Raw genomic sequence first — 51,309 nt, 5'->3', positions numbered from 1 at the left:
CGCCCGCCTTCCGATGGAAGGCGGGCGGCTGCGTTATGCGCTATTCCGCAGCGGCGGGGGGGAGGGGGATCTCGGGCATCAGTTCCGCCGAGACGATGGTGAGCATCTCCTCCAGCTTGGCGGCTTCCTCGGGAGAAAAACGCTCCTGGATCCGGCCCATCACCGTGTTCAGATATCGGTAACTGATGTTGTAGTAGTCGATATACTTTTGGGTGACTTCCAGATGGTACTCGCGCTTGTCGTCGGGGGACTGGACCTTGCGGACATACCCCTTCTGGATCAGACTGTTGACCTTATAGGCGGCGTTTGGGGGCGAGATCGCCACAAAGCGGGAGAATTCGTTGATGGTGGGCTTGCCCAGGGCCATGATGATCTCCATGCAGAAGGTCTCCACCGTGGTGAGGCTGGCCTCCCGCTTCTGAAAGCGGGCGAAGACCGCCCGGTAAAAATGCAGCTTGAACTTGGTGTATACCTGGTTGAAGGCTGCCTCCAGCATATGCCACACTCCTCTGATCTGCTTCGTTCCAGCACAGTATAGCAGATTGCGGCCCATCCGGCAAGTCAGCCGACGGCAAAGGTCAGCTCCGCCTGACAGGCAAGCTTGCCCGCCACCCTGGCCTCCGCCTTGCCGAAGCCCACGCCGCCCCGCTGCTCCACCAGCGTGCAGGAGAGCTCCAGCACGTCGCCGGGGACCACCTGCCGCCGGAAGCGGCAGCGCTTTACTCCGCCGAAGAACGCCAGCTTTCCCCGGTTTTCCGGCAGAGACAGGGCGGCCACCGCGCCGGTCTGGGCCAGAGACTCCAGAATGAGCACCCCCGGCAGGATCGGGCGGCCGGGGAAGTGCCCGGCAAAAAAGGGCTCGTCCAGGGCGACGCATTTGTACCCCCTTGCCCACACGCCGGGTTCGTAATCGGTGATGCGGTCCACCAGCAGAAAGGGCGGCCGGTGGGGCAGGATGTCCATGATCTGGACCGTGTTCAGTTCCATGCGCATCCCTCCCAGCGCCGCAGCAGCAGGCTGACGTTGTGGCCGCCGAACCCCAGCGAGTTGGACATGGCGTATTCCACCCCGGCCGCCCGTCCGGCGTTTGGCACTACGTCCAGATCGCAGGCCGGGTCGGGCTTCTGATAGTGGATGGTGGGGGGGAGGAAGCCGTCCCGCAGGGCCAGGGCGGTAAAGAGCGCCTCCACGGCGCCGGAGGCCCCCAGCAGATGGCCGGTCATGGATTTGGTGGAGCTGATGGCCAGGCGCCGGGCGTGAGGGCCGAAGGCGGCTTTGATAGCGGCGGTCTCGCAGGCGTCGTTGAGCGGGGTGGAGGTGCCGTGTGCGTTGAGATAGCCCACCTGCTCCGGAGCGATCCCGGCATCCGCCAGGGCGGCGCGCATGCAGGCGGCGGCTCCCGCTCCGCCCGGGGCGGGGGCTGTGATGTGGTGTGCGTCACAGGTGGCGCCGTATCCGACCACCTCGGCCAGGATATCGGCCCCGCGCCGCTGTGCATGGGAGAGCTCCTCCAACAGCAGGATGCCCGCCCCCTCTCCCATCACGAAGCCGGAGCGCTCCGCGTCGAAGGGGATCGAGGCCCGCTCCGGGTCGGGGCAGAGGGTCAGCGCATGCATGGAGGTGAAGCCGCCGATGCCGGAGGGAGTGATAGCCGCCTCCGCTCCGCCGCAGAGCATCACCTCGGCATAGCCGTCCCGAATGTGGCGGAAGGCGTCGCCCACGGCGTTGGAGCCGCCCGCGCAGGCGGCCGCCGGACAGGCGCACATGCCCTGAAAGCCGTACCGGATGGCGATGTGCCCCGCCGCCAGATTGGTGATGGTCATGGGGATGTAGAAGGGGGAAATGCGCTCGAAGCCCTTTTCCACGCCCTTTTGGATTTCCCGCTCCAGGGTGGACAGACCGCCGATGCCGCTGGAGACCAGCACACCGCAGCGGGCCGGGTCCTCCCGCTCCGCGTTCAGGCCGCTGGCGGTCATGGCCTCGGCGGCGGCGGCCAGGGCAAACTGGGCAAAGCGGTCCAGCTTGCGGACGTCCCGTTTGTCGATGCAGTCTTCGGGGACAAAATGCTTGACCTCGGCGGCCAGGCGGACCTTCTGTCTGCCGGCGTCATACAGGGTGATGGGGGCCACGCCGCATACACCGGCGCGGGCGGCGGCCCAGCTCTCCGGGGCATTGCGGCCGATGGGGGTCAGCGCCCCCGCGCCGGTGATCACGACCCGTCGTTTTTCCATAGTCAATCTCCTTTTCAGACGGCTCCCCGGCGGCCTGCCGAAGAGCCTGTCGGCTGCGCGCCCAAGGCGCGCGGCGTGTGCCTTAAACGGCCATGCCTCCGTCCACGCAGAGGACCTGCCCAGTGATGTAGGCCGCCTCGTCGCTGGCCAGAAAGGCCACGGCCCTGGCTACGTCCTCTGCCGCGCCCATACGGCCCATGGGAATGGAGGCGAGCAGGGCGGCCCGGGCCGCTTCGGGCAGCGCGGCGGTCATATCTGTGTCGATCAGGCCGGGGGCCACCAGATTGACCGTGACGTCCCGGCTGGCCAGCTCCTTTGCAAGCGATTTGCCCAGGCCGATGAGGCCCGCCTTGCTGGCGGCGTAGTTGGTCTGGCCGGGGTTGCCCCGCAGCCCCACCACGCTGCTGACCGCCACGATGCGGCCGCAGCGCTGCTTTACCATGGGGCGGCAGGCGGCCTTCATGCAGAGGAAGGTGCCCTTCAGGTTGGTGTTTATCACCGTGTCGAAGTCCTCCTCCCGCAGGCGCAGCATCAGCTCGTCCCGGGCCACTCCGGCGTTGCAGACCAGAATGTCCAACCGGCCGAAGCGCTCCAGCACCGCCTGCAGCATAGCCTGACAGGCGGCGGAGCTGGCCACGTCGGCCTGAAGGGCGAAGGCCTGCGCGCCCACGGCGCGGCATGCCTGGACCGTTTGTTCGGCGGCGCCGGCGCTGCCGGAATAGTTGACGGCCACGCTGGCCCCCTGCCGGGCCAGCTCCAGACAGATGGCCCGCCCGATGCCGCGGCTGCCGCCGGTGACCAGCGCGGTTTTCCCGGTTAAACGCATGTGGATGCTCCTTTCAGGGCGGCCACCGCCGCCTCCAGTTCGTCCGCCGTCTCCACCGCCAGCGTGCGGATGGAGGGGGCGGCCTTTTTCACAAAGCCGGAGAGGACCCGGCCGGGGCCGATCTCCAGGACGGTGTCCACCCCCAGCGCCTCCAGACGGCGGATGGTGTCCTCCAGGTAGACGCTGCTCTGCACCTGCCGCTCCAGCAGGTCGGGAATGCTTTGGCCGGGGCGGAGACAGTCGCCGGTACAATTGAAGAGCACCGGAAACGCCATGGGGCCGAAGCGGAGGGAGCGAAACCGTTCCCGCAGCGCGTCCCCCGCGGGGGCCATCAGGGAGGTGTGAAATGCGCCCGAGACCCGCAGCGGCTGGCAGCGCCTGGCTCCGGCCTGCAGGGCCAGCACGCAGGCCCGTTCCACCGCCGCCGCGTCCCCGCCGATGACCAACTGGCCGGGACAGTTGTAGTTGGCGATGGATACCGTGCCGCAGGCCTGGGCCGCCGCGCAGACCTGCTGCAGAGCGGAACGGTCCAGCTTGAGCACGGCCGCCATGGTCCCCGGGCGGCCCCGGGCCGCCTGCTCCATGGCCCGGCCCCGGAAGCGGACCAGACCGATGGCGGTCTGGGCGTCAAACACCCCGGCGGCGTGGAGGGCGGAATATTCGCCCAGACTCAGGCCCGCGGCGTAATCCGGACGGATGCCCCTCTCCCGGAGCAGAGCGGTCATCCCCGCGGCAAAGGCCACCATGCAGGGCTGGGTGTGCTGGGTCTGCCCCAGCCGTTCCTCCGGCCCGAAAAAGCACAGCTCCTTTAACGCAAGGTCTGCCGGAGCGGCGTCGAATACCGCCCGGAACGCGGGGTAGGCCGCATACAGGTCGGCCCCCATGCCCGCGTGCTGGCTGCCCTGGCCGGCGTAGAGAAAAGCCAGCTTCATCTCAGCGCACCTCCTGCTCCAGCGCGGACAGCCGCTCCCGGCAGCCGTGCCACAGGTCTTCGAAAATGGCGCGCAGGGGGCGGATCTCCCGGAGCATGCCCGCCACCTGCCCCGCCATGAGGCTGCCGGTGCGGGTGTCCCCGTCGAAGACCGCCCGGCGCAGGCTGCCCAGCGTGAACCGCTCCAGCTCTTCCGTGCCGGCGCCGGCCTTTTCCCGGGCCAGATAGTCCCGTGCCATCTGGTTTTTCAAAAGACGCACGGGCGTGCCCCCAATGCGCCCGGTCACGGTGGTGGAGCTGTCCCGGGCCTTGAGCAGGGCCTGCTTGTAGTTGGCGTGGATAGGGCACTCCGCGCTGACCAGCAGGCAGGTGCCCAGCTGAGCGCCGCAGGCGCCCAGGGCGAAGGCGGCCAGCAGCTGGCGGGCGTCCGCAATGCCGCCGGCGGCCACCACGGGGATGGACACCGCGTCGCACACCTGGGGCACCAGGGCCATGGTGGCGGCCTCGCCTACGTGGCCGCCGGACTCGGTGCCCTCGGCAATGACGCCGTCCGCCCCGGCCCGCTCCACCAGCTTGGCCAGCGCCACCGCCGCCACCACGGGGAAGACCTTGGCCCCGGCCTGCTTCCACAGGGGAAGGTAGGGGGCGGGGTTGCCCGCCCCGGTGGTGATGAAGCCTACGTGCTCCTCCGCGGCGATCTGGGCCATGGCCCCGGCCTGGGGGTGCATGAGCATGATGTTCACGCCGAAGGGCTGGTCGGTCAGGCGGCGGCAGAGGCGGATCTGCGCCCGAAAGGCGTCGGCGTCCATGCCGCCCCCGCCGATCAGGCCCATACCGCCGGCGTTGGAGACGGCGGCGGCGAAGGGGGCGGTGGCGATGTTGGCCATGCCGCCCTGGATCAGGGGAAATTCCGTCCCCAAAAGTTCGTTTAAGTTCATTGTCAGCCTCACAAGAATACGCGCGCAGACACGCGCGGAATAGCGCCGGGGCGGCCCGCGGCATAAGACGAACGGCCCCCGAAAAGCCGCCGCTTTAGAGCGTCAGCAGGACCCCGCCCCAGGTGAGCCCCGCGCCGAAGCCCGCGCAGATCACCTTCTGCCCGGTGCGCAGCAGGCCCGTCCGGTCCATCTCGTCCAGGGCGATGGGGATGCTGGCCGCGGAGGTGTTGCCGTAGCGGTCCATGTTCTGATAAAACCGCTCCAGCGGAAGGCCCAGCCGCCGGGCGGCGGCGGAGACGATGCGGGCGTTGGCCTGGTGGGGCACAAACCAGTCAATCTCCTCCCCACGCAGGGCGGACTGCTCCAGCAGGGTGCGCACGCAGCGGGGCAGGGCCTCCACGGCGAAGCGGAACACAGCCTGGCCGTCCATGTGGATGACGGGGTGCGCCGGTCCGGGGCCTTCGATCCACAGCGGGGCCGCGTCGCCCCGGCTGCCCAGGGTGCAGGCGTAGGGGACCTGATCCAGGGTGACCACCGCCGCCCCGGCTCCGTCGCCGAAAAGGACGCAGGTGTTCCGGTCGGTGAAGTCCGTAATGCGGCTGAGCTGCTCGGCCCCGATGACCAGCGCGTAGGGGCGCGCGTCCTGCAGCAGCAGCCCCCGGGCCGCCTGCAGCGCGTAAATAAAGCCGGTGCAGCCCGCGCTCAGGTCAAAGCAGGCCAGTTCCTCCGGCAGGCCCAGCCGCTGCTGGACCAGGCAGGAGACCGAGGGGGAGGCGTAGTCGGGCGTGACGGTGGCGGTGATACAGGCGCACAGCTGTCCGGGGTCCGCTCCGGCCCGCTCCAGCGCCAGCCGGGCAGCGTCCGCGGCCAGGGAGGCCGCCGTCTCCTCCCCGCAGCAGAAGCGCCGCTCCCGGATGCCGGTGCGGGAGGCGATCCAGGCGTCGCTGGTATCCACCCGGCGGGAGAGCGCGTCATTGGTGACGATCTGCCGGGGCAGCGCCCGGCCGGTCGCGCAGATGCGAAGGCCCTTCATGATCCGATCCTCCGGAATGTTTCATAGCGCCGGGCGGCGAAATGCCCTTCCCGCTCCACCTGACGCAGGTGCCGGGAGAGGGCGCGGTCCACCGTGGCAAACGCGGCGGCCGGGTCCAGATGGGCGCCCCCCTCGGGTTCGGGGAGGATCTCGTGGATCACGCCCAGCGACAAAAGGTCGGCAGCCGTGAGCTTCATTACCTCGGCGGCCTCTCCGCTGCGCCCGGCGTCCTTCCACAGGATGGAGGCAAAGCCCTCCGGCGAGAGGACGGAGTAGACCGCGTTTTCCAGCATCAGTACCCGGTTGGCCACGGCGAGGGCCAGCGCGCCGCCGCTGCCCCCCTCCCCGGTAATGACGCAGAGGACCGGCACCTCCAGCGTGGAGAGCAGGGACAGGCAGGAGGCGATGGCCTCCCCCTGGCCCCGGGCCTCGGCCTCCAGGCCGGGGTAAGCTCCGGGAGTATCCACAAAGGTGATGACCGGCCGTCCGAATTTTTCCGCCTGGCGGAAGAGCCGCTGGGCCTTCCGGTAGCCCTCCGGGCCGGGCATGCCGAAGTTGCATTTCAGGTTTTCGCTCAGGTCGCGGCCCTTGCGGTGGCCCACTACCGTGACGGGACGGCCGTGGTACAGGGCCACGCCGCCCAAAATGCTGGCGTCCTCCCGGCACTGCCGGTCGCCCCGGCATTCAAAAAAGTCGGTGAACAGCGCGGCGATGTAGTCCGCCGTGCCGGGCCGCCCCGCATGGCGGGCCAGCGCGACCCGCTGCGCGGGCGTTTTATCCGCCATGGGCGCGCGCCTCCTTTCCATGCAGGCGCAGCAGCCGGGCAAGGGCCGCCCGCAGCTGGGCGCGGGGGACGATCTGGTCCAAAAAGCCGTGCTCCTGCAGGTATTCCGAGCGCTGGAAGCCCTCGGGCAGGGTCTGACCGATGGTCTGCTGGATTACCCGGGGACCGGCAAAACCGATCAGCGCCCCCGGCTCGGCCAGGGTGTAGTCCCCCAGGGAGGCAAAGGAGGCGGTCACGCCGCCGGTGGTGGGGTGGGTGAGGATGGAAATGTACAGCCCGCCCGCCTGAGAAAACCGGGCCAGGGCCGCGGAGGTCTTGGCCATCTGCATCAGGGACACGATGCCCTCCTGCATCCGGGCCCCGCCGCTGGCGGAGCAGATGATGAGGGGGCGGCGGGTGCGCCCGGCGTACTCGACGGCGCGGGTAAGCTTTTCCCCCACCGCCGCGCCCATGCTGCCCATCAGAAACTGACTGTCCAGCACGGCGGCCACCACGCTGCGGCCGTCGATCATTCCGCGGGCGGTGACCAGCGCCTCCGCAAGGCCGGTGGAGCGGCGGGCGGCGCGGAGCTTCTCCTCATAACCGGGAAAGTCCAGAGGATTGGCGGCGGTCAGCTTTTCGTCCAGCTCCCGGAAGCTGTGGGAATCCAGCAGCAGGCTCAAACGCAGATAGGCGCCGATGGGGTGGTGGTACCCGCAGGCGGGGCAGACGTACAGCGAGCGGACCAGCGCGCTCTTGGGCGTGACCCCGCCGCAGGCGGGACATTTGCCGAACACCGCCTTGGAGGGCTTGCGGCGGGGCACGTCCCGCTCCCTGCCCTCCCGCCGCTGCTTGAGCTGGATCAGACGGGCGCGGCGCTGGCTGAAATTGGGTTGTTCCATGGGTTACCTCCAAACGGACTGCAAAACAGCGGCAGTTCAACGGTGCCGCCTGGGCGGGGCTTATCCGCACGCCCAGGCCAGCAGTTCGTCCATGTGCTGTTCCAGAAAGCCGGTATCGTAAGTTCCCTTCACAAACTCCGGGTGGTAGAGGATCAGGTGGGCCAGGTCGGCAGTGGTGGGGTAGCCCTCAATGATCAGCTCCTCCAGCGCCCGGCGCATCCGGCGGATGCACTCCAGCCGGGTGGGGGCGTGGACGATGAGCTTGGCCGCCAGGGAGTCGTAATAGGGGGGCAGGTCATAGCCGGGGAAGAGGGCGGTGTCCACCCGCACGCCGGGACCGCCGGGCAGGTGGAGGAACGCGGTGCGCCCCGGCGCGGGCGCAAAGTTCCGGCGGGGGTCCTCGGCGTTGATGCGGCACTCCATGGCGTGGCCGGAGGGCCTGAGCTGCTCCTGGGTCACGCTCAGCGGCAGCCCCGCGGCGATGCGCAGCTGCTCCCGCACCAGGTCCACGCCCGTGACGGCCTCGGTCACCGGGTGCTCCACCTGGATGCGGGTATTCATCTCGATAAAATAAAAATGACCCGTCCGGTCCAGGACGAACTCCACCGTCCCGGCGCTGCGGTAGCCGGCGGCCTGGGCGGCGGCCACGGCGGCCGCGCCCATGCTTCCGCGCAGGGCCTCGTCCAGCGCACGGGAGGGGGACTCCTCGATGAGTTTTTGATTTTTTCGCTGGATGGAACAGTCCCGCTCCCCCAGATGCACCACATTTCCGTGGGCGTCGGCCAGGATCTGGAACTCGATGTGCCGGGGCGCCTGGATCAGCTTTTCCACATACAGCGCGCCGTCGCCGAAGCAGGCCTCGGCCTCGCCCCGGGCGGCGGCAAAGAGCGCGTCCATCTGCTCCGGGGAATCCACCCGCCGCATCCCGCGGCCGCCCCCTCCGGCAGAGGCCTTTACCAGCACGGGATAACCCACTGCGGCGGCGGCCGCGGCGGCCTGCGCGGCGTCGGCCACCGGCCCGTCCGAACCGGGGACGACCGGCACGCCGCTCTGCCGCATCAGCGTCCGCGCGGCGGCCTTGCTGCCCATCTGACGGATCACATCCCCGGGCGGGCCGATAAAGCACAGGTCGCACTTGGCGCAGAGGTCGGCAAACTCCGGGTTCTCCGACAGAAAGCCGTAGCCCGGGTGGACCGCGTCGCAGCCGGTCTCCAGGGCTGCGGTGAGGAGGGCGGACAGGTTCAGGTAGCTCTCCGCAGCGCGGGGCGGGCCCACGCACACCGACTGAGTGGCCAGCTGTACGTGCAGCGCCCCGGCGTCGGCGGTGGAATGGACGGCCACCGTCTCGATGTCCAGCTCCCGGCAGGCCCGGATGATCCGCACCGCGATTTCGCCCCGGTTGGCGATGAGTACCCGCCGGAACATCTCAAAGCTCCCGGACGCGGAACAGGGGGGCGCCGAACTCCGCCAGCTCCCCGTCCTTCCGCAGGACTTCCTCAATGACGCAATCGAAGGGCGCGGGCACCTGGCTCATCATCTTCATGGCCTCCAGCACGCATACGGTCCCGCCCTTGCGCACGGAGGCGCCCACCGGGGCGAAGGGAGCCTCCCCCGGCGCCGGGGCGGCATAAAAGGTGCCCACCAGCGGGGCGGTGATCAGGCAGCCGGGGAGCTCCGGCGCCGGAGCGGGCGCATGAAGCTGGGCCTGCAGCGGAGCAGAGGACGCGGGCGCGGCGGAAGCGGGGCCTGCGCCGGCGCTCTTTTCCAGCTTGACGCGCCCTCCTTCCAGCGCTACCTCCAGCCCGGTCAGGGGGGAGGCGTCAAAACGCTCCATCAGGGTGAACACTTGCTGCATGTCCATGGCTTACTCCTGGTGGGCCTCCAGATAACGGACGATATCGCCCACGGTCTTCACATTTTTCAGCTCCTCGTCGGGGATGGACACGCCCAGGGCCTCCTCGATGGCCATGTTCAGCTCCACGGCGTCCAGGGAGTCCGCCTCCAGGTCTTCCGCCAGGTCCGCCTCGGGGGTGACGGCCTCCAGATCGCAGCTCAGCGTCTCCGCGATGATATTACGTATCTGCTCAAACATAGGGAAAAGCTCCTTTCTTGTTTTGAAAACCAGTTCTAGAAATATAAATTATTTTAATTAAAATTATTTAACTAAAATAATTTAAGCGATATTGTAGCAGGTTTCCGGGAAATGTCAAGTAAAATTTTGGCGCGAAAAAACGCGGCCATGCAATCTGCATGGCCGCGTAAGCGTGCCTCCAAGGGGAAAAAGCCGCATTGGGGCGCCCGCTGCGGGGCGTTCCCGTGGGGAAACGATGGATCGGGCGGGACCGTCTGGTCACAGCAGTTCAAACGACAGCAGCTCCTGGGTACACTCGCGCTCCGGGTCGTCCAGGCCGCGTCCGTCTACCATCAATTCCCCCCGCTGATTGTCATAGGGGTCCTGCCGCCAGCCGGGCATGGGCGGGGTGAGGGGGGCGTAAAACTCGCTGTTGGCCACCATCCGCCAGGGGTCCAGATTGCCGAAATAGTGCCGGCGGCGCTGCACCTGGCCCTGACGGCGGGCGGAGGAGCCGTAGGAGCAGTCGGCCCACAGCCAGCCGTGGGGGGCGATATAGAACATGGCCCAGTCGTGGGGGCCGACGGAGTCGGGGCGGACCGCAAGGCCGCTCTGCCACCGGGCGGGGATGCCCACGATGCGGCACAGGGTGATGAACAGCAGAGCGAACACGCCGCAGTCCCCCCGCAGTTCCCGGGCGCAGGTGTCGGCGATGTCGTCCAGCTGCAGGTAGGCGGGCTGATAGCGGTAGTCGACATAGCCCGTTACATAGTCGTAGAGGGACCTGGCCTTTTCAACAGGAGAGGACAGGCCGTCCGTCAGGCGCTCGGCCAGCGCGCGCAGGTAGGGGGTAAAGACCACATGGGGCCACTGCTCCTCCAGGTCGAAGGAAGGCTGGACCCGGCTGGGACGGATGGTCAGGGGGTCGATGTAAACCGCCCGGTGGAGATACCGGTAGGTGACCGTAAAGGCGTCCCGTCCGCGGCTCTTCCACCAGATCGTACGCTGCGGCGCGTCCTCCGGGGCGCACACCCCGCCGGGCGTGGCGTCCAGGATCTGGATCTCGCTCTGCTGGGGACAGGCGGCGGGAATGGGCAGCCACGCCTGGACCTCCCGTCCCGCCGGGTCGGTCCGGGCACGGATACCGGCGCGCAGCGTGATGCGCGCGGTAAGGGCGCCCGCATCGCGCAGCCGCTCCAGCGTCAGCTCCCGCTCCGCCTGGTCCGTGTGCTCCTGGTGCAGGCCGGGGGCCTGGGCGGGGTAGAGGCGCAAAGACTCCAAAAACCGCTCGTGATAGTGGGGAACGGAGCCGATCATACGCCAGTCAATGCGCCCGGCATCCACCAACCCGTCAAATTGTTCCTCGGAGCAGCCGGGCCATTCGGCACGGATCATGGTCAGGGCCTGGGCACGGTCGTAGGGGTAGTCGCGGGGCAGACGTTCCAACCGCAGCCGTTCTACCATCAGGCGCTCCGCCAGCTCGGGCTGCCCGGCGGCGGACAGACGCAGGTCGATCAGACGTTTGGCCCCCTCCAGGTCACCCATGGCCTTCCGGCGGGCAATATCGGGGGGCAGGGCATCGGTCAGATGAACAAAGGCCTCGTTTTTCATCATGGGGCAGACCTCCCTTCCTTAGCCCTAGCATAGCACAAACGGGAGAATCTGCCAAGAGAAACCGCGGAAAAAGGGGAGGAAACGGTCGGAGGCTTATGGGGCCTCTTGCTCCGAAGAAGGTCCGCGGGGAGGAACGGCAGGAGCGGGAACAGGGCAGGGCGCAGCCGGTCCGGCGCGCCCCCCCTCAGCCGTAAAGCGCAGGCCATAGCCGGTCGGCGTCAGTACAGCAGCACGCTCTTTTTCAAAAAGGAAGAACAGAGGGCATTCCTGGAGAGATGCCAGGACGGGCGGGCCATGGCTCTGACGGCTACCGCTCTGTCCCGCCGAATTCAGGATAGAGCCGCGGCAGTAAATAGGCCAGGGTAGCCATCTCATGGGCACAATGATTGGCAAGGCCGTACGCACGTTCTTCTGAAATACGCTCCCCTGCTTTTAGGAGAACGACAGGTTTACCGTTGAGAAAATGGAGCCCCACCCAAAAGCGGGAGCGGTACTCAATTCCCTCCGGCGTCTTCCGGACATAATGCATAACGACAACAGGAAGCGGCCGGTCAGCGGGGGAACCGTCGGCCGGTTTGATCAGGCCGTTGGAGCCTCGGATAAGAACGATGTCGTCTTGCTGTGCCACGCGCCGGAGATCAAACCCAAAGAGCGCCGGATTCATCCGCCCCACAAAATAGAAATCCTCCAGACCCATGCCTACATTTTCCTGGGCCCAGGAAGGGCCCACACGGATGTGGCTTCCGGGGCACCAAAGCTTATAGCGCAGATCTTCCTGCTCGTGCCAAGGCCCCCACCAGTTATTTGCCTGAGGGGTCACGCCGGGCATTTTGGTCAGTGCTGCGGCATACCCCACCCCGTTGGGCAGTACGCAGTAACCGCTCTCGCGGGGCAGGTAACCCGGCTCCAAAAGTGCGTCCACCTGGTCGGGCAGCAAGGCGTCGGCGGGATCCATCGGCGCACCCCAGACGATCTGGGCCATGGTTTCCGGTGCGGGAGACTTGGCCCCTTCATAGTAGTATTTGGAATACGGCTTGCGTGTCTCGGCGTCGCTCAAGGGGGGAAGCTGAAGGGGGGGCGGCAGAACGAACATAATAACACATCCTTTTTCAGTCCGTATGGATAGGGCCGGGCGGCAGCCGTTCCGGCCGCCGCCCGGCCCTTATAAGCGCGAGCTAGGACATTAGACTGGGCAGAAGCAGAGAAAGCTGGGGGATATACATGACCAAAACCGTGGCCGCAAAGGTAGCGATGACATAGGGCCAGACACCCTTCATCAATGTGATCAGCGGTACTTCCTTTACTCTGGCCCCGATGACGAACAGACAGATGCCGACGGGCGGAGTAATGGAGCCCAGCGCCACGCACATGGTAGACAGAATGCCGAACCAGACCAGGTCGAACCCGAGCGCGGAGACCGCAGGCGCAAACAGTGGAATGGTAAGCATCATGATGACAGGGGTGTCGATAAAGCAGCCCAGGACCAGATAGATGATTACGATGACCCATATGATGGCCATGGGGGGGAGCGCCAGGCCGGTGACCCAGGAGGAGAGCATGGCGGGGAGCTTGGACAGCCCCATGAAAGCATTAAACAGCTGAATGCCGATAAACATGAAGAACAGGCCGGAGGCCTGTACGGCGCTCTCCTTTAACGTCTGCAGGATCTTTTTTCCTCCGGCGCGGTGCTTGCAGATCACGATAATAAGGCAGACGATAACACTGATGCCGGCCGCCTCATTCACCGTGGTAATGCCGCCCCAGATGCACACCATGATAAAGACGACCAAAAGAAGGATCGGCCAAGCGGCTTTTAAGGAACGAAGCTTTTCCGGCAGAGTCGTCTTCTCTGCGCGCGGGGCCCAAGCGGGTCTGAGTTTGACTAAAACGGCCGTGGTGATACACAGCAGGAGGGTCAAAAGGATTCCAGGCAGCCATCCGGCCATAAAGAGCTTGCCAACGGAGGTCTGGGCCAGGATGCCGTAAATGATGATCGGCGTACTGGGCGGAATCAGAATCGCGAGAGGGCCGGCGGCGGCAATGGAACACAGACCCAGCTTGGGCTCATAGCCATACCGCTTCATTTCAGGCCATGCGACTTGACTCATGACCATTGCCGTCGCTTGCCCGGAACCACAGATAGCTCCAAAAATCGCACTGGCCACAGTGCTTGTGATGGCCAAGCCGCCGGGCAGGCGCCCAAACCACTTGCGGGCAGCACCGTATGCGTCCGTAGTCAGTGCTCCCATTACCGCAAAATCACCCATCAGCATAAACATGGGCAAGACTGCGAGGGAGTAAGACATGGCGGTTGTAACCGGAATCGTCTGCAGATAAGTCAGACCGCCGCCAAATCCCAAGATCATGACCACGCCGATAAAGCCGGAAATAAAGAAGGAGAAGGCGAGGTTTACGCCGGCAAACATCAAAATGAGCATCAGTAAGATACCCACGATACCGGCGATCGTCGTCATTTGCACGTCTCAGTTCCCTCCTCTCCGGTAACGCCGGCATTACGCGTGCTATTCCAGCAGATGAAATCGTGCAGGTCGGTTATGACTAGGATCAGCAGCTCTAAGGCAATAAGAACATATCCGACCAGAGCGATCGCATAAAAGGGGCCGTAAGGGATCTTGAGCACAGGCGTTCCCACACTGGAACGGGCCAGCTGCTTTGCGGAGGAGAGCGCCAGCTGCCAGATCAACAGACCGCTCATTCCGCAGCAAAGTGCATTTCCAACAGCGGTCACCAGAAGCTGGATACGGGGCGAAAGCCGCTCCACGATGACCGGAACCGCAATACAGCGGCGCAGCTTGATGGCCAGGGCCAGGCCGGTATACACAAAAATCGACATGGAAACCTCAATAATCTCTTGGGCGCCCGTTAAAGGATGGTGGAAAAAATAGCGGCCGATTACATCCACAAAGCTGACCGATGCCATAAAGAAGAGGACCGCTGCGGAGATCCAGGCAAACAGATTGCTAACCATATGTACGGCCTTTGCCGCCATAATCAACATTTTTTTCATAGCATGTCTCCTAAATGGGGCCCCGGCCGTTCGGATATGAATGGCCGAGGCCCATATCGGCATGTCGGGACTTATTTAAGGTTGTATTCGCAGCGCTCGATGACCCGTTCGGTCAGATCCATGATTGCAGTACCGTCGTGACCGGCGGAGTTCAGGCCTGTCACAAATTGTTCGCGCAGGGGCGCCACAGCGTCCTGCAGCTCCTGCTGGAACTCCGGCGTAATGGAGTACAGCTCCATACCGCCTGCCACGCAGGCCTCGATGCCGTCGGAATAGGTCTGCTGTACTTTGTTGATGACACGGTAACGCTGCTCTTCGCAGGCTTCCATGAGCGAGAGCTTCAGACTGTCCGGAAGGCTGTTGTACGCATCCTCGTTCATAGCCAAAAACAGCAGGCCGCCATGGACGGGGTATTCCATGATGTAGTCCAAGACGTCATACAGCGCATTGACCTGCATCAGATGGGGGCTGGTCATGGCCCCGTCAACAATGCCGCGGTCCAGGGACAGGTACACGTCGGACATCGGCATTGCCACAGCAGAAGAGCCGAAAGACTCAAGCATATCCACCGCGATACCGGAGACCGCCCGCAGCTTTAACCCATTGAAAGAGCCCATGCTCTCGATTTTGCTGTTCTTGACCGCCAGCATCTGCATATCGGTCGGCGCGAACATCAGCGGAACCGTCTCGTTGTTAAACTCGTCCAGATAGCCTTCATAGTAGAGAGAATAAATAATTTCACTGACCGTGCTGGGGTTGGAGGCAAGGAAGGGGACCTGTACGATATCCGCCACAGGGAACTCGCCGGCCGTCTGGGCCGCGGCATTAAAGTACATCTCAACCGTCCCGTTTCGCGTCATCGCCAGGGCGTCTGCGGCAGTACCAAGGCTGCTCATATCATAGAGGGTAATCTGAATGCGGCCGCCGGTTTTTTCTTCCACAAGGGCAGGGAAATCCTCCATAAAGGGCTGGTCGGCATTCATAATGCTCAGCTTGAATTCGTAAATCTGACCGTCATCTGCAGCGGTACTGCCGCCCGATTCGCCGCCGCCGCTGCATGCGGCTAAGGAAAAGATCATTCCCAGCGCAAGGACTAAACTCAGAATCTTTTTCATATTGTTCTCCTTTCCAATCATCCGTCGCGTTTTCTATTGTACGTCAAGTCGAAGGGACCGTCTATACCCGTATTTCCCACACAGGCATATTTGGCGCTCACAGGTCCGCCGAGGGGTTGTTTTCAATGACGCCGGGCTTTTTGCCATGGGCAAATTCAAACTTGCTGGTGGCGGTGTCGCCGGGGAAATACTCGTCCTTAAATTCCCCCATGGCCCAGTCCATCATGGTACCCGTATAGGTCTCGTAGGGCTTGGGATTGACCGGGAAAGGCTCCCGCGCGGTGAGCGTGTCGTAGGGGTGGAAGAACGTGATGGGCTCCGTCTGGAACTGATGCCGTTTCGGGGGGCCGGTCATGATGTCCTGCCAGCAGTCGGTCCAGCTCTTGTAGTAATCGCAGCGGAAGGTGCGCCACCACTTCATATGCCAGATCTTCCAGGCACCGTTTTCCTTGATGAAATCCACGCTATAGCTGCCCCAGCACCAGAAACCGTGCGGGACGCGCTGCGCGTCGACCTGAGTCTCGAAGCCCGGGGAGTGCCAGGTGCCCTTTGCGGTCTGACCGTCTCCCGCCACCTCGATGACCGGGGTGGCCAGGGTGTGGATGAACATGGTGCCCACCGGCTCCTCCTTCATGACGGTGCCGAACAGATACTGGACCGCCTCGGCGCCCACCCAGACGCCCCAGTCGGATACCTCCATGGATACGTCCGGCATGGTCAGCGCAAAGCAGTCGATTGGGGTGCGCCACATCGTCAGGGGATTGTGTACCACCTCGTAGCGGCCCATGATCTTCTGGATCTCGTTGACCGCCTGAAGACGCTCCAGCTCCCTTTGGCAGGATTGGAGCAGCGCTTCCATTTCCTTGTGTTCCAATGCGTTCCCTCCTTGTTAGTAATCCAGATAGCGCGGGACGATGTCCCGATAACGCGCCACTAAACTGTCCCAGTTTTTTGGCAGCTCCACTTTGGTGCAGGATGGGCCGCCGTGATCGCCGCCGCCGGTGACCGCCACGCCCCACTGGGCGCCCGCCACCACGATGAACATGTGCGCATCGTTCCAAAACCGCCGGGCGGAGTAGCTGCCGTCCAGGGGCGTCTCCACCGGAATGCCTCCGTCCTTGCGGGGCTCATGGTTGCTCTCCACCAGCCAGCGCAGGTTCCACTCGTCGGCGGGGACGCGGTTGTATTCCACCACATAATCCAGAATGCGCTGCTTGGTCCAGCCCGCCTGGGCAAACATGGCGGCAATCTCGGGGGAGAGAATAAACACCCCGCCGGTCCACCAGCCGAAGGCCTTGACCTGGCACATGCTCTTGAGGAAGCTCTCCGGCGTGAACGCTCCGCCCAGACCGCCTCCGCCCAGCGTCTGCACATCGGCCGGCCAGAACATGGTAACGGTGGAGTCCTCCGCCGTAAAGCCGTACCGGGTCTGGAGCGGTTCCCAGGGGCTCTGCGCTTCGTTTTCCGCGATGCATACGCCGCCGCGCCCCACCGTGCCCATGGCGGACATGTCCTCCATCCCCTGGCGCACGCCGCCGATATTCATGGTGATGTAGGCCAGCGCCCGCGGGATGGCGGTGTTGGGCTTGTAATAGGGGCTGAGGACGGCCCGGCCGCTGTGAAGGTGGATGTCCTTTGCGACCCTGCCGTTGACAAAGGTGAACGGCATCCAGTTGGCGTTGGAGCAGGTCCAGCCGCACAGCTGGATGTTGGGCGCCAGCATGCCCCGGACGGCCGCAAGAATGACCGGCAGATAAGTGGGCAGACACCCGGCCATGACCGCATTGACGGCCACCTTTTCCACCGTGGCGATGCCGTTCATGGGGGGAATCGTTCCCAGAACCGTGTCGGGGGACAGATCGGTGCCGGTCAGCATCTCATCCACGGCCTCACGGGTGGGAGGGACGATCGGCAGGCCGGTGGTCCAGCCCAGCTTGTAGAATTGGTCGTTGACCTCCTGAAGGGTACCGGTAAAGGTATAGCTGGAATAATCCCGGGCCCGGGTCGGGCGGGCCTCCTCCTCGGTGAGCGGGGCCGTCAGCGCGGCGGCAATTTGGTCGGTCACCCGGCGTACCTCAGGGCGGACGACCCGCTCGAGCAGCGCGTCGTCGATGACCTTCTCGCCCGACAGATCGCCAAAGGACATCTCTACCAGCCGCAGGCCGGGCACCCCCTGGGAGGCGGCGCCCCGTTTGGAGGAATTTTGAAAGGACCGGCAGAGAAGGTCTACCGTGGGTTTGCCCTGTTTTTCAAAGAAAGCGGCGTTTTTTGCCAAAAACAGGGAACAAGACCCGGCGTCGCCGTAGGCAGTGATGACGGCGTCAACCCCGGAGGCCCATGCTGCGGCCTGCGCCGCATATGCGTCGTCCTGGATCAGCTCGGTAATCTCCTTGAGGTATTGAAAATGAGTAAAGGTCACGCCGGAAAAACGTGCCGAAAGCTCCCGGGCGACCTCATCCAGGATCTTGATGGCGTGTCCCTTGAAGTGGGCGTACAGGCCGATGGTTTTTCCCGCCAGAGTGTCCAACCGGGGCGAGAGCCCGCGGGGCTGCCGGGATTCGGCTGCGGCCCAGGGGCTGAGAACTGTGTATTCCAAGCGCAGGCACTTCCTTCCATACCAAATGGGATAGACAAAATCACTATCCTTGTGATTGGATTATAGGGCTGAGTTATCAAAAACGACAACCACCCGTTTGGGTAGTAACTTTCCAGTAACTTTCGCAAAGTAAAACGGGAAAGCACCTTGCCATACCAAAGCGGTTGTGCTAAAGTAGAAAAAAAGGAGGGCGGGCCCATGTCGCTACAGGAGCTTTTGCGGGATATTTGCGCGGAATATGGGAGCCGCATCGCCATCGCGTCCGACGGACCGCCCATACCGTACGCTGTGCTGCGGCGGCGCATCGATTCCATCAGCCGGAGCCTGCTGGAACTGGGCTGCGGGCCCGGCGCGCATATCGTCTATTTGCGGTGTGCGGGGCATGCCTATGTGGAGCTCTTGTTCGCCGCAGCACAGATCGGCGCCGTTTTTTGCCCGGTCAGTCCGCGGACGGAGCCGGAGCGCCTGCTGGCGCGGCTGAAGCGGTTTGCGCCAGATCTGGTGGTGGCGGACCGGGACGTTGTGGCGGGACTCCGGGAGGAGCTGTCCCCCCTGCTGCCCCTGCGGCGGGTGGTGGTCTACCCGGCCTCCCGCCGGTTTTTGTCCTACCAGAGCTTAACCCGCAAACAGCTGGTGCTGGGCCGGTATCCGGTGGAGGACGCAGCGCCCGTGACGGCGCTGCTGGATGAGGGGAGCGAGCGGATCCGCACGGTATCCTATGGCGAACTGGGCGCCTATCTGGCGCACTGCCGCGGGGCGCTGCGGCATCCGCCGGGCACCGCGCTGCTGTGCGTGCCGTATCCCTGCCTGACCTATGTACAGGAGATCTGCCTGGGACTGGCCTGCGGGGATACCCTGCTGCCGATGGAGTCCTTTGAACCCAAGGATTTTATCAAGACCGTCAGCGGCCGTCCGGTGGACAGCGTTTACCTGACGCCCAGCATCATCAATGCGGTCAGCATGGATTCCAGATTCCTGATCGGCAACTTTTCCCGGCTGCGCCGGGTACGGATCGGACAGGCATACTTTGACCGGGATACCGCGGCGCGGATGCAGGGGCTGCTTGAGCCGGACTGTGTGGTGGAGAAGGATACCGGGTTTCCGGAGAGCGTGACCCGGCTCACGCTGCATGCCGCCGAACTGTGCCCCGAGGAGTGGGATGCCGCCGCCGTACCCATCAACTCCATCGGACGGCCGGTCGAGGGGGTGGAGGTCTGTCCTGCGCTTCCGGGGGCCTGTACGGCGGGAGAGCCTGGGCTGCTGCAATTCCGCCGGTCTGAGGATGCGCCCTGGCAGACGCTTGGACGGGGATGGGTGGATCGGGAAGGGCTGGTCCGCCTGAGCTGGGAGATGGAGTGCCCGCCGCTTCCGGAAAACGCCCCGTTTGCAGGGCTGCGTACCGGCGTTTCCAATCGTTCTGAATTTGAGCAGGCCGCCCGGGCGCTGGCGCTGACCACCTATTTGGAGGTCTTCGACGCCTTTGCCCACATCTCCGCCAGCAGTGCGGCCGAGGCCTTCGAACGGGCCTGCTGTCAGGCCGTTCTGAATCATTTCGGCTGTGCGGCCGCCGCGCTGTCGATCCCGCGCCGGAGCGTCCAGGCGAGCATTGTGCGCGCTTCCGTCATCTGGGAGGCGGAGCATACCTGTGTCTCCCACGGCCATCCGGACGCCTTTTGGGTGCGGGATGGGACAAAAATCCGCCTGGCCTCCCCGGGGGAGGCCTGTTTCCCGGCGGGGTGCTACCTGGTCTGCCATCCGATTTATTCCCGGGGCTGCCAGCTGATGGGGGAGCTGTACCTGGCCTTTCCGGAGGACCGCCTCCCCACGCCGGAGGGAGGGGCCAAGCTGTGCGTGGCGCTGCGCCATCTTGCGGTTTTGCTGGAATCCCATCGGGATCTGGCGGAGACGGCCGTCCGGCTGGAGCTTTACCGGCGGGCCATGGAGCTGGCCGGAGACGGCATCGGCATCAGCGGCCTGGAGGTCAAGCCAACGCTGCTTTTCGTCAATCCCAAGTCGGCGCGGTTTATCAATCTGGGCAAGAGCGACGCCGCCTTCGGCGTCCTGCTGGAAAAGATCCAGACGGCCAATCTGCAGGATCTGCGCCAAGGGGGGAAGAACAGCAGCTCCCGTTCCTTTTTTTACACCGATCCGGAGCATGGAAAGACCTGGGTGAACTACCGCACGGAAAAGGTCGTTGTGGATGGGGAGCCCTATGCCATCGCATTCTGCAACATGCGGGAGAGCGGCGGAGAAGCCCGGCACCTGGAGGGACTGCTCAGCGAGCGGGAGCTGGAGATCGTACGGCTCATCACGGAGGGGCTGACCAACAAGGAGATCGCCGGGCGGGTCGGCATCTCGGTCAACACGGTCAAATACCATGTTGCCCGCATCTATGAGAAGATGCAGGTCACCAACCGGACGGAACTGCTGTCGAGTACCTATCTGCGCAAACAATAAAGGATGAGCCGCGCCTTCCCGGTCGGGAAGGCGCGGCTCATTCGGTCAAACAAGGGGGCGGGGCGGGGGAGAGCGTGCAAGTGTACGGGACAGACCGCCCTGCGGGCGCAGGGGGGCGTCTGGCGCCGAATGCGGCCGGACGGTTTGGGCGAACGGCTGGCACAGCGGCGCTGCAGGTCCGGTGCCGGAAGGCCGGGGCCGGATCAGGGCGCTCGGATCCTCAGGTTCAGCAGCGAAAGAAGGGAGCAGGCCGGCAGCAGGGCCGCCGGGGCGGCGCAGGAGCCGGAAGCGGTCACCATGGCCCGGCGAGGGTGGCTGTAAAAGAGGTCGGGATGAGCATGGTATTGGCGATGCTGAAGTTCATCGCGAAATGCTTTGTCCCATAAAAGACGCTGACAAAAGCGGAGGAGATGGGAGGCGAGCAGCCGTAGGACAGGCCCGCCAGACAGATCCCGGCCGCGCACAGAAAAAGCGCATGGTCGGGATAAAGTTCAGCGCCAGCTGAGAGACGCTCCGGATGAACGCCTCGGCCAGCGGAGCCTTCAGGATGGACCAGGCGTAAAGGATGCCCGCGAAGGGCATGCATCCCACGCCGCACAGCAGATAGGGCCGGCGCACCGGCGCGCGGCTACGGGCCTGCTCCAATTCTGTACGCCTGCTCGTTCGGTTTTCCCGGCGCCTATCCCTTGCTGGAGGCTGTCGCTTCGATCATGAGCGGAAGGACCTGGAACAGGTCGGCGGGGATGCCGTAGTCGGCCACCTCAAAAATGGGGGCGGCGGGATTTTGATTCACCGCCACGATGCACGCGGCGTCCTGCATGCCCGCCTTATGCTGGATGGCCCCGGAAATGCCCAGGGCAATGTACAGCCGGGGCCGGACGGTCTTGCCGGTCTGGCCCACCTGGTGGTCCGCGCCGATCCAGCCCGCGTCCACGCAGGCGCGGGAGGCGCCCACCACGCCGCCCAGGGCGTCGGCCAACTGCTGGGCCAGCGCCAGGCCGGTTTTTACGTCCCTGCTGATGCCGTAGCCCACGCTGACCACGACCTCCGCACCGATCAGGTCCACGGCGGCCTTGGCCTGCTTGACCACCTCCAGCACACGGGTCTTCTGATCGCGCTCATCCAGTGTGACAGGGCAAAGCTCCACCCGGCAGGCGTCGGCCTTGGCCTGGTCGAAGGGGGCGCACTGCATCACGCCGGGCCGGACGGTGGACATCTGGGGCCGGAACCGGGGGCAGATGATGGTGGCCATCAGGTGGCCGCCGAAAGCAGGACGGGTCATCTTCAGACCCCTGTCGGTCAGGTCCCACTTCATACCGTCCACATCCAGGGTGGAGGTACGCTTTAAAAATTCCTGATACTTGGCCACATCCACATCCAGGTGGGTACAGTCGGCGGTAAGGCCGGTGTGCAGGCGGGCCGCGCAGCGGGGGCCCAGGTCCCGGCCGATGTTGGTGGCGCCGATGAGCACGATTTCCGGCTTGCGCTCCATGACCATGCCGCAGACCACCTTGGTATAGGCGTCGGTGGTGTAATCCTTCAGCAGGGGGTGCTGGCATACATATACCCGGTCGGCCCCATAGCCGCCCAGCGTGGGGGCCAGCGCCGCCACGCCGTCGCCTAGCAGCAGGCCGCAGAGCTCCACGCCCAGATCGTCGGCCAGCTTGCGGCCTTCGGAGAGCAGCTCGAAGCAGGTGGGGTTGAGCTCGCCGCCGCGCTGCTCGCAGAATACCCACACGCCCCGGAAGGCGGCGGGGTCGGTATTATGAAATTCAGTCATTTCCGCATCCTCCCTCAAATCATGTGCTGTTTTTCCAGCGCGGCGAAGAGCTGCGCCACCGCCTCTTTCGGGGAACCCTCCAGCAGGACGCCCGCGCCCTTCACCGGGGGCGAGAAGGACTTGTACACGTTGGTGGGGGAACCCTTCAGGCCGATGGTGTCCGGCTCGATGAGGGGCTCGTCCTTCAAAGCCGCATAGTCAAGGACCCGATAAGGCTTCTGATCGCACTCCAGAATGCCCTTGACGGTCATATACCGGGGGGTATTCAGCTCCTTGATACAGGTGATCAGGCAGGGCGTGGACACCTGGATGTTCATATAGCCGTCCTCCAGCATGCGGCGGACGGTGAGCGTGCGGCCCTCCTTCCGGATGTCGGCGGCATAGGTCACCTGCGGCAGGCCCAGCTTTTCCGCGATCTGGGGACCCACCTGGGCGGTGTCGCCGTCGATGGCCTGACGGCCGCAGAAGATCACGTCCTCCTCATCCAGACCCAGGTGCGCGATGGCGGCGGCAATGATCTGGGAGGTGGCGAAGGTATCCGAACCGCCGAACTCCCGGCCGGAGATGAGCACCGCCTCGTCGCAGCCCATGGCCAGCAGCTCCCGCAGCATCCCGGCGGCGGGGGGCGGGCCCATGGAGATCACCACCACCCTGGCTTCCGGATGCTGGTCCTTGAGGGTCAGGGCGGCCTCCACCGCGTTCCGGTCGTCCGGATTGGTGATGGCGGCCATGCTGGAGCGGTCCATGGTGCCGTCGGCCTTGACCGCCACCTTGCCGGAGGTGTCCGGCACCTGCTTGACGCAGACAATGAATTTCATACCCTTCTCCTCCTTACTTGAGCAAGCTGCCCGAGATGACCATCTGCTGTACCTGCGAGGTGCCCTCGTAGATGCTGGTGATGCGGGCGTCCCGGTAGAAGCGCTCCACCTTGTATTCCTTGATGTAGCCGTAGCCCCCGTGGATCTGCACGGCCTTGTAGGCCGCGCGGTTGCACATCTCGGCCGCGTACAGCTTGCTCATGGCGCACAGCTTGGCGCTCTCCGGGTCCCCCGCATCCTTGCGCACGGCGGTGGAGTAGACCAGCTGGCGCGCGGCCTCGATCTCGGTGGCCATGTCGGCCAGCATGAAGCTGATGGCCTGGAATTTGGCGATGGGCTTGCCGAACTGCTTGCGCTCTTTGGCGTACTTGACGGACGCGTCCAGGCAGCCCTGGGCGATGCCCACCGCTTGGGCGGCCATGCCCAGGCGCCCGCCGTCCAGGGTCTTCATCGCGGTGGAGAAGCCCTTGTGCAGCGGGCCCAGCAGGTCGCTTTTGTGGACATGCACATCCTCCAGGATGATGTCGCTGGTGGGGTAGCCCACGATGCCCATCTTGTGCTCGGGCTTGCCGCAGGATACGCCGGGCAGCTTCATGTCCACAAGGAACATGGAGATGCCCTTGGAGCCTTTCTGGCTGGGATCGGTCTTGGCGTAGACCACCGCGTAATCCGCGAAGGGCGCGCCGGAAATGAAGGTCTTGCGGCCGTTGAGAATAAATTCGTCCCCAGCCTGCACGGCGGAGGTCAGGGTCCCGCCCGCGTCGGAGCCGGCGCCCGGTTCGGTCAGGGCGAAGACCAGGATCTTTTCTCCCTTGGCCACGGGGATCACGTAGTTCCGCTTCTGCTCCTCGGTGCCGCAGTAGAGCAGCGGACCCGCCCCCAGGGAGTTGGAGGTGTTGGCATAGATGGACAGCACCGGGGACACCCGGGCGAACTCCTCCACCATCATGGCATAGGCCAGACTGTCGCCGCCCTGGCCGCCGTATTCCACCGGGATCTTGACGCCCAGAAAGCCGCAGCGCGCCATCTTATCATGAATGGCGCGGTCAAATTCCCCGGTCTCCTCCAGCCGGTCCAGCAGCTCGTCCGTGAACTCCGTTTCCGCAAACTGCCGGAAAAGTTTGCGCAACATCTGTTGCTTTTCGGTCAATACCATTTTGTCAGCCTCCTTATGCTCGGATCGATTGGCCCAGGCCGCCCCAGTGTTCCTGGAAAATAGCCGGGTCCATGGTTTTCAAATTCTGGGCGAGCACCGGAACAAAGTCCATGTGGGCCAGGATATCCCGCTCCAGGTCGATGCCCGGGGCGATCTCGATCAGCGTCATTTTGCCGCCGATGAGCTGAAACACGCAGCGCTCGGTCACATACAGGATGGTCTGATCCGGCCGGGCATAGGGACCGGAAAAGGTGATCTGCTCCACCTGACGGATAAACTTTTTGGCCTTGCCCTCCTCGGCGATGACCAGCTTGCCGTCCTGTACCAGCACCTTGCTCTTGGCCATAAAGCTGCCGCAGAAGACCACCTTTTTGGCGCTTTGGGTGATATTGATGAAGCCGCCGGGTCCGGTAAGGCGGGCGCCGAACTTGGAAACGTTCAAATTGCCCGCCTCGTCGGCCTGGGCCAGGCCCAGCACAGTGATGTCCAGTCCGCCGCCGTCGATCATGTCGAACATGTCGTTGTGGAGCATGGTGCACTCCGGGTTATAGGCGCTGCCGAAGTTGGGCAGCGCGGCGGGCACCCCGCCCACCGTGCCGGTCTCCGCGGTGAGGGTGATCTGGTCGGTATATCCCTCCTCAGCCACCACCAGGGCCACGTCCGCGGGAATGCCGACCCCCAGATTGACCACGCTGCCAGCGCGCAGCTCCATGGCGCAGCGGCGGCAGAGCACCTTGCGGTCCGACATGGGCAGCTTGGGCAGAGCCTGCACCGGCTTTTTGATCTGACCGGAGAAGGCGGGCTCAAAGTAGACCCCCTCGGCCTGCCAGCAGGCCATGGGGTCGGTGGCCTGGACCACATAGTCCACCAGAATGCCGGGGATCTTGACCTGCTTGGGGTCCATCGTGCCCTTTCGGGCCACGTATTCCACCTGCACAATGACGATGCCGCCGCTGTTTTTGGCGGCCATGGCCACCGCAAGGCCCTCGTTGAGCACGCTCTCGTGTTCAAAGGTGATGTTGCCGTTTTCGTCGGCGGTGGTGCCCCGCAGCAGCGCTACGTTCAGGGGAAAGCTCTTGTAAAACAGGTACTCCTCGCCGCCCAGCTCTACCAGTTCCACCAGGTCTTCCGTGGTTGCCTGGTTCATCTTGCCGCCCTCGACGCGGGGGTCTACAAAAGTGCCGAGGCCGACCTTGGTCAGTAGACCGGGCCGTCCGGCGGCGATTTCTCGCCACAGGTTTACGATGACGCCCTGGGGAAGACAGTGACACTGAATTTTGTTTTGCCGCACCAGCTCGTTCAGGGAGAAGGCCGAGCCAATGTGGGCGCCGCACCACTTGGCGATCAGTCCCTCTCCGGCCTCGCCGAACCGGGTCACGCCGCGGTTGCCCTGATCCTGGGCGGGGCCGTCGGGCCGCTTCGTGCGGTCCCAACCCAAAAACTGGTTGCCGTAGCCCCAGTCTCCCATGGCGCTGCCCTGCTTCAGATTCAGGTTTCGGGGGTGCCCCGTCTCCCGGAAGCGGTCCCGGATGGCACAGGCCACCTCCTCCGGCCAGCCGGACAGTCCCATGCCCGCCAGGCCAACGGTGGCCCCGTCCGGGATCCGTTCGGCGGCCTCTTGGGCGGTAAGAAATGTAGCCATACTGCTGCCTCCTTTTGTGAAAAAGTTTTATGAATATATTCAGTGAACTTGTTCATTAATTATGTCACGAGGCAAAACGAAATGCAATAGGGCGGCCCCAAAAAAGCGGGTCAAATCAGAAAATTGTAAAAAAAGCCAAATAAGCTTGCTCAAATTGGGTGAACCGTCCAAAAAAAGGCCCTCCCGCACTTGGCAGGAGGGCCTGATTTTGATATAATCATTGCAGAGAAATGGGGGGCGCAGGGATTGGAAGAGCATAAAAAGACCCGCAGGCAGCAGGCGGAGGAGACGAAGCGCCATATCTTTGAAGTGGCCTTGGCGCTGCTGGACCGCCGTGCGTTTGAGCAGATCAAGGTCCGGGATATCGTGGAGGCCGCCCAGGTCTCGGTGGGGACCTTCTATAACTATTATGCAACCAAGCTGGATGTGTACTATGAGACCTACCAGCTGGCCGACGAGTACTTTGAGGACGTGGTGGCGCCCGCTCTTATCCAGCCCACCGCACGGGAGCGGATCCTGTATTTTTTTGACGAATATGCCCGCTATTCCAGCGAGATCACCGATATCTCCCTGACCAAGCTGCTCTACAACTCCAACAACAAGTGCTTTGACCGCCCCTCTGAACAGGGGATCCGAAGGGTGCTGGGAGAACAGGTGCAGCAGGGACTGCAGGCCGGAGAGTTCCACAGTGAAGAAGGGGCGGCCGCCATGGTGGACTTTCTGATGATCGCTGCCCGGGGGCTGGTGTACAACTGGTGCACCCACGACGGCGGCTATCCGATTCGGCCGGCGATGAAACGCTATGTGGAACGCCTGCTGCGGGCCTGGGACTGAACAGGGCCCAAGGGGGACAAGCTGAGGGACGCGCTGCGGAAAATCCGCAGCGCGTCCCTTCCTTCTGCTGATACCGCCCGCTCAGAACAGCTCGGCGGCGCGGAGGATGAGGGTGGCCAGCTCGGCGCGGGAGGCGGTGCCCTGGGGATTCAGAGCGCCCGCGCCGTTTCCGGTGAGTACGCCCGACCCGCAGGCCCACTGTATGGCGGGGAGCGCAAAGGCGCTGATCTGGCCGGCGTCGGCGTAACGGAAGAGATCGGCGTCCGCTTCCACGCTCACGTCTGCGCCTGCGGCCTGGGCATACCGGTAGAGCATGGTCACGGTCTGCTCACGGGTCAGGGCGGCGTTGGGGGAGAAGGCGGCGGCGGAGGTGCCGGAGGTCACGCCGTGCTCGGCGGCCCAGGCCACCGCATCGGCGCAGTAGGAGTCCGCGGCTACGTCGGTAAAAGAGGCGGCTTCCGCCTCCGGCAGGCCGGCCAGACGGTGGAGCACGGTGACCAGCATGCCGCGGGTGGTGGTACCGGCAGGGGCAAAAGTGGTGCCGGAGGTGCCGGTAAACAGGCCCTGGGCGGTGGCCTGCCCCACGGCCTCGGCGTACCAGTCGCCGCCGCCCACGTCGGTGTATTTGGCGTCGGCCAGCGCTTTGGCGTCGCCGGCGGTCTTCACGCTGCCGGCGTACACGCCGCCCAGCAGGGAGGAAAAGGCCATATTGCTGATGAAGTTGAACTCATCCCGCTGGTGGAGCTTGTTGGTCAGGGTATTGGCGAAGAGCGCCAGGTTCAGGCCGTCCTTCTGGTAGGAGATGGCCTGGATGGAGTTGTCCAGGAAGTCGTCGTAATGTTCGCCGCCGCCCACCAGGAAACCCTCCAGCGGCTCCCGGGCGCCGTCCAGCCGGATCAGGACCTGGGCGCCTTCCGGAATGGCGGAGAAGTAGCCCGCGCCGTAGCCATAGAGCAGCTCGTCGCCCTCGCTCACATAGCTGGCGGTGATCAGGCTCTGGGTGGGATAGGTCACATAGGCCAGGGCGTCCATGGATTCGCTGCTGACGGTCTCACGGACCAGCGAGCCTGTGCTCAGCAGACAGCCGGGGATCTGGTTGCCCCTGCGGTCGGTATAGCCGGTGATGGCGCTGATGGCGTTGGAGCCGTAACCGATATAGGCCGCGCCGTTCTCCACGGCGGCTAGGCCTGCCTCGTCCAGGGCGGCGGCGCCGATGACGAGAGTGGCCAGGGAGGCGTCGTCCGTCACCTGGAAGCCCAGCAGCTCCATCGCCTGGCGGTCATAGTTATACTGGTAGGAGCCGCTGACCAGGCTGGTCTTGACAAAGCCGGTGCGGCTGTCGGAGGGCTTGCCGCTGATGTAGACCACGGGAGCCTTGGTGATGGTCAGGGACAGGGGCGCGTCGGCCTCGGCCACGCCGGCGCCGGAGAGGCGGTATTGGGTGCAGACGCTCCGCCAGTCGGAATAATCGCACAGGAAGCTGCCGGCCTGTTCGCCGGAGAGGATCATCCCCACCCCTTTGCCCGCCTGGAGCAGGGCGTTGACGGCGGCGGTGGAGTCCTCGGAGGCATTGGAGAGGATCACCTTGGCGCCCTCCACACCGGTGAAGCTGGAGGTGACGTTGGCCAGATAGCGCACGCAGTCCGCGTGGTCCATCCAGTCGCCGCAGGCGGCCCGGATGGTCCGGTAGGCCGCAGGCTCGGCGCAGGTGACCATGTCGAAGCCGCGGGTCTTGGCAAAGGCAGTGATGCCCTCGGAATAGAGGACGGGCCAGCCGGTGATGACGGTGCCGTCATACAGCGCGCCGTTGGCCACGCTCCGCTTGGCCTGGTACAGGGAGACCACCATGGTCCCGGCGGGATAGCGCACACCACTGTAGGAGAAGGCCGTTTCGGAGACCAGGATCTTTACGTCGTTGCGGGAGAGCCATTCCATCATGTCGGCGGCGGCCTGCAGGTTGGACTGATTGGCGCCGTCCAGGGGGATGATGTAGCACTCCGGATAGAAATTGCCGTTCTGACCCGCGCCGTCATACTCAGGACGGAACAGCTCGGCCTCGGCGCCCTCCACGTCATACTGGTCGCAGAACCACTGGCCTACCAGCTCGTAGGCGTCGGAGTTGGCGTTGGTCACGCCCCGCTCAAAAATTTTGGTCTGGGCCAGCAGATACTCCTGCTTGTTCTCTGCAATGTAGGCGGATTGGCCCAGTTGGCCGTACGCCACCGCGGCGGCCACGTCGTCGTTATACGCGGGCACTTCTACGGTATAGGCCACGGTGCCGTGGAGCATGGCGTACTGGGGGGTGTAGGAGGTGGACATATCGTCCCAGGGATCGTACCAGCAGGTCTGGTCGGCCCCGTCGGCGGCCTTGGCGCCGGTGTAGCTCAGGTAATCGCGCTGGGGGATGACATAGCTGTTGTAGCCGTCGTTGTTGGCCACCGCGGCGATGCCGAGCGCCTCGCCGCCGGCCATCAGATGCTCGGCCAGCAGATCGTACTCAAAGTTGGGCTCGTGGGGGGGATCGCAGGGCTCGCACTGGAACTGCTTCACGCGGCCGTGGAACTCGGTGAAGCTGACGGGGTTCCAGGCGGCGATAAGCTGCGTCATGTTCTGGGTCTCCGCCTGGGTCTGGAAGGAGTTGTCGCGGTTCAGGTCAAAGCCGCCGGAGGAGGTGCGGGTCAGATAGGTGCGCCCCTCCACGTTTTCCTCTGGGACGATGAGGAAGAACACGTCGGAGAGCAGCTCGTCCACGTCCACGGTTTCGGTCTCTATGGTATAGTACTTGGCCAGATCCACCACGCCGGAGACGTTCAGACCCTCGCCCTTGAGATAGCCCAGGTAAGTGGCGGTGTCGGCCACCAGGTCGGGCACGGCCACGGAGCCCTCCGCTCCCACGGGACCCATCTGGGCGGCCAGCTCGGCTTCACCTTCAGCGGTAAAGCCGGTGAGCCGGTCGTAATCCAGCTTGCCGTCGGCGGCGGCGGCCTCCAGCAGCATCCAGGCAAATTTCAGGATGCCGTCGGAAGCGGCCGCCTCGTTGGCGTGAACGTTGGAATACAGCACGGGCACCTGATAGTCGCCCAGGGTACCGGCCTCAAGCTTGGCGATGAGGGCGGAGGGATCGTGCTCCGCCTCTTCCTGGATGGACTGCCACTTGGCCACGGCGTCCGGATTCTTCGCCACGATCAGATAAGGCATGTCCAGAGGCTCCAGGCCATTGTCGCCCTGGCTTTTGCCCATGGAACGCTTCTCCACATACAGGTCGGTGTTTTCCGCGGCGTAGGAGACCATCGCGTCGATCTGGGCGTAGATCTCAGGCATCGTGTGGAAGTTGTCGTAGGGGGTGATTTTCACGGGGGCCGAGCCAAGCGCCTTGCCGTCCACCAGGGCGGTCAGGCGGAAGTAGCCGCATACGTCCAGGTAAGCGCCGCCATTGGAGTGGGGAACGCTCGCATCGCTGCCAAAGTAGCAGACGCTGTCGAAACTTACGCTCAGATACACCTGGCCGTCCACCGTCTCGGCGAAGGAGACCACATTGGTGAAAAAGGGCGTCTCTCCGTCGGAGCAGACCCAGTCGGACAGGCCGCCGCCCGCCGTCTGGTTGGGATACAGCACAGGGTCCAGATAGGCCTTGCCGCTGTCGCGCAGCAGGGACCACTCGGCCTTCCCGGCGGCCTGGGCGGCCGCCTCTTCGGTCATGCTCACGGGGATCCTGGCTTGGAAGGAGCGGGCGGCGGAGAGGTTAATGCAGTCTTCGCCGCCGTCTTCCGAGACGTTGGTCACGCTCCCGGCGGGAGCGGCGGTCTCCTCCGCGGCGTACGCCGGAACGGCGCACAGAGAGACCAGCAGCGCGGCGGCCGTCCATACAGACAGCAGCCGGCTTTGCAGGGACAGGAGTTTCTTCATAGGGGTCACCGTTCTCTTCCTTCTGTGGAATTTTGCAAGAGGCCTTGCAATGCAGGGAATAAAATGAATAATATCCGTCTTGAAACGAATAATTATTGATGAAAAGATAACACCATATGCGGGGGATGTCAAGACTAAAACGCACTATTTCGGAAAATGTGGGAAAGAGGGCGGGGATATCGCGCCGCCCTCAAAATAAATAGCCAGATAAATATTCATATATTTCGGTTGCCGCTATGTCTGCGGAAGCAGGCGACGTTCCGATTCTTGGCCCGGCCGCTCCTACCTGGAACGGGCGGGCCTTGCTGTGCCGGGCCCTGCCGGGGCGGCGCAGGGAAGGGCTCTGCCCATGGGCGGACAGGGCAGAAAAAAGAGGATTGACAGACCGAAGATCGAAACGTATGATATATTACAGATATATCACAAACGCTGGAATCGTGGGAAAGGGGTTTTGAACGATGAGACAGCTGACCTATGCCGTCCTGAAGGAAGGGGACGGCGGCATCCTCCGGCAGGCGCCCGAGCGGGTGCTTCAATTTGGCGAGGGGAATTTCCTCCGGGGCTTTGCCGACGATTTCATCGACCGGATGAATGAACGGGCGGGGTTTTACGGAAGAGTGGTGGTAGTCCCGCCGGCCTCCGCGGGAAAGGCCGGGCGCATCAACGCCCAGCAGGGGCTCTATCAGCTCTGCCTGCGGGGAAAGCAGAACGGCGCGGTAGTGGAGGAGCGGCGGATGATCCGCTGTATCAGCCGGGCGCTGGATGTGTTTGCGGATTGGGACGAGCTGCTGCGCACCGCCTGCCAACCGGAACTGCGCTTTGTGATCTCCAACACGACTGAGGCAGGCATCGTCTACGACCCGGCCTGTCGATGGGACGACCGGCCCCCCGCCTCTTTTCCCGCCAAGCTGACCCGGCTGCTGTGGGAGCGCTGGCGCTCCGGGGCGTCGGGCTGGGTACTGCTGCCCTGCGAGCTCATTGCGGATAACGGAGTCGTACTGCGGGAGTATGTGCTCCGCCACGCCGCCGACTGGGGGCTGGAGGAGGCTTTCCGGCGCTGGCTGGAGACGGAAAACCGCTTTTGCAGCACGCTGGTGGACCGCATCGTTACCGGCTATCCCAAGCAATGGGCGGCGCAGCTGGACGAGGAGAACGGCTACGCCGACGCCCTGCTGGACACGGCGGAACCCTTCGGACTGTGGGTCATTGAGGCCCCGGAGGCCCTGGCGGAGGAGTTCCCCGCCCCCCAGGCGGGCCTGCCGGTGAAGTTTGTCTCCGACCATCACCCCTACAAAGAGCAGAAGGTGCGCATCCTCAACGGCGGTCACACCGCCATGGTGCCCGCCGCGTTCCTGGCGGGGCATGATATCGTTCGCACCTGTATGGAGGACCCCGCTGTCCGCGCCTTTTTGCAAGGGGCCCTCTATGAAGAGATCATCCCCACGCTCTCCCTGCCCCGGGAGGACTGCGAGGCCTTTGCCCGGGCGGTGGAGGAGCGCTTCGCCAACCCCTACATCGACCACCGCCTGCTGGACATCGCCCTGAACAGCGTGTCCAAGTGGCGGGCCCGGGTGCTGCCCAGCGTAAGGGCCTATCCGGCGGGGGGCGGACGCCTGCCCGTGCGGCTCACCTTCTCCTTCGCCGCCCTGGCCGCGTTCTACACCCAGGGCATGCGGGACGGCGTACCCTATCCCGTCCGGGATGACGCCGCCGTAATGGAATTCTTCCGCCAGACGAAGGGCCTGGCGCCGGAAGCGCTGATCCGGGCGCTGGCGGCGCGCACCGATTTCTGGGGAGAGGACCTGAACGCCCTGCCCGGCTTTGTCCCGGCGGCGGGACGGGCTCTGGAGCGCATCCGCGCCTGCGGCATGGCCGCCGCCCTGGCCCGGTGCCAGGAGGAGGCGGGCCTATGAGCGTGCTGCGTATCCATCCCAGGGACAACGTGGCCGTCGCCCTTTCTCCTGTTGCGGCGGGGGAGCGGGCGGTCTATGCCGTGGGGCAGGCGGTCACCGCGCTGGAGGAGATCCCGCAGGGCCATAAACTGGCGCTGGCCCCCATCGCCGCCGGGGAGGCGGTGATCAAGTACGGTTATCCGATCGGCCGGGCCAAGACCGACATCGCCCCCGGCGCCTGGGTGCATACCCATAACCTGGGCACCGGCCTGAGCCAGGGCGTAACGGCGGCGGCGGAGGTGGACGCCTCTGCGCCGGCGCCGCTGCCGCCCCGCACGTTCCGGGGATACCGCCGCCCCGACGCAAGCGTGGGCGTGCGCAACGAGATCTGGATCGTGCCCACAGTGGGCTGCGTCAACGGCGTGGCCCAGGCGCTGGCCCGGGCGGCGGAGCCCTATGCCCGGGGGCGGGTGGACGGCGTATACGCCTGGCCCCATCCCTACGGCTGTTCCCAGATGGGGGACGACCAGGCGTATACCCGGCGGATCCTCTGCGGCCTGATCCGCCACCCCAACGCGGGGGGCGTGCTGGTGTTGGGGCTGGGGTGTGAAAACAGCGGGATCTCCGTACTCCGGGACCTGCTGGGCGGCTGGGACGCGGAGCGCACGGCGTTTTTGGAATGCCAGGCCGCGCAGGACGAGCAGCGGGAGGGCGAAGCCCTGCTGCGCGCGCTCATCGACCGGGCCGCCGGAGATGCGCGGGAGGAGATCGGAGCCGGCGAGCTGATCGTTGGTTTGAAATGCGGCGGCTCCGACGGGCTGTCCGGCGTCACCGCCAATCCGCTGGTGGGTCGGGTGGCCGACCGCCTGGTGGCCATGGGGGGCACCGCGCTGCTGGCGGAGATCCCGGAGATGTTCGGGGCGGAAGGGGTGCTCTTCCGCCGCTGCGCCGACGAAGCGGCGGCGCGGGCCCTGCCGGAACTGGTGGGGGACTTCAAAGACTATTTCGTCCGTCACGGCCAGGTGGTCTACGAAAATCCCTCGCCCGGCAACAAGGCGGGGGGCATCACCACCCTGGAGGAAAAATCCCTGGGCTGCGTCCAGAAGGGCGGCAGCGCTCCCGTCAGCGATGTGCTGCGCTATGGCGAAACGGTAAAAAAGCGCGGCCTGTGCGTGCTCCAGACTCCGGGCAACGACCTGGTGTCCACGACCGCCCTGGCGGCGGCGGGAGCCCAGCTGATCCTGTTCACCACCGGCCGGGGGACCCCCTTCGGCGCGCCGGTACCCACCCTCAAGATCGCCACCAATACCGCGCTGGCGGGCCATAAGGCAAACTGGATCGACTACAGCGCGGGCGGTCTGGCCCAGGGCGGGGATTGGGAGCAGCATACGCAGGCGCTGCTGCAAACGGTGCTGGACACGGCCTCCGGCGCCCTTACCCGGTCGGAGCGGGCGGGCTACCGGGACCTGGCCATCTGGAAGGACGGCGTGACGCTTTGATCCGTTGCTCCCTGCAAAAGCGGCAGCGTCCGGGGGGCGGACCCAGTTGGGTCCGCCCCCCGGACGCTGCCGCAAAGTGCGATGTCGGTTCACGCCGTGCGCGCCGCTGCAAGAAGGGGATCAAACTTGCGCCCGCCTCCGGCAAAGCGCTGTCCGGTCCGCTCAAAACGAGGTGTGCATCATGGTGTTGATGGCCTCCTGATAGGACAGATGGATGTGATCGGAGAGCAGCCGGCAGGACGTTTCCAGGTCCTGCTCCAGGATGGCGTTCAGGATGTCGATATGCTCCCGGTTGCTCACCCGGTACCGGGCAGGCCGCCAAGCGGTGACCCGGATCAGGTTCAGGTAGTCCACAATGCTGCGCATCAGGTTGGTGGCATATTGATTGCGCAGAGTATCCACCAACTCCAGGTGAAAGCGGTTATCCAGCTCGATCAGCGGGGCCGCCGTTTCGGCGGAATTTCCCGCGCTGTCGTCCTCATGCTGGAGCAGCAGGGCACGCATGTCCATGGCCCACTGGGGGTCCACCATGGAGAAGCACTGGCGGAGGATCATAGGCTCCAGCAGGGAGCGGATCTCGAAAATATCATGGATATCCTTGGGCGTGGGGCGGGTGATCTCAATGCCCTTTCTGGGGTGTACGGTGACCAGCTTATCTTGCGCCAGAGCCAAAATGGCCTCCCGCACCGGTGTGCGGCCCAGTTCCAGCAGCTCCTGGAGCTGGGATTCATTGATAAATTGTCCGGGGGTCAGGTCCTTTTGAAGGATCATGGTCTTGATCTGGTCGTACGCGACCTGAGACAGGCGTTCCCGCTTTTGGGAAGGCGCTTTTGCCATAAGGCACCTCCAGCTGTAATATATCAAATGATTGAAAAAAGATAATAAGTAATATATCACGAACAAGGACAGTATACCAGCGCATTCCAGAAATGTCAAGGGCGCGGGCAGGCAAAATGTCAAGGTTTCCTGTACAAAAGCAACAGATGGTTTGCGGAACGGAATATTTTTTTAGCGAAATGGTCGGTTTCCTGCTTGACACCGGGAAAGAACTATGTTATGGTTTGCTACAGGAGATATATCACAAATATATCATTGACGCAGGACGGAACTTTGGATAGAACGGCAAAACCCGTTGAAACGGGACGGAGGATGGAAGCATGAGACCATTCCTGGACGAGGATTTTCTGCTGGATACACAGACAGCCAGAGAGCTTTACCACGGTGTGGCGGAGGGGCTGCCCATTTTGGATTACCACTGCCATGTCAGCCCCCGGGAGATCGCGGAGGACCGCGTCTTTCACAACCTGACGCAGCTGTGGCTGGAAGGGGACCATTACAAGTGGCGGCTGATGCGCGCCAACGGCGTGCCGGAGCGGCTCATCACCGGGGAGGCTCCGGACGAGGAGAAATTTCAGGCCTGGGCCGCCACCCTGGAGCGGGCGGTGGGCAATCCCCTTTATCACTGGAGCCATCTGGAGCTCAAACGCTACTTCGGTTATGAAGGACACCTGACCGGGGCCAACGCCAAGTCGGTTTGGGATCACTGCCAGGCGGTGATCGGAGACGGGCTGCACGTGCGCGGCATCCTGAAGCAGTCCAACGTGACCCTTGTGTGTACCACCGACGATCCGGCGGATACGCTGGAGTGGCACGAGAAGCTTGCCGCGGATCCCTCCCTGGAGACCAAGGTCCTTCCGGCGTTCCGGCCGGACAAGGCGGTGAATTTGGAGCAGGAGGGCTTTCCCGCTTACCTGGAGCGTCTTTCCGCCGCCGCGGGGATGGAGATTCACGATTGGCGGAGCCTCACCGCCGCCCTGGACCGGCGGATGGATTTTTTCACCGACCACGGCTGCGCGGTGGCCGACCACGGCCTGGACAATCTCTGCTTCCGCACTGCCGGGGTACCGGCGCTGGACGCCATCCTGAAGCGGCGTCTGGCCGGAGAGCGGCCGACGGAAACGGAATTGTGGCAGTACAAAACGGCGCTGCTGCTGTTTTTTGGCCGGGGGTATGCCAAACGGAACTGGGCCATGCAGCTGCACTTTGCCGCCCAGCGCAACAACAACGCCCGCATGTTCCGCCGGCTGGGACCGGACACCGGTTACGACAGCATCGGCCCCGCGGTGAACCTGCCCGGTCTGGCCGCCTTCCTGGATGCGCTGGAGGAGAACGGCGAGCTGCCCCGGACCATCCTCTATTCCCTGGACCCCAACGACAATGCGGGCCTTGTGAGTCTGATGGGCTGCTATCAGGGCGAGGGGGTGCGCGGCAAGCTTCAGCACGGCTCGGCTTGGTGGTTCAACGACTGCAGGGACGGCATGGAGGCCCAGATCCGGAACTTGGCCGCCGGCGGCGTGCTGGGCAACTTTATCGGGATGCTCACCGACTCCCGCAGCTTTTTGTCCTATACCAGGCATGAGTACTTCCGCCGCATTCTGTGCGGCGTGCTGGGCCGCTGGGTGGAGGAGGGACAGCTTCCGGACGACCGGCACGCTCTGGAGGGCCTGGTGGCCGACATCTCTTACCGCAACAGCGTTTCCTATTTCGGCTTTGGCCGCTATCACTTACGGGGGGCAGAAACGTTATGAGTATGATCAGCGTCAAAGGACTCCAGAAAAACTTCGGCAAGCATGAGGTCCTCAAGGGCATCGACATCGACATACAGCCCGGCGAGGTGGTGGCCATCGTGGGCCCCTCCGGCTGCGGCAAATCCACCTTCCTGCGCTGCCTCAACCTGTTGGAAAAGCCCTCCGGCGGCCAGATCCTCTACCATGACGTGGATCTGGTCTCCGCCCCGCCCAAGCAGACCAATCAGGTCCTGCTGGGGATGGGCATGGTCTTCCAGCAGTTCAACCTCTTCCCGCACAAGACGGTGCTGGACAACATCATGCTGGCCCCGGTCAAGGTGCAGGGCGTCGGCAAGCAGGAGGCCGAGCAGAAGGCCATGGAACTGCTGAAAACGGTGGGGCTGGAAGACAAGCGGGACGCCTATCCCAACCAGCTCTCCGGAGGCCAGCAGCAGCGTATCGCCATCGCCCGCTCCCTGGCCCTGCAGCCTGAGGTCATGCTCTTCGACGAGCCCACCTCCGCCCTGGACCCCGAGATGGTGGGCGAGGTGCTGGACGTCATGAAAAAGCTGGCCGCCGACGGCATGACCATGCTGGTGGTCACCCACGAGATGGGCTTTGCCCGCGAGGCGGCCGACCGGGTCATCTTCATTGACGGCGGTGTCATCGTGGAGGACAGCGCGCCCGAGGAATTCTTCGCACACCCCAAGAACAAGCGTCTTCAGGATTTCCTGAGCAAGATGCTTTGATCAAACAAAAAACACAGATACTATAACTAGGAGGAACGAACCATGTCTCTCATTCAGGTAGCCCGGTACAGCGACGTCAAGTACGATTTCAAGGACGGCTATGCCTGCGTACCCGTGCTGGAGGGGGCCTTCGACCAGGCCCGCTTTGCCCACTGCGCGCTCCAGAGCGGCCACTCCATTACCCCCGACGTGTACTCCGTCACCGAGCACAACCAGCTCTTCATTTTTACCAAGGGCAAGGGCTATGTGACCACTCCCCGCCAGGCCTGGAACGTGACCGAGCCCGGCGTGTTCGTCCCCGAGTTCGACAGCGAGCGCTTCACCATCACCTGCTCCGCCGACAGCAAGCAGCCCCTTGAATTCCTGCACATCGTCACCGAGCTCAACGATTACGACAAGACCTGCCTGGTGGAATCCCGCATGGTGCTGCCCCGGCTGCGCACCATCAGCCAGGGCTGGACCTATGACGAGGACTTCAAGGACAACTCCGTCACCACTTCCATGATGCTGCTGGAGCACCGCAATCTGGGCCGCCTGTCCATGGGCTGCGTCAAGGGCAGCGGCCCCATCGAGATCGGCCAGCACATCCATAACGAACTGGCCCAATGGTACTTCCCGCTGCCCGGCTCTGAGTTCATCTACACCGCCGGCGGCGAGGAAGTGCACATGACCGGCGGCGACCTGTCCTTTACGCCCACCGGCTTCTGGCACGGCAGCAAGGTGGAGGCCGGCAAGAAGTGCGACTACATCTGGTTCGAGATGTGCATCGACGGCTATCCCGGAGAGATCAAGTAAGACGCGGAACAAAACGCCCGTCCGACTGCGTTGCTACCTTATATAATAATTCACTGTAAAGGGGAATTTACCATGGCTCTGGTCAAGATTTCGAAAGGTGCGGATATCCAGCACAAGTATACCGACGGCGTGTCCCGCGTGAGCGTTCTGGAGGGCGCTTACAAGGACGCTGCCGTAGAGCGGGTCTCCCTCCGGCCCGGCGCGGACTTTACCCCGGAGACCTACACCCGGGAGCAGCACAACCAGGTCTTCCTGGTGACCGCCGGCAAGGGCTACATCGTCACGCCCCGCCGCGTCTTCAACATCACCGAGGTGTGCGTCTTCGTACCCGACTTCGACAAGGAGAGCTTCACCTTCCACTGCGCTGCCGACGCGAAGGAAACGATGGAGATCGTCCACTTCGTCACCGAGCTCAACGATTACGACAAGACCTGCCTGCGCGAGGCCCACATGAGCCTGCCCCGCTTCCGCGGCGTGTCGGAGGCCTGGCATTACAAGGAGGACTTTACCGGGGCCGATATCCAGCAGATGATGATGCTGGAGCACCGCAACCTGGGCCGCCTGTCCATGGGCGCCAACTTCGGCACCGGCCCCAACTACATCGGCCAGCATATCCATAACGAGCTGGAGCAGTGGTACATCATGCTGCCCGGCGCCAGCTTCACCTACACCGCCGAGAACGAGAAGGTACACGTGCAGGGCGGCGACATCACCTATACCCCCCACGGCTCCCACCATGGCAGCGAGTGCGCCGAGGGCGAGAAGTTCGCCTATGTGTGGTTTGAGCTGTGCGAGAACGGCTATCCCGGCGAGATCAAGTAAGCGATGGACGGCAAGGCGCGGCTTCTGGGCTCCAACGGCCAGTACAGCCGCTATCCTCTGGAGTTTTTCACCGCCGAAATGGGGCGGCTGGGCCTTCACAGACTGGACTTTGTCCCCCAGACGCCCCATTTCTTCTGCGGATACCGGGGTCATGAGGATCCCGCCCGCCTGAAGGCCGCCCTGAAGCGGGCGGGCCTTCAGGCCGCGGTCCTGTCGCCGCCGGCCTACCGCTGCTCCATCACCGCCCCGGAGGGGGAGCAGCGGGAAGCCACGCTGCGTTACTATGAAAGCTGTATCGCCCTGGCCGCCGGGCTTGGGTGCGACCGGCTGGTGCTGGACGCCTCCGGCGCCTGCTGGGACCGGAAGGACGAACTGCTCTGGCGCAGTGCCGCCGATACCCTTTATCACCTCTGCCCCGCGGCGCAGGCGGCGGGGGTGCGCCTGCTGCTGGCCCCCGTCATGGGCGCGGAGACGCCCCTCATCGCCGAGTCGCCCATTCTCAACACCGCGGCGGAGCTGGACGCCATGCTGCATCAGCTCAATCATCCCAGCCTCGGGGTGTGCCTGGACACCAACATTATGAGCGCCTGCGGGGATACGGTCTATGATTGGTTCGGCCGTTTCCGGGACAAGATCGGCCTGGTGCGGCTGTGCGACGGGAACTACCACGGCTGGCGGGCCTGGGGCGAGGGCGTGCTGCCGATGCAGCGGTATCTGCACGCACTGGACGCTATGGGCTATCGGGGCGACATTTCCCTGCGCCTGCCCGGCGAGCGGTATCTCGCCCAGCCGGCCTATCCGGATGAGCGGGCCCTGGCCGCCCTGTGCGGGGAGGTGGGGGCATGAAGGGGATCCAACGCGGCCAGCTGGTCAATATGAACCAGCACTACCGCCGCTTCTCTCTGGACTATTTCCTGGACTGCCAGCAGCGCCTGGGCGTCGGGCAGATCGAGCTCTGGTGCGGCGCGGCCCACTTCTGGCTGGACCACGAGGGCTACGGCGATGTAAACGCCCTGCGTTCCAAGCTGTGGGACCACGATGTCCGGGTCGTGTCCATCACCGCCCCCAGCATGGCCTATCAGTATCAGTATGCGTCCCAGGAGCCGGAGTGCCTGGAGTACTCCTTCCGCTATTTTTCCAACGCCATCCATCTGGCGGCCGAGGTGGGCGCGGACCGGGTCGTGGTCAACTCCGGCTGGGGATACTTCGGCGAGGACGAGCAGACCATGTGGAACCGCTGCCGCGATCATCTGGGCCGCCTGTGCCGGGTGGCCGAGCGGGAAGGCATCCTGCTGGTCATGGAGTCCCTGCGCAGGGATGAGAGCAACCTGGTCTATAATCTGGAGCGGGCAGAGCGGATGTACCGCGAGATCGCTCATCCCAGCCTGAAGATGATGGTGGACAGCATCGCCACCGGCGCGGCGGGGGAGAAGCTGGAGGACTGGTTCCAGGCCTTCGGGAGCGATCTGATCCACATGCATTTTTTGGACGGCGACCCCTGGCTCCACAATGTGTGGGGCGACGGCAACACCGCCCTGGCCCGGCAGATCCAAATCATGAACGACCACGACTTCACCGGGTATCTGGTGCAGGAGGTGGCCGACGAGCACTACTTTACCGATCCCTACGCCGCCGACCGGAGGAATTTTCGGGTCCTGGAGCGGTTTATCGAGGACTGAGAACTTTCGCCGGCCGGTCCCGGACGAAAGCCCGCGGCGCCCTGCGGGCCTGAACTGCGTATTTCTCAGCGCGGCGCGCTGAAAAATAAAAAATTTGAAAAGGAAAAGGTGAAACAGAATGAAAGCGAAGAAAATCCTTACCGGCGTCCTGGCTCTTGCAATGATCGCCTCCCTGTCCGCTTGCGGCGGCGGCGGAAGCGCCGCCACGCCCGCCCCGGAGACGAGCGCCCCCGAGACCACCGCTCCTGAGACGAGCGCCCCCGAGACCACCGCCCCCGAGGGGGACGGCTCCCTTCAGCGGGTGCTGGACGCCGGCAAGCTGGGCATCGGCGCCGAGGGCAACTGGATCCCCTATGTGTACAACGAGGACGGCACCGGCGAGCTCACCGGCTTTGAGGTGGAGGTTGCCAAGCAGATCGCCTCCCGCCTGGGCGTGGAGCCGGACTTCCAGATCTCCGACAGCTGGGATCCCGTGCTGGCGGGCCTGGACGCGGGCCGCTATGACATCGTGATCTGCGGCGTGAACCCCAACCCCGAGCGCCAGGAGAAGTACGCCGTCACCGCTTCCTATGCCGAGAACCCCTACTGCCTGGTGGTCAATGCGGACAACACCGAGATTACCTCCTTCGAGGATCTCTCCGGCAAGCTGTGCATCAACTCCCCCTCTTCCGCCGCAGGCAAGATCGCCCAGAGCTATGGCGCCACGACTGCCGACGGCGACCTGACCGCCGCCATGGAGCAGCTGAATACCGGCCGTGCCGACGGCACCATCAATAACGTGGCCGCTGTGGACGAGTATATGAAGAGCCGTCCCGAGGTCAATGTGAAGATCGCCGCCATCTACGAGCCTGCCGAGGGCGAGGAGTATATGGTCGAGTCCGCCGGTATGCTGCGCAAGGAGGATCAGGAGCTGTGCGACAAGATCTCCGAGATCATCGGCGAGATGATCGACGACGGTACCCTCTATGACCTGACCGTCCAATACTTCGGCGAGACCGTGGCCGACAGCACCAGTCTGTATCAGAAGTAATCCGCATAGTTCCGGGGCGCCGCCGTATGCGGCGGCGCCCTTCTTTTTTACCAAACAAGGAGGCGGGCTGCCATGGAAATTATTCAATTGCTGGTCGATTCCTTCTGGCCCATGTTCAAAGCGGGCCTGTTGATCTCTGTCCCGCTGATGCTGGTCTCGTTTGCACTGGGCCTGGTATTGGCATTCGTCCTGGCGCTAATGCGCATGTCCAAGATCGCACCCTTCAAGGCCATCGCCTGGTTTGTGGTGTGGGTGATCCGCGGCACGCCTCTGCTGGTCCAGATTTTTGTGATCTATTTCGGACTGCCCTCCGTGGGGCTTGTGCTGAAACCGATCCCCTCTGCCATCCTGGCCCTGGTCATCAGCCAGGGCGCCTACAATTCCGAGGTCATCCGCGCCGCTCTGGGCTCCATCCCCAAGGGACAGTTCGAGGCCTGCAAGGCCCTGGGACTGAACAAGCTCCAGACCATGACCCAGATCATTATCCCCCAGGCGGCCCTGGTGGCCGTCCCCGCTCTGGCCAACTCCTTCATCAGTCTGCTGAAGGATACCTCTCTGGTCTCTTCCATCACGGTGGCGGAGATCCTGATGACGGCCAAGAGCATCATCGCCGTCAAGTTCCAGCCCCTGCTGCTCTATTGCGAGGCGGCGTTTGTCTACCTGATCTTCAGCACCGTGCTCACCCAGCTCCAGGGCATGCTGGAGAAAAAGCTGGGCAAGCACCTGGTGGACACCAGGGCTTGACGGGAAAGGCAAAGAGATATGTTACATTTGAATCTTCAGGGACTGCAGGACCGGGAGGGCTGGGAAGCCGCGGGGATCGCCCTGCCCCGGTACGACGCGGCGGCCGTGAAGGCCCGCACCCGCCTGAGACCCGTCTGGGTCCATTTCGGCGCGGGCAACATCTTCCGCGGCTTCCTGGCCGCCCTGCAGCAGACCCTTTTGAACGCCGGGCTCACCGATACCGGCATCCTGGCGGCCGAATCCTTCGACGTTCAGATCATCGACAAGGTGTATGACCCCTACGACGATTTGAGCCTGCTGGTGCGCCTGCGCGCCGACGGCTCCTACGAAAAGGAAGTCGTGGCCAGCGTGGCCCGCGGCCTCAAGGCCGACTGCACGGGGGGAGACTGGGCTGATCTGGTGCAGGTGTTCCAGTCGCCCGGTCTCCAGCTGGCCAGCTTCACCATCACCGAGAAGGGCTATGCCCTGACCGACCTGTCCGGCAGGACCCTGCCCGTGGCGGAGCACGATTTTGCCGCCGGGCCGGACGCGCCCCGGCACACCATGTCCATCGCCGCGGCGCTGCTGTACCGCCGCTTCCAGGCGGGCGGGCATCCCATCGCCATGGTGAGCATGGACAACTGTTCCCAAAACGGGAAAAAGCTGCGGGAAGGGGTATTTGCCGCAGCACAGGCCTGGAAGAAGGCCGGTTTCGTCTCGGACGCTTTCCTGGAATGGCTTTCCGACGAAACGAACGTCACCTTCCCCTGGTCCATGATCGACAAGATCACGCCCCACCCCTCCGAGACGGTCCGAGCGGCGCTGGAGGAACTGGGAGTGGAGGGGATGAACATCTTCCAGACCAATACCGGGACCCGGATCGCCCCCTTCGTCAACGCGGAGGTCACCGAGTATCTGGTGCTGGAGGACGCCTTCCCCAACGGCCGCCCGCCCCTGGAAAAAGCGGGAGTGTATTTTGCCGACCGCGCCACCGTCGAGAAGGCGGAGAAAATGAAGGTGGGCACCTGCCTCAATCCCCTGCACACTGCGCTGGCGGTATACGGCTGCCTGCTGGGCTATTCCTCCATTGCCGCCGAGATGGCGGACCCGGACCTGAAGGCGCTGGTAGAGCACATCGCCGCCGAGGGCCTGAAGGTGGTGGAAGACCCCGGCATCCTCAGCCCTCGGAAGTTCATCGACGAGGTGCTGAACGAGCGCTTCCCCAATCCGGCCATTCCCGACACGCCCCAGCGCATCGCCGCGGATACCTCTCAGAAGCTGCCCGTCCGCTACGGCGGCACCCTGCAGCGCTATGCCCGCCGGCCTGACCTGGACGTGTCCTCCCTGGTGTACGCTCCCCTGGTCTTTGCCGGTTGGTGCCGGTATCTGCTGGGTGTGGACGACCAGGGCGGGGAGATGCCTGTGAGCCCCGACCCCATGGCGCCCCAGCTCCAGGCCCTGCTGGCCGGGATCTAAGCGGGCCGGCCGGAGACCTGCTCGGACCAGCTGCGCCCCATCCTGTCCAACGCCGCCATCTTCGGCGTGGACCTGTACCAGGCGGGATTGGGGGAAAAGACCGAAGCCGCGTTCCGGGCCATGCTGGCGGGCCCCGGCGCGGTCCGCGCCACCCTGCGCCGGTATTTGAGTGAGAGAGCATGAGGAGCGATCATCCATGAAGATGACATTTCGCTGGTACGGGAGCCAGATGGATCCCATACCGCTGCGTTATATCAAGCAGATTCCCAATATGAGCGGCGTGGTCAGTTCCCTGATGGACCTGCCTGCCGGGGCCCTTTGGCCCACCGAGCGTATCCAGGCTCTGAAACAGGAGGTCCAGGACGCCGGGCTGGAGCTGGAGGTGATCGAGAGCGTCAACGTCCACGAGGACATCAAGCTGGGCCTGCCCGGCCGGGACGCGTACATCGACCGTTACCGCACGACCATTGAGCGCCTGGGTCAGGCGGGCGTGAAGGTCATCTGCTACAATTTTATGCCGGTCTTCGACTGGACCCGCAGCGACCTGTTCAAGCCCCGCGCCGACGGCGCCACCGTCCTGGCCTACGATCAGGCGGTGATCGACAAGATCACCGATCCCCAGGCCTTTGCCGATCAGATCCAGCAGGGGGCCGGCGCGTTTGAGATGGCCGGGTGGGAGCCGGAACGCATGGCGGAGATCAAGAGCCTCTTCGCCCAGTATCAAAGCGTCTCCCATGAGGATCTGTTCCGCAACTTGAAGTACTTCCTGGAGGCCATTATTCCCGTGTGTGAGCAGTACGACGTCAAAATGGCCATCCACCCGGACGATCCCCCCTGGGATATCTTCGGCCTGCCCCGCATCTGTACCGGCTGGGACAATGTGGAGCGCATCCTCTCCCTGGTGGACAGCCCCTACAACGGCCTGACCCTGTGCTCCGGCTCCATGGGCTCCAATCCCTGCAACGACATCCCCGCCATGGTACGGGAATTCGGCGGGCGCGGGCGCGTCCACTTTGCCCACGTGCGCAACATCAAGTTTACCGGCCCCGGCCAGTTTGAGGAGGCGGCCCACTTCTCCGCCGACGGCAGCCTGGATCTGTACGAGATCATGAGGGCCTATTCCGACATCGGCTTCGAAGGCTATATCCGCCCCGACCACGGCCGCATGATCTGGGACGAAAAGGGCCGGGCCGGCTACGGCCTGTACGACCGGGCCCTGGGCGTGGCCTACCTGAACGGCTTGTGGGAGGCCATCCAAAAGGACCGGAGATAAACAGAAAGCACACCGCATTCGTGCGCGTCCCGGCATGCCGGACGGTTACGGCGCCGGATGCGGTGCTTTCCATGCATCCGTAAACTTGCAGAAAAGAAGGTTAAGCATATGAATCCCATTCTGGAACAGATCTCCAACATCGGCATTGTGCCCGTGATCGCCATCGACGACGCGAAGAAGGCGGTGCCGCTGGCGAGGGCGCTGGTGGCGGGCGGCCTGCCGGTGGCGGAAGTGACCTTCCGCACCGCCGCGGCCGAGGAGGCCATGCGCTCCATCACGCGGGAGGTCCCCGAGATGCTGGTGGGCGCGGGCACCGTGCTGACCCGCGAGCAGGTGGACCGGGCCCTGGACGCGGGGGCGAAATTCATCGTCAGCCCCGGTTTTAATCCGGACACCGTAAGGTATGTCCTTTCCAAGGGGGCCCTGATGGTCCCCGGCACCGCCACACCCGGCGAGATGGAGCAGGCCATGAGCCTGGGCCTGGACGTGGTAAAGTTCTTTCCCGCCGAACAGAACGGCGGCGTGGCCAAGCTCAAGGCGATCGCCGGGCCGTATAAGACCCTTAAGTGGATGCCCACCGGCGGGGTCAATGCAAAGAACCTGATGGACTACCTCTCCTTCGACCAGATCGTGGCCTGCGGGGGCACCTGGATGGTGAAGAAGGACCTGATCGCGGCCGAAAACTGGGACGAAATCACCCGAATGACGCGGGAGGCGGTACGCACCATGCTGGGCTTCTCCCTGCACCATGTGGGCGTCAACTGCGGCAGCGAGGAGGAGGCGGACCGGCTGGCCCGGACGCTGTGCGCCTTTTTCGGCTTTACGTATCAGATGGGCAACTCCTCCGTACAGGCCCTGCCTGCGGTGGAGTGCACCAAGACTCCCGGCCCCGGCGCCCACGGTCATATCGCCATCGGCACCAACAGCGTGGACCGGGCGGTCTATCACCTGGGCCTTCAGGGCATCCGGTGCCGGGAGGAGACCCGCAAGACCGACGCCAGGGGCAAGACGAAGGCCATCTATGTGGACGGCGCGTTCGGCGGGTTTGCCATTCATCTGGTGCAGGCGTAAAGCGGGCAGAGAGACTGTTTCGATCGTTTGATAATAAGGAGGTCCCTTGCTATGAAGAAACGCGTCATTACCTTCGGTGAGATTATGCTGCGGCTGGCGCCCAACGGGTACTACCGCTTTTTCCAGGACGATCAGCTCCAGGCCACCTTCGGCGGCGGGGAGGCCAACGTGGCCGTGTCCCTGGCCAACTACGGCATGGACGCCGCCTTTGTCACCAAGCTGCCCGCCCACGCCATCGGGCAGGGGGCGGTGAACGCCCTGCGTGGCCTGGGGGTGGACACCTCCCAAATCGTCCGGGGCGGCGCGCGCGTGGGCATCTACTTCCTGGAGAAGGGGGCTTCCCAGCGGGGCAGCGTGTGCATCTACGACCGGGCCCATTCCGCCATTCAGGAGGCGCAGCCCTCCGATTTTGACTGGGACGCCATTTTTGACGGGGCGGACTGGTTCCATTTTACCGGAATTACGCCCGCCCTGGGCCCCAATCTGGTGGAGATCTGCAAGCAGGCCTGCATCGCGGCCAAACAGCGCGGCGTAACCATCTCCTGCGACCTGAACTACCGCGGCAAGCTGTGGGCCCGGGAGCAGGCCCGCGCGGCCATGACCGGGCTGTGCCAATACGTGGATGTATGCATCTCCAACGAGGAGGATGCGAAGGACGTCTTCGGCATCGAGGCGGAGAACACCGACGTCACCGGCGGAAAGCTCAATAAAGAGGGCTACCGGAGCGTCGCCAAGCAGCTGGCGGATCAGTTCGGCTTTGCGAAGGTGGCCATCACCCTGCGCACTTCCATCTCCGCCAGCGACAACGACTGGGCCGGAATGCTGTACGACGGGGAGCGGTACTGTTTCTCCAAGGAGTACCACCTGCACATCGTGGACCGGGTGGGCGGCGGCGACAGCTTCGGCGGCGGGTTGATCTACGCCCTGCTCAGCGGGAAGGACACCCAGGCGGCCATCGAGTTCGCGGTGGCGGCTTCGGCCCTGAAGCACTCCGTCGAGGGGGACTTCAACCGGGTCACCCTGGCCGAGGTGGAGAAGCTGGCCGGCGGCGACGGCTCCGGCCGGGTGCAGCGCTGACCGATCCAAAAACGGGGCGGAGCGATCATCCCCGGTCAAGCGATCAGACAGCGGCGGGCGCAAACGCGCCCGCCGCTGTTTTATAGGTTGCATTTTCGGTCGGAAGCCGCTATAATTTATTGTAGTTATGGAAACCAATGCAAATGATGGAGGTACCCGTTATGAAAGGAAAGCGATGGATCGCACTTGCAATGGCGCTCGTGATGACGCTCTCCCTGCTGACCGTATCCGCCGGAGCGGTCAGCTTTACCGACATGGTGGGCCACTGGGCCAAGGAAGACGTGGAGGCCCTGGCTACCGCTGGTGTCGTGAACGGTACCAGCGCCACCACGTTCTCGCCGGACCGGAAGATGACCGCCTGTGAGGCGCTGCTCTTCTGCTCCCGGACCACCGGTGTGTCCAAGAGCGACAAGGCCAGGATCTATGCCGCCTGGGCGGCGCGCCTGAAGAAGCTGCTGCCGCAGGATATGCTCTCCTGGGCGGCGGAAGAGATGGCGGTGTGCCTGGAGACCGGCATCCTCTCGGAGAGCGAGCTGGCCGCCCTGACCAGCACCGGAAACATCTCCCGGGCGATTACCCGGGAGAATCTGGCCATGTACCTGGTGCGGGCCATGCAGCTGGCCCCGCTGGCCCAGAGCCTGACCAGCTATTCCATGAGTTTTGCCGACACCGCCTCCATTTCCGCTGCCCTGAAGCCCTATGTTTACCTGCTCAATATGTATGGCATCGTCCGGGGCGACCAGGCCAACCGGTTCCTGCCCAACGGCGATCTGACCCGGGCCGAGATGGCTACCATGCTCCGCCGGGCCATTGACTTTATGGAGGAGCGGGGCATCTATGCCGAGCTGCCCGCCTATACCAGCTATGACTGGATGGGCGGCACCATTACCGCCGTTACCACCGGCAGCAGCGGCGTGGTCCTGCTGACGCTGAGCAACGAACTCTCCGGCGCCCGCACCATCTCCCTGCCCGCCGGCGTGGAGATCTATGAGAACAATATGCTCACCACCTCCTCCGCACTGAAGGTCGGGCAGTATGTGCGCGTCAACCTGTCCGCCAGCGGAACGCCGGAGTCCGTGCGGGTGGGCGGCGCCCTGACGGTCTACACCGGCGCCGTCACCAGCCTGAACGCGGACGAGGTCACCATCAGCGTCAGCGGCGCTTCCCGGGCGATGACCATCGACCGCTTCACTGAAGTCCAGGCGGGCAAGAGCGTGGGCGGAGCGGAGGTCATCGACCCGGACGGCGGGTATACCGAGGCCGTCTGCTCTGTGGACAGCCAGGGCCGCCTGGTCCAGCTCCGGCTCTCCGGCGGCACCGCCCCGGCGGAAGGCCTGATCGCCAGTGTGGAGGCCAATGTAGGCGGCGGCCAGCTGCTGCGGGTGACTGGTTTCAACGGCGTGACCACCCAGTACACGCTGCCGGCCGACGCCGCCGTCACCATCAACGGGACGGTGGGCGCCATGAGCGGCCGGTATGTGGACAGCTATGTCAGCATGCAGGTGTCCAACGAGACGGAATACGAGCTGGTATCCGTTGCGGTGGATACCGTCACCAAGTACATCCAGGGCTCTCTGCGCACCTACAGCGTGGGTACCCGGTATGACACCGTTACGGTCACGGATCTGGAGACCGGCAAGTCCACCACGTATGATATGGCCGCCAGCGCTGTGGTGCGCTATGAGGGCAAAACGGCCGCGCTTTCCGGGCTGAGCCGCAACCTCTTTGTCACCGCCTGCATCAGCGGCGACGGGATCACCCTGCTGGATGCCTACCCCGCCTCCACGGAGACGGAGGGTACCATCCGATCCATCTCCTTCGGCACGCCCACCGTGCTCACCGTGGAGACCGACGCCGGGGCCCAGGTGTCCTTTGATCTGGATTTGACCGCTCTGCCGGAGATCTACCGGGATGATAAGGTCAGCTCCATCGACAAGATCAAGGTGGGAGATGATATCACCGTCACCGTGCGTTATAACCAGGTGGAGACCCTGGACTGCTATTCTCAGAGCGCCAACGTCTCCGGCACGATCACCCGCATCACCATGGAGAGCAGCGGCGTGACCATGGATTTGAAGCTGAAGGACGGCGCCAGCGTTTCCTACACCGTGGCCGACGGGGTGAGCGTCACGCAGGATGATACGGCCATCTCCCTTTACGCCCTCAAGCCGGATTATGAGGTCTCCCTGGTGGTCAGCGGCGATACGGTGCTCTCCATCCGGGTGGACAAGGGCAGCAGCACCAGCAGCATGCTCTCCGGTACCGTTCTGGTCCCCAGCGTCAAGGAAGAATCCCTGATGATCCAGCAGGCCGACGGAACCCCCATTACGGTCGACGTGTCCCGCGCCAGTTTCCTCACCGCCAACGGCGCGGCCACCTATCTGGAGGCGCTGACGGTGAATGACGAAGTGCAGATCTACGGCAGCTACAGCGGCGCCAACTTTGTGGCCACTCTGGTCATCGTACTCTGAGCCGCCGCTGCCGAACAAACCGGCGCGCCCGTTAAGCGGGAGCTTATCAAACAGCTTTGGCGGCAGGAACATTCCTGCCGCCATTTTTTGCGCAGCACACCGCAAAGCGGTATAAAAGTGCGCATTTGCGCGGCGTCTTTGGCTTCGAGTTGCCTTAGGGCATCACCGCACAATTCCCCACGCACATTTTGGCGGCCGATTTGCCCCACAAATGCGTTGCAAAACCTTGCAATACACAAAGTATTCCTGCGGTTTTGCGCCTTTTTGCGGCACAAATTTTTGCGCCAATCCGCACGCGTTGAATGATGCGGTAATGCCTTAGTTAAAAAGAGATAGATCAGGCTCTGCGGAAGGCAAACATTATGTATGGCCATTCTCCCTATTTTGTGCAAGGATTGAGAGGACAACAGGTAAGAGATGCTTTATTATGACATACAGATACGGAGGTGCCGCAATGGATTGGGTTGAAGGACTAAATCAAAGTGTCAGGTATATTGAGGAGCATTTGACAGATGAGATTGACTCTGGACAACTTGGACGGATAGCCTGCTGCTCAACATATCACTATCAGAGGATGTTTACTTATATGGCGGGCATTTCTCTGGCAGAGTATATCCGAAGAAGAAAAATGTCATTGGCAGCAGTTGAGCTGCAAGACGGCAAGAAGAGGATTATTGATGTTGCCGCCAAATATGGCTATAGTTCTCCGACGGCATTTAACAGAGCGTTTCAGTCCTTTCACGGAATTGCGCCGTCCTCGCTCAAAAATACCGACGCATTGGTAAAGTCCTTCTCTCCCATTGCATTTTACATTACAGTGAAGGGAGCAACAGAGATGAATTATCGAATTGAAACCAAGGGTGCTTTTCGCATCATCGGTGTATCCGCGCCGCTTGATCGGGAAATGGAAAAGAACTTTATGGTCGTACCGAAGCTGTGGCAGGATGCCGCCGCAGATGGAACGATACAAAAGCTGGCAGGTAGGATGGACGCGCCACCCATTGGACTTTTGGGAGTCAGCGCCTGCAATGATGAAGAGCAGTGGAAATATTTTATTGCTGTTTCAAGCACAAAGGAAAATGGGGAATTTGAGGAGTATATCATACCCGCATCCACATGGGCCATCTTCTCCGCAACAGGTGATAACCAGTCTGTTCAAGAGTTGGAACGACGCATTATTACAGAGTGGCTTCCGGGTTCCGGATATGAATATGCCGATGCTCCGGATATAGAGGTTTATCTGAATCCGGATCCTCAAAACGCACAGTATGAGGTATGGATCCCAGTGGTAAGGAAAGGAGAATAAACAGGTAGATCAACCGGAGAAACGCATCCTGCCGCTTCGATAGACCGGCAGAATGCGTTTCTTCCTGTTTTATGGGCCCCCCGTTGGGAGCGCCATAAGCTGTTCCGGGGGCAGGTCGTGTCAAGATTTTTTCGCACTTTAGTTTGCAAGCTCTGGCATGAATGGAGTCAGCCGGCAATGGAGGCATCCTCAATGGCGGCCTCCAGGTGCTTCATATTCATGTACTTTTTGTTGCCCC

42 protein-coding genes and 1 pseudogene are annotated in these 51,309 nt (G+C 63.6%); 18 read left to right on the top strand and 25 right to left on the bottom strand.

Features of this window, described 5'->3' with window-relative positions:
• Positions 1-40: 40 nt before the first annotated feature.
• The 19 genes from NE547_RS13320 to NE547_RS13230 form a co-directional block, all read right to left on the bottom strand.
• Positions 41-496 (bottom strand): MarR family winged helix-turn-helix transcriptional regulator, encoded by a 456-nt coding sequence (locus NE547_RS13320; RefSeq protein ID WP_256176158.1) that lies wholly within the window; start codon positions 494-496, stop codon positions 41-43.
• 65 nt (positions 497-561) lie between these two features.
• On the bottom strand, positions 562-987 hold the full coding sequence (gene fabZ, locus NE547_RS13315) for a 3-hydroxyacyl-ACP dehydratase FabZ (RefSeq protein WP_256176157.1): 426 nt from the start codon (positions 985-987) through the stop codon (positions 562-564).
• Complete coding sequence (gene fabF, locus NE547_RS13310; RefSeq protein ID WP_256176156.1) at positions 978-2,231, bottom strand: beta-ketoacyl-ACP synthase II; 1,254 nt, start codon at positions 2,229-2,231, stop codon at positions 978-980. The genes fabZ and fabF overlap by 10 nt, the downstream gene beginning before the upstream one ends.
• Positions 2,232-2,313: 82 nt before the next feature.
• Positions 2,314-3,057: a 3-oxoacyl-[acyl-carrier-protein] reductase gene (gene fabG / locus NE547_RS13305; RefSeq protein ID WP_256176155.1), complete on the bottom strand. Its 744-nt coding sequence runs from the start codon at positions 3,055-3,057 to the stop codon at positions 2,314-2,316.
• The gene (gene fabD / locus NE547_RS13300; protein WP_186907480.1) at positions 3,048-3,989 is read right to left on the bottom strand and encodes an ACP S-malonyltransferase; all 942 of its coding nucleotides are present in this window, start codon (positions 3,987-3,989) and stop codon (positions 3,048-3,050) included. The genes fabG and fabD overlap by 10 nt, the downstream gene beginning before the upstream one ends.
• A 1-nt stretch (position 3,990) precedes the next feature.
• Entirely contained in the window at positions 3,991-4,926 is a 936-nt protein-coding gene (locus tag NE547_RS13295) for a nitronate monooxygenase (RefSeq protein ID WP_186907481.1), read from the bottom strand.
• A gap of 94 nt (positions 4,927-5,020) precedes the next feature.
• Positions 5,021-5,959: a beta-ketoacyl-ACP synthase III gene (locus NE547_RS13290; RefSeq protein WP_186907482.1), complete on the bottom strand. Its 939-nt coding sequence runs from the start codon at positions 5,957-5,959 to the stop codon at positions 5,021-5,023.
• Positions 5,956-6,744 carry an acetyl-CoA carboxylase carboxyltransferase subunit alpha gene (locus tag NE547_RS13285; protein WP_186907483.1) on the bottom strand — a complete coding sequence of 263 codons (789 nt, stop codon included), beginning with the start codon at positions 6,742-6,744 and terminating at the stop codon, positions 5,956-5,958. The genes NE547_RS13290 and NE547_RS13285 overlap by 4 nt, the downstream gene beginning before the upstream one ends.
• A complete protein-coding gene (gene accD, locus NE547_RS13280) occupies positions 6,734-7,624 on the bottom strand; it encodes an acetyl-CoA carboxylase, carboxyltransferase subunit beta (RefSeq protein WP_186907484.1) in 891 nt (296 codons plus the stop codon). Before accD ends, NE547_RS13285 begins: the two co-directional genes overlap by 11 nt.
• 60 nt (positions 7,625-7,684) lie before the next feature.
• Complete coding sequence (gene accC / locus NE547_RS13275) at positions 7,685-9,049, bottom strand: acetyl-CoA carboxylase biotin carboxylase subunit (RefSeq protein WP_256176154.1); 1,365 nt, start codon at positions 9,047-9,049, stop codon at positions 7,685-7,687.
• A 1-nt stretch (position 9,050) separates the two neighbouring features.
• A complete protein-coding gene (locus NE547_RS13270; RefSeq protein WP_256176153.1) occupies positions 9,051-9,485 on the bottom strand; it encodes a biotin/lipoyl-containing protein in 435 nt (144 codons plus the stop codon).
• 3 nt (positions 9,486-9,488) lie between these two features.
• Positions 9,489-9,716 (bottom strand): acyl carrier protein, encoded by a 228-nt coding sequence (acpP, locus tag NE547_RS13265; protein ID WP_186907487.1) that lies wholly within the window; start codon positions 9,714-9,716, stop codon positions 9,489-9,491.
• Between the two features lie 258 nt (positions 9,717-9,974).
• Positions 9,975-11,309 (bottom strand): transglutaminase-like domain-containing protein, encoded by a 1,335-nt coding sequence (locus NE547_RS13260; RefSeq protein WP_256176152.1) that lies wholly within the window; start codon positions 11,307-11,309, stop codon positions 9,975-9,977.
• 307 nt (positions 11,310-11,616) lie between these two features.
• Positions 11,617-12,402, bottom strand: coding sequence for a DAPG hydrolase family protein (locus tag NE547_RS13255; protein WP_186907488.1), 786 nt, complete (start codon positions 12,400-12,402; stop codon positions 11,617-11,619).
• Between the two features lie 82 nt (positions 12,403-12,484).
• Complete coding sequence (locus tag NE547_RS13250) at positions 12,485-13,783, bottom strand: TRAP transporter large permease (RefSeq protein WP_256176160.1); 1,299 nt, start codon at positions 13,781-13,783, stop codon at positions 12,485-12,487.
• Positions 13,780-14,337 (bottom strand): TRAP transporter small permease, encoded by a 558-nt coding sequence (locus NE547_RS13245; protein ID WP_186907490.1) that lies wholly within the window; start codon positions 14,335-14,337, stop codon positions 13,780-13,782. The genes NE547_RS13250 and NE547_RS13245 overlap by 4 nt, the downstream gene beginning before the upstream one ends.
• Positions 14,338-14,408: 71 nt before the next feature.
• Positions 14,409-15,452: a TRAP transporter substrate-binding protein DctP gene (gene dctP, locus NE547_RS13240; protein WP_186907491.1), complete on the bottom strand. Its 1,044-nt coding sequence runs from the start codon at positions 15,450-15,452 to the stop codon at positions 14,409-14,411.
• A 97-nt stretch (positions 15,453-15,549) separates the two neighbouring features.
• Positions 15,550-16,326, bottom strand: coding sequence for a nuclear transport factor 2 family protein (locus NE547_RS13235; RefSeq protein WP_186907492.1), 777 nt, complete (start codon positions 16,324-16,326; stop codon positions 15,550-15,552).
• A gap of 15 nt (positions 16,327-16,341) precedes the next feature.
• Positions 16,342-18,048, bottom strand: a complete 1,707-nt coding sequence (locus NE547_RS13230) for a hypothetical protein (RefSeq protein ID WP_186907493.1) — start codon at positions 18,046-18,048, stop codon at positions 16,342-16,344.
• Between the two features lie 198 nt (positions 18,049-18,246).
• On the opposite strand from NE547_RS13230, the gene NE547_RS13225 reads away from it, so the two are divergent.
• Positions 18,247-20,505 carry a LuxR C-terminal-related transcriptional regulator gene (locus tag NE547_RS13225; RefSeq protein ID WP_186907494.1) on the top strand — a complete coding sequence of 753 codons (2,259 nt, stop codon included), beginning with the start codon at positions 18,247-18,249 and terminating at the stop codon, positions 20,503-20,505.
• Positions 20,506-21,184: 679 nt separating this feature from the next.
• Here the strand turns inward: NE547_RS13225 and acrA are convergent.
• From acrA to NE547_RS13205, 4 genes are read right to left on the bottom strand one after another with little or no spacing between them, the layout of a single operon-like run.
• Positions 21,185-22,285: an acryloyl-CoA reductase electron transfer subunit beta gene (acrA, locus tag NE547_RS13220; protein WP_186907495.1), complete on the bottom strand. Its 1,101-nt coding sequence runs from the start codon at positions 22,283-22,285 to the stop codon at positions 21,185-21,187.
• A 14-nt stretch (positions 22,286-22,299) separates the two neighbouring features.
• Positions 22,300-23,103, bottom strand: a complete 804-nt coding sequence (acrB, locus tag NE547_RS13215) for an acryloyl-CoA reductase electron transfer subunit gamma (protein WP_186907496.1) — start codon at positions 23,101-23,103, stop codon at positions 22,300-22,302.
• 13 nt (positions 23,104-23,116) lie between these two features.
• On the bottom strand, positions 23,117-24,259 hold the full coding sequence (locus tag NE547_RS13210) for an acyl-CoA dehydrogenase family protein (RefSeq protein ID WP_186907497.1): 1,143 nt from the start codon (positions 24,257-24,259) through the stop codon (positions 23,117-23,119).
• A gap of 13 nt (positions 24,260-24,272) precedes the next feature.
• Positions 24,273-25,901: an acyl CoA:acetate/3-ketoacid CoA transferase gene (locus tag NE547_RS13205; RefSeq protein ID WP_256176151.1), complete on the bottom strand. Its 1,629-nt coding sequence runs from the start codon at positions 25,899-25,901 to the stop codon at positions 24,273-24,275.
• Between the two features lie 246 nt (positions 25,902-26,147).
• Here NE547_RS13205 and NE547_RS13200 point away from each other — a divergent pair, with 246 nt between their 5' ends.
• Positions 26,148-26,735 carry a TetR/AcrR family transcriptional regulator gene (locus tag NE547_RS13200; RefSeq protein WP_256176150.1) on the top strand — a complete coding sequence of 196 codons (588 nt, stop codon included), beginning with the start codon at positions 26,148-26,150 and terminating at the stop codon, positions 26,733-26,735.
• Positions 26,736-26,816: 81 nt separating this feature from the next.
• Here the strand turns inward: NE547_RS13200 and NE547_RS13195 are convergent, their stop codons facing one another.
• Positions 26,817-30,641, bottom strand: coding sequence for an S-layer homology domain-containing protein (locus NE547_RS13195; protein WP_256176149.1), 3,825 nt, complete (start codon positions 30,639-30,641; stop codon positions 26,817-26,819).
• 458 nt (positions 30,642-31,099) lie between these two features.
• On the opposite strand from NE547_RS13195, the gene NE547_RS13190 reads away from it, so the two are divergent.
• Entirely contained in the window at positions 31,100-32,554 is a 1,455-nt protein-coding gene (locus NE547_RS13190; protein WP_256176148.1) for a tagaturonate reductase, read from the top strand.
• Positions 32,551-34,032: a UxaA family hydrolase gene (locus NE547_RS13185; RefSeq protein ID WP_186907502.1), complete on the top strand. Its 1,482-nt coding sequence runs from the start codon at positions 32,551-32,553 to the stop codon at positions 34,030-34,032. Before NE547_RS13190 ends, NE547_RS13185 begins: the two co-directional genes overlap by 4 nt.
• 162 nt (positions 34,033-34,194) lie before the next feature.
• Here NE547_RS13185 and NE547_RS13180 read toward each other — a convergent pair whose 3' ends face one another.
• Positions 34,195-34,869 (bottom strand): GntR family transcriptional regulator, encoded by a 675-nt coding sequence (locus tag NE547_RS13180; protein ID WP_186907503.1) that lies wholly within the window; start codon positions 34,867-34,869, stop codon positions 34,195-34,197.
• 320 nt (positions 34,870-35,189) lie between these two features.
• On the opposite strand from NE547_RS13180, the gene uxaC reads away from it, so the two are divergent.
• The 14 genes and pseudogenes from uxaC to NE547_RS13105 all read left to right on the top strand — a co-directional run bounded on the left by uxaC (position 35,190) and on the right by NE547_RS13105 (position 51,071).
• Positions 35,190-36,620, top strand: a complete 1,431-nt coding sequence (uxaC, locus tag NE547_RS13175; protein WP_256176147.1) for a glucuronate isomerase — start codon at positions 35,190-35,192, stop codon at positions 36,618-36,620.
• Between the two features lie 2 nt (positions 36,621-36,622).
• Positions 36,623-37,348, top strand: coding sequence for an amino acid ABC transporter ATP-binding protein (locus NE547_RS13170; protein ID WP_256176159.1), 726 nt, complete (start codon positions 36,623-36,625; stop codon positions 37,346-37,348).
• Positions 37,349-37,390: 42 nt separating this feature from the next.
• Positions 37,391-38,143, top strand: a complete 753-nt coding sequence (locus NE547_RS13165; protein ID WP_256176146.1) for a hypothetical protein — start codon at positions 37,391-37,393, stop codon at positions 38,141-38,143.
• Positions 38,144-38,215: 72 nt separating this feature from the next.
• Positions 38,216-38,965 (top strand): cupin domain-containing protein, encoded by a 750-nt coding sequence (locus tag NE547_RS13160; RefSeq protein ID WP_256176145.1) that lies wholly within the window; start codon positions 38,216-38,218, stop codon positions 38,963-38,965.
• A 3-nt stretch (positions 38,966-38,968) separates the two neighbouring features.
• Entirely contained in the window at positions 38,969-39,811 is an 843-nt protein-coding gene (locus tag NE547_RS13155) for a sugar phosphate isomerase/epimerase (RefSeq protein WP_256176144.1), read from the top strand.
• Positions 39,808-40,644: a sugar phosphate isomerase/epimerase gene (locus tag NE547_RS13150; RefSeq protein WP_186907508.1), complete on the top strand. Its 837-nt coding sequence runs from the start codon at positions 39,808-39,810 to the stop codon at positions 40,642-40,644. The genes NE547_RS13155 and NE547_RS13150 overlap by 4 nt, the downstream gene beginning before the upstream one ends.
• Positions 40,645-40,762: 118 nt before the next feature.
• Positions 40,763-41,674: a transporter substrate-binding domain-containing protein gene (locus tag NE547_RS13140; protein WP_186907509.1), complete on the top strand. Its 912-nt coding sequence runs from the start codon at positions 40,763-40,765 to the stop codon at positions 41,672-41,674.
• A gap of 72 nt (positions 41,675-41,746) precedes the next feature.
• On the top strand, positions 41,747-42,418 hold the full coding sequence (locus NE547_RS13135) for an amino acid ABC transporter permease (protein ID WP_186907510.1): 672 nt from the start codon (positions 41,747-41,749) through the stop codon (positions 42,416-42,418).
• 18 nt (positions 42,419-42,436) lie between these two features.
• Positions 42,437-44,056 (top strand): annotated as a pseudogene (locus NE547_RS13130) (mannitol dehydrogenase family protein).
• Positions 44,057-44,069: 13 nt separating this feature from the next.
• Complete coding sequence (gene uxuA, locus NE547_RS13125) at positions 44,070-45,146, top strand: mannonate dehydratase (RefSeq protein ID WP_186907512.1); 1,077 nt, start codon at positions 44,070-44,072, stop codon at positions 45,144-45,146.
• 108 nt (positions 45,147-45,254) lie between these two features.
• The gene (gene eda / locus NE547_RS13120) at positions 45,255-46,217 is read left to right on the top strand and encodes a bifunctional 4-hydroxy-2-oxoglutarate aldolase/2-dehydro-3-deoxy-phosphogluconate aldolase (RefSeq protein ID WP_256176142.1); all 963 of its coding nucleotides are present in this window, start codon (positions 45,255-45,257) and stop codon (positions 46,215-46,217) included.
• A gap of 51 nt (positions 46,218-46,268) precedes the next feature.
• The gene (locus tag NE547_RS13115; protein WP_256176141.1) at positions 46,269-47,294 is read left to right on the top strand and encodes a sugar kinase; all 1,026 of its coding nucleotides are present in this window, start codon (positions 46,269-46,271) and stop codon (positions 47,292-47,294) included.
• A 161-nt stretch (positions 47,295-47,455) separates the two neighbouring features.
• On the top strand, positions 47,456-49,765 hold the full coding sequence (locus tag NE547_RS13110; protein ID WP_256176140.1) for an S-layer homology domain-containing protein: 2,310 nt from the start codon (positions 47,456-47,458) through the stop codon (positions 49,763-49,765).
• Between the two features lie 454 nt (positions 49,766-50,219).
• Positions 50,220-51,071, top strand: a complete 852-nt coding sequence (locus NE547_RS13105) for an AraC family transcriptional regulator (protein WP_256176139.1) — start codon at positions 50,220-50,222, stop codon at positions 51,069-51,071.
• Positions 51,072-51,309: the final 238 nt, after the last annotated feature.

Origin of the sequence: Flavonifractor sp. DFI.6.63 (assembly GCF_024462255.1) — a bacterium.
GTDB classification, from domain to species: domain Bacteria; phylum Bacillota; class Clostridia; order Oscillospirales; family Oscillospiraceae; genus Lawsonibacter_A; species Lawsonibacter_A hominis.
Note: the sequence above shows the minus strand (reverse complement) of the source record. Positions and strands in the feature narration are given on the sequence as shown.

Excerpts from the sequence above, each read along its gene's own strand:
- NE547_RS13320 (WP_256176158.1), bottom strand. The coding sequence starts at position 496 with ATGCTGGAGGCAGCCTTCAACCAGGTATACACCAAGTTCAAGCTGCAT.
- fabZ (WP_256176157.1), bottom strand. The coding sequence starts at position 987 with ATGGAACTGAACACGGTCCAGATCATGGACATCCTGCCCCACCGGCCG.
- fabF (WP_256176156.1), bottom strand. The coding sequence starts at position 2,231 with ATGGAAAAACGACGGGTCGTGATCACCGGCGCGGGGGCGCTGACCCCC.
- fabG (WP_256176155.1), bottom strand. The coding sequence starts at position 3,057 with ATGCGTTTAACCGGGAAAACCGCGCTGGTCACCGGCGGCAGCCGCGGC.
- fabD (WP_186907480.1), bottom strand. The coding sequence starts at position 3,989 with ATGAAGCTGGCTTTTCTCTACGCCGGCCAGGGCAGCCAGCACGCGGGC.
- NE547_RS13295 (WP_186907481.1), bottom strand. The coding sequence starts at position 4,926 with ATGAACTTAAACGAACTTTTGGGGACGGAATTTCCCCTGATCCAGGGC.
- NE547_RS13290 (WP_186907482.1), bottom strand. The coding sequence starts at position 5,959 with ATGAAGGGCCTTCGCATCTGCGCGACCGGCCGGGCGCTGCCCCGGCAG.
- NE547_RS13285 (WP_186907483.1), bottom strand. The coding sequence starts at position 6,744 with ATGGCGGATAAAACGCCCGCGCAGCGGGTCGCGCTGGCCCGCCATGCG.
- accD (WP_186907484.1), bottom strand. The coding sequence starts at position 7,624 with ATGGAACAACCCAATTTCAGCCAGCGCCGCGCCCGTCTGATCCAGCTC.
- accC (WP_256176154.1), bottom strand. The coding sequence starts at position 9,049 with ATGTTCCGGCGGGTACTCATCGCCAACCGGGGCGAAATCGCGGTGCGG.
- NE547_RS13270 (WP_256176153.1), bottom strand. The coding sequence starts at position 9,485 with ATGGACATGCAGCAAGTGTTCACCCTGATGGAGCGTTTTGACGCCTCC.
- acpP (WP_186907487.1), bottom strand. The coding sequence starts at position 9,716 with ATGTTTGAGCAGATACGTAATATCATCGCGGAGACGCTGAGCTGCGAT.
- NE547_RS13260 (WP_256176152.1), bottom strand. The coding sequence starts at position 11,309 with ATGATGAAAAACGAGGCCTTTGTTCATCTGACCGATGCCCTGCCCCCC.
- NE547_RS13255 (WP_186907488.1), bottom strand. The coding sequence starts at position 12,402 with ATGTTCGTTCTGCCGCCCCCCCTTCAGCTTCCCCCCTTGAGCGACGCC.
- NE547_RS13250 (WP_256176160.1), bottom strand. The coding sequence starts at position 13,783 with ATGACGACGATCGCCGGTATCGTGGGTATCTTACTGATGCTCATTTTG.
- NE547_RS13245 (WP_186907490.1), bottom strand. The coding sequence starts at position 14,337 with ATGAAAAAAATGTTGATTATGGCGGCAAAGGCCGTACATATGGTTAGC.
- dctP (WP_186907491.1), bottom strand. The coding sequence starts at position 15,452 with ATGAAAAAGATTCTGAGTTTAGTCCTTGCGCTGGGAATGATCTTTTCC.
- NE547_RS13225 (WP_186907494.1), top strand. The coding sequence starts at position 18,247 with ATGTCGCTACAGGAGCTTTTGCGGGATATTTGCGCGGAATATGGGAGC.
- acrA (WP_186907495.1), bottom strand. The coding sequence starts at position 22,285 with ATGACTGAATTTCATAATACCGACCCCGCCGCCTTCCGGGGCGTGTGG.
- acrB (WP_186907496.1), bottom strand. The coding sequence starts at position 23,103 with ATGAAATTCATTGTCTGCGTCAAGCAGGTGCCGGACACCTCCGGCAAG.
- NE547_RS13210 (WP_186907497.1), bottom strand. The coding sequence starts at position 24,259 with ATGGTATTGACCGAAAAGCAACAGATGTTGCGCAAACTTTTCCGGCAG.
- NE547_RS13205 (WP_256176151.1), bottom strand. The coding sequence starts at position 25,901 with ATGGCTACATTTCTTACCGCCCAAGAGGCCGCCGAACGGATCCCGGAC.
- NE547_RS13195 (WP_256176149.1), bottom strand. The coding sequence starts at position 30,641 with ATGAAGAAACTCCTGTCCCTGCAAAGCCGGCTGCTGTCTGTATGGACG.
- NE547_RS13190 (WP_256176148.1), top strand. The coding sequence starts at position 31,100 with ATGAGACAGCTGACCTATGCCGTCCTGAAGGAAGGGGACGGCGGCATC.
- NE547_RS13185 (WP_186907502.1), top strand. The coding sequence starts at position 32,551 with ATGAGCGTGCTGCGTATCCATCCCAGGGACAACGTGGCCGTCGCCCTT.
- NE547_RS13180 (WP_186907503.1), bottom strand. The coding sequence starts at position 34,869 with ATGGCAAAAGCGCCTTCCCAAAAGCGGGAACGCCTGTCTCAGGTCGCG.
- uxaC (WP_256176147.1), top strand. The coding sequence starts at position 35,190 with ATGAGACCATTCCTGGACGAGGATTTTCTGCTGGATACACAGACAGCC.
- NE547_RS13170 (WP_256176159.1), top strand. The coding sequence starts at position 36,623 with ATGATCAGCGTCAAAGGACTCCAGAAAAACTTCGGCAAGCATGAGGTC.
- NE547_RS13165 (WP_256176146.1), top strand. The coding sequence starts at position 37,391 with ATGTCTCTCATTCAGGTAGCCCGGTACAGCGACGTCAAGTACGATTTC.
- NE547_RS13160 (WP_256176145.1), top strand. The coding sequence starts at position 38,216 with ATGGCTCTGGTCAAGATTTCGAAAGGTGCGGATATCCAGCACAAGTAT.
- NE547_RS13155 (WP_256176144.1), top strand. The coding sequence starts at position 38,969 with ATGGACGGCAAGGCGCGGCTTCTGGGCTCCAACGGCCAGTACAGCCGC.
- NE547_RS13150 (WP_186907508.1), top strand. The coding sequence starts at position 39,808 with ATGAAGGGGATCCAACGCGGCCAGCTGGTCAATATGAACCAGCACTAC.
- NE547_RS13140 (WP_186907509.1), top strand. The coding sequence starts at position 40,763 with ATGAAAGCGAAGAAAATCCTTACCGGCGTCCTGGCTCTTGCAATGATC.
- NE547_RS13135 (WP_186907510.1), top strand. The coding sequence starts at position 41,747 with ATGGAAATTATTCAATTGCTGGTCGATTCCTTCTGGCCCATGTTCAAA.
- uxuA (WP_186907512.1), top strand. The coding sequence starts at position 44,070 with ATGAAGATGACATTTCGCTGGTACGGGAGCCAGATGGATCCCATACCG.
- eda (WP_256176142.1), top strand. The coding sequence starts at position 45,255 with ATGAATCCCATTCTGGAACAGATCTCCAACATCGGCATTGTGCCCGTG.
- NE547_RS13115 (WP_256176141.1), top strand. The coding sequence starts at position 46,269 with ATGAAGAAACGCGTCATTACCTTCGGTGAGATTATGCTGCGGCTGGCG.
- NE547_RS13110 (WP_256176140.1), top strand. The coding sequence starts at position 47,456 with ATGAAAGGAAAGCGATGGATCGCACTTGCAATGGCGCTCGTGATGACG.
- NE547_RS13105 (WP_256176139.1), top strand. The coding sequence starts at position 50,220 with ATGGATTGGGTTGAAGGACTAAATCAAAGTGTCAGGTATATTGAGGAG.